A 54872-nucleotide genomic window follows, 5' to 3' on the forward strand; every position below is an offset into this window, starting at 1 on the left:
CTTGCGCCGCCGTCTCGGGCATGGGCTGCGCGCGCACCGCCACAAAGACCCCGCGCTTGGGCTGGGCCTCCAGATAGCCGCGCGCGACCAGCTCGTCATAGGCCAGCGTCACCGTATTGCGCGCCACCCCCAGCGATTGCGCCAGACTGCGCGAGCCGGGCATCTTCTGCGCCGGACGCAGCCGCCCCTGTTCGATGGCGGTGATGATCCCCTGCCGCAACTGGCGCTGCAACGGGTCGGTGCTGGATCTGTCCAGCGTCAGACCAAGGGTTGATTTCGCCTGCTCTGCCATAGGTCTCCGCCTAAAATTCCCGCAACCGCCCTGCCAAATGCAGAATGCCTTGACCCTGCCATAACATACCCGCCAATCTGGCACCATCGCTTACACCCATCTGGCCCTATCAGCGCCAGCCCGAAAGCGATTGGGTGAAGCGGAGTTTCAAGAAAAGGATGGCCCCGATGGACGGTCACGCACTTAATGACATTCAGGCCACTGTCGATGCTGATAAGGCCCATGTCTTCCACCACCTGTTCCAACACGCGAAGCTGCGCACCCATGACCCGCGCATCATCGTCGAGGGCAAAGGCATGTCAGTCTGGGACCAGAACGGGCGCGAATATCTGGATTCGGTCTCGGGCGGCGTCTGGACGGTGAATGTGGGCTATGGCCGCGAGAGCATCGCCAATGCGGTGCGCGACCAGCTTATCAAGATCAACTATTTCGCGGGTTCTGTCGGGTCGATCCCCGGTGCGCAATTCGCGGAACGTCTGACCGAGAAAACCCCGGGCCTGACCCGTCTTTACTATGTCAACTCGGGCACCGAGGCCAATGAGAAAGCATGGAAGATGGTCCGCCAGATCGCGCATAAGCATCACAGCGGCAAGAAGTGGAAGATCCTCTACCGCGAGCGCGACTATCACGGGTCCTCGCTGGCGGCACTGGCCGCCTGTGGCCAGCACCAGCGCGCCGATCAATATGGCCCCTTCCCCGAGGGATTCATCCCCGTGCCGCATTGCCTTGAATACCGCGCGCAATGGGATGTGGAAAATTATGGCGAACGCGCGGCGGATGCCATCGAAGAGGTCATCCTGCGCGAAGGCCCCGATACCGTGGGCGCGCTCTGCCTCGAGCCCGTCACCGCGGGCGGTGGTGTCATCGTGCCGCCCAAAGGCTATTGGGAGCGCGTGCAGGAGATCTGCAAGAAATACGACATCCTGCTGCATATCGACGAGGTCGTCTGTGGCATGGGCCGCACCGGCGAGTGGTTCGGCTATCAGAACTACGGCATCAAACCCGATTTCGTGACCTGCGCCAAAGGCGTGGCTTCGGGCTATGCGGCGATTGCCTGCATGCTGACCACCGATGAGGTCTTCGAGAAATTCCGCACAGACCCCGATGATGAGATGAGCTATTTCCGCGATATCTCGACCTTCGGCGGCTGCACGGCGGGCCCTGCTGCGGCGCTGGAGAACATGCGCATCATCGAGGATGAGGGCCTTCTGGCCAATACCAAGGCGATGGGCGACTATATGATGAGCCGCCTGCACGAGCTGAAGGAAAAGCACAAAGTCATCGGCGATGTGCGCGGCAAGGGCCTGTTCTGCGGCGCCGAACTGGTGGCCGACCGCGCCACCAAGGAGCCGCTGGCCGAGAAGCTGGTGCAATCGGTTGTGGCCTCGGCGGATGCGGATGGCGTGCTGATCGGCGCCACGGCGCGGTCGTTCAAGGGCTTCAACAACACGCTCTGCTTCAGCCCCGCGCTGATCGTGGACCAGCCCAAGATCGACCGGATCATCGAGGCCGTTGATCGCGGCCTTGCCAAACTGGCCTGAACCAGGCTTAAGCTATCCGGAACAAGGCAGGGGCACGCTCCTGCCTTTTTCATGACCCGCGCAGGTCTGCCCCTACAGGAGAGCCCATATGACCCTTGCCACGCTGCTGACCTTCGCCCTTGTCACCACGCTGCTGGTGATCTCGCCCGGACCGAACGGCCTGCTGATCGCGCGCATCGTGCCGCTTTCGGGGCGACGGGCGGGGTTTGCGGCGGTCTGCGGCTTTGTGGCGGCCTTCTACCTGCATGGGACGCTGTCGGTACTGGGAATCTCGGCCATACTGACGCAATCGGCATGGGCCTATAATGTCTTCAAGATGCTGGGCGCGGGCTATCTGGTCTGGCTCGGGGTCAAATCGCTGATCGCTGCGGCCCGTGGCGTGACGCCCTCGCCCCATGCCCCCGAACTGCGCCAGACCCGCAAGCGCCGTGCCTTCATCGAAGGCTTCCTGACCAATGCGCTCAACCCGAAGGTCTCGCTTTTCTATCTTGCGGCCTTTCCGCAATTCCTGCCTGCGGATCATGGCATCGCCCAGCCCTTCGCGCTGGTCACCCTGCATGCCACGATCAATGCGCTATGGTTCTCGGCTATGGTGATGGCGCTTGGTGGCCTCAGGGCCGTCACCCGCCGCCCCGCCTTCCAGCGCGCCCTGAAGGCCGTGACGGGCGTGGTCTTTATCGGCTTCGGGGTGAAACTGGCGCAAAGCCGGATTGCCCCATAAGCCATGATCCGCCCTGCCACGCCGCAAGACGAGGCCGCCATCCGCGCCTGCGCGATCGAGGCCTACAGCCCCTATATCGCCCGCATGGGCCGCGACCCTGCCCCCATGAGCGCCGATTACGCCGCCCAGATCGCGCAAGGATTGGTCCATGTGGCCTATGAGGGGGCGTTTCTGGGCTTCATCACCTTCTATGACGAAGGCCCCCATATTCTGTTGGAAAATGTCGCCGTCACAGAGGCCGCGCGGGGCCATGGCACGGGCCGCAAGCTGATCGCCTTTTGCGAGGAGGCCGCCCGTCAGGCAGGCAAGCCGGTACAGCTTTATACCAATGCCAAAATGACCGAGAACCTCGCGCTCTATCCGCGTCTGGGCTATGCCAAGATCGGGGAACGGGTAGAAAACGGCTTCCACCGCGTCTATTTCCAGAAAAATCCGGCGTGAAGCGCGGGGCTTGCACCGCGATCCCTCTGGCCATACGCCCCGCCCCGCGTTAAACCCTGCGCAAACTCATCTGAAAGGCGGATATATGGCACGTCACCTCGTCACCTCGGCGATTCCCTATATCAACGGCATCAAGCACCTCGGGAATCTCGTCGGCTCGCAGCTTCCGGCGGATCTTTTCGCCCGCTACCAGCGTGCGCGCGGCAATGAGGTCATGTTCATCTGCGCCACCGACGAACATGGCACCCCCGCCGAGCTGGCCGCCCAGAAGGCCGGCAAGCCCGTGGCCGAGTATTGCGCGGAAATGCACGCGGTGCAGGCCCGTATCGCGGAAGGTTTCCGCCTGAGCTTTGACCACTTCGGGCGGTCTTCCAGCACTCAGAACCGTGCGCTGACCCAAGCCTTCGCCAAGCGCCTGTTCGATATGGGGCTGATCCGCGAAGTCTCTGAAAAGCAGATGTATTCCAACGCCGATGGCCGCTTCCTGCCGGACCGCTATATCGAGGGCACCTGCCCCAATTGCGGCTATGACAGCGCGCGCGGCGACCAATGCGACAATTGCACCAAGCAACTCGATCCGGTCGATCTGATCAACCCGCGCTCGGTGATCTCGGGCTCGACCGATCTGGAAATGCGCGAAACGAAGCACCTCTTCCTGCGCCAGTCGGCCATGAAGGACAAGCTCGACGCCTGGATCGACAGCAAGACCGACTGGCCGGTGCTGACCACCTCGATTGCCAAGAAGTGGCTGCATGACGGCGACGGGTTGCAGGACCGCGGCATCACGCGCGATCTCAGCTGGGGTGTGCCTGCGCAATTCGAGGACGCGCCTTGGGAAGGCATGGAAGGCAAGGTCTTCTACGTCTGGTTCGACGCGCCGATCGAATATATCGCGGGCACGCAGGAATGGGCCGAGGCCTCGGGCGGCGATTGGGAGCGCTGGTGGCGCACCGATAAAGGCGCCGAGGATGTGACCTATACCCAGTTCATGGGCAAGGATAACGTCCCCTTCCACACGCTCTCCTTCCCCGCGACAATCCTTGGTTCGGACGAGCCGTGGAAGCTGGTGGATTACATCAAATCCTTCAACTACCTCAATTATGATGGTGGCCAGTTCTCGACCTCGCGCGGGCGTGGCGTCTTCATGGATCAGGCGCTTGAAATCCTGCCGTCGGATTACTGGCGCTGGTGGCTTCTCTCGCACGCCCCCGAGTCGGCGGATGCCGAATTCACTTGGGAGAATTTCCAGGTATCGGTGAATAAGGATCTGGCCGATGTGCTGGGGAATTTCGTCTCGCGGATCACCAAATTCACCCGTTCCAAATTCGGGGAAGCGATCCCCGAGGGCGGCGATTGGGGCGAGGCAGGCGAGGCGCTGATTGCCGAGCTGACCACCCGCATCCGCGACTACGAGCGCTTCATGGAGGCCAAAGAGGTCCGCAAGGCCGCAGCCGAGCTGCGCGCGATCTGGGTGGCGGGCAATGAATATCTGCAATCCTCGGCGCCTTGGTCGGTGTTCAAGACCGATCCGGTGCAGGCGGGCGCGATTGCACGTCTGGCGCTGAACCTCGTGCCGCTTTACGCGGTGCTCTCGGCACCCTTCATCCCCGATGCGGCAGCGTCCATGCTGGAAGGCATGCATGCAACCGACCAAACCTGGCCCGAGGATGTGGCCGCCGCCGTACGCGCCCTGCCCGAAGGCCATGCCTTCACCACGCCGGACGTGCTGTTTGGCAAGATCTCGGACGAAGAGCGCGAGGATTGGCAAAGCCGCTTTGCGGGCATCCGCACCTGAGCCAATGCTCCGGACATGAAAAAACGGCGGGCCGATGCGCCCGCCGTTTTGCATTTCGGCCCGAGGTCAGGCCGAGACCCGATCAGCCATTGGCCTGATGGATCGAGGCCAGACATTGCGCCATAAATTTCACCGGCGTGCTGGCGCGGTCCACATCGCGATAGACCAGATCAAGCGAGACCTTGCGGCGGCTGACCCCGCCTGCATTCAGCATCACCAGATCACCGCGTTCCAGCTGACCGGAGATCAGCTCGGTCGGCAACCAGCCGAAACACATGCCCCGCTCGACCGCCGCCACGGCGCTTTCCAGCGAGGAGACCGTCCAGATACGGCCATGCGGGCGGTCCACCTCGGTGCCGTCCAGCCGGTTCTCGCGGATGAAAACGCGCAGATGCCGCGCCATCTCGGCCTGTGTCAGGCTGTGATGGGCATTGGCCAGAGGGTGATCCTTGCGCGCCACCAGCGCGAAATCCATCTCGCAGATCCGCTGGCCGACAACAGGGCAAAGCTCGGGCAGAACCACGGCCAGATCAAAGGGCAGGCTCATGAATTCCGACATTTCCAGACGCACCGTCTCGTGGATATCCACCAGAACATCGGGAAATTTCACCTGAAGCTGCTGCAGCGCCTCGCCCAGCCATTCGCGCGGGAAAAGGGCATCGACCAGCAGGCGGACCTGAAGCGGTCCGGTGCCGGATTCCGCCCGTGCGGCCGTCTCGACCGAAACCAGCTCGTCGATCAGCGGCGAGACCTCGGCCAGCAACAGCTTGCCATGCTCGGTCAGAACCGCGCGGCGGCCCTGCATCTCCATAATCGGGAAGCCCAGAGATTCCTGTAGCTTGGACACCGAATAGCTGATCGCGGACTGGCTCCGCTCCAGGCTGATCGCCGCCTCGGCAAAGCTGCCGCATTCCACAACGCGCCGCAAGATGGCCCAATGTTCGAGGTTGGTCTTCGGAATGCTCGACGGCATATGGTCCTCATCGCTTTGTTATGCGCGCATTGAACGGCCTTCGGCGGTGATGCGCAAGATCTGGCTGTCGATCTGGCTTCGGATCATTGCGTCCTTTCGTGGGACAGCGTGGCCGAAGCAGGATCGGGCTGGGTATCGCTGGGATTGGCAATAGGAGGCTTTGGCGGGGTGTGCAATCCACCTGCGGGCCCGTCCTGCCAGCGACCGAAGCGATAATACAACACCGCCATCAGCATCGTGGCGCAGAAGGCGGTCGGGAAGCTCCACCAGATCGCATCGGTGCCAAGCACCGGATGCATCAGCTCGACAAAGCCCAGCCGCACCGGATAAAGCGACACCGCCAGAATGACCAGCGGCCAGACCACACGCCCGTTGGCCCGCACCGTGCCGAACAGCACCTGACTGACCCCGAAGGCGACAAAGCCCCATGTCGCCACCAGAAGCGCATGCTGACCGATCTCCATCGCCGCCCCCTGCCCGTCGAGAAAGATCGCCAGCGCATAGCGGTCCACCAGCAACAGCAGAGCCACCAGCCCGCCGGTCAGTACCATATTGAAGACGATCCCGATACGGGTGATCCGCGAGACACGATCAAACCGGCCCGCCCCGATATTCTGCGCCGCCATTGCCGACACCGCCGCCCCCAGCGCCATCGCGGGCATCTGCACATAGGTCCAGATCTGCTGCACCGCACCGTAAGCCGCCGTGGTCTCCACGCCCTCGCGATTGATCAGGCGCAGCACCGTCAGCGCGGCGGTGGTCACCACCACCATCTGCAGGCCGATGGGTAGGCCCTTGGCAAGGATCTGGCGCAGGATCTGCGGATCGGGCCGCAGAAAGCGCAGCTCGCCCCCGCGCAGGCGCAGCGGCAAGTCCCGCAGATAGATATAGACCAGCATCGCCACCAGCGAGGTGTAATTGGCCAGCCCCAGACTAATCGCCGATCCGCCGATGCCCAGCTTCGGCAGCGGCCCGACCCCAAGGATCAGCAGCGGGTTGATCACCGCCGCCAGCAGCACCGCCAGAATCATGAAATAGAGCGGCGTCACCGAATCCCCCGACCCGCGCAGGGTCATCATCAGCATGGTCTGCATCAGGATGCCTGGCATGGCGACAAAGGTCAGTTGCAGATAGCTACGGGCCAGATCCCCGATCTGCGGATCGGTCCCCAGCAACGCCAGCAGATGCGGCGCGGCGAAATACCCCGCCACGGCCACCACGACCGCCAGCGGAAAAAAGCAGCCCACCGCCGTGCCGACGATCCGGCGGGCCTCGCACAGGCTGCCACGCCCGATGGCCTGACCGATCAGAATGGTGGCCGCCATGCCGAACCCGAAGACAAAGCTGACCAGCAGGAACATGATCAGGTTGCCATTGGTGGTGGCCGCCAGCGCTGTCTCGCCCAGCAGGTTGCCCACCCAAGCCGAGTCGATCGACCCGCCTGCCGATTGCAGCACCGAAGAGCCCAGCGTCGGCAGGGCAAACATAGCCAGCGCCCAGGGAATAGAGCCGGAAACAAGAGCGTTTGAAGAGGTCTTGCCTGAGGGTCCACGCGACATAAAGGGCTCCGTCTGTTCTTTGCAGCTCATCCAGATAGCGTCATCCGGCACGAAGTCATCCGCTTTGCAACTCAGGCCCGTTCAACAGGGTGCGCGCCCATCGCCACCAGCACGATCTCGCCCTGCCATTCGCCACGGATCGCGTCTGCCGCAGCCCAGGACCGCTGCCCCGACCGGCAGGCCAGAACCAACCGCTTGCGCGGCCCGAACAGCGCCATCGTCCGAAGGTCTTCCACGCCCAGCCGATGCGCCTGCGGATGCGCCAGCGGACCTTCCTCCTCGGCGCGCAGATCGATGATCAGATCCTCCGCCGACATCGCTTCGGGAGCAATGAAGCGCGGCGCGTATTCGGGTTCGGGCGCGGTGTGGAACACAAAACCGCCAAAGCGCCACGAAACCGCATCAAAGCTGCTGACCCGCCCCAGAGGGCTTTCACCGAAACCGGTCAGCACCGCCAGCGCCATCTGGGCCTGTAACGCGCCGATCACCCCCACAATCGGCCCCAGTACCCCATCCGCAGCACAGCTGCCCAACCGCTGTGGCAGATCGGGAAAGACCGCACGCAGCGAGGGCGCATTGGCACAGAACCCGCCGACATAGCCCTCGGTCCCCACGACAGACGCCGAGATCAGCGGCACACGGTTTTCAAGACACTGGTCCGACAGGATATAGCTGGCCGCGAAACTATCGGCACAATCCAGCACCAGATCGCAGCCTGCCATATGATGCGCGACATTGGCAGGGCTCAACGCCTGCGGCACAGGGTCCAGCACCACGTCGGGGTTGAGATCCGCCATATGGGCCGCCGCGGCCAGCACCTTGGACCGGCCGATATCGCTTTCGCGAAACAGAGTCTGCCGGTGCAGGTTGGAGCGGCTGACATGATCGGCATCCAGCAGGCGGATATAGCCCACCCCCGCGCCCACCAGATAGTGCAGCACCGGCGCCCCCAGCCCGCCAGCCCCCACCACCAGCACCCGCGCCTCCTGCAGCCGCGCCTGTGCCGCCTCTCCGAAGCCCGGCACGGCGATCTGGCGGGCATAGCGGGTCATCGGGTGACCTCCAGCCACTGCCGCAGCCGTGCCTCCGGGTCGGCATTGAGGGTGATATCGGTCACCACCGACACGCAATCCGCCCCTGCTGCAAAGGCCAGAGGCGCGCGTTCCACCGACAGCCCGCCAATGGCCACCAAGGGCACCCCTTGGCACAGCTGCTTCCATCGGGTCAGTGTCTCGACCCCCTGCTGATGCCATTTCATCTTTTTCAGGATCGTCGGCCAGACCGGCCCCAACGCGACATAATCGGGACGCGCCGCCAGAGCGCGCGCCAGCTCGTCCTCGTCATGGGTGGAAAGGCCCAGCTTCAGCCCCGCCGCGCGGATCGCCGCCAGATCGGCGGTCTCAAGGTCTTCCTGCCCCAGATGCAGCCAGTTGCAGCCCAGCTCGATGGCCAGCTCCCAATGGTCATTCACCACCATCTGCGCCCCATGCGCGCGGCACAGGTCACGCCCCTCGGCCAGCAGAGCGCGCAAACGGTCCTGCGGCTGGTCCTTGATCCGCAACTGGACGAATTCCACCCCCAAGGGCAGCGCGCGACGCAGCCAGTCGGGGTGATCGAAGATGGGATAGAAACGCGGGATCATGCCAGCACCGCCATGCCGATCACCGGCGTCGAGGGCTGGGCCATATCGCGTGGCTCCATCGGGTCCGCCTCATAGGCCAGCCGCCCTGCCTCCAGGGCGCGCGCAAACCCTTCGGCCATTTTCACGGGGTCTCCGGCTTTAGCCACCGCCGTGTTCAGAAGCACCGCGTCAAAGCCCATCTCCATCGCGGCGGCGGCATGGCTGGGCAGGCCCAGACCCGCATCGATCACCATCGGCACCTCGGGGAATTGCGCCCGCAGGCTTCGCAGCCCGTAGGGATTGTTCAACCCCAGCCCCGTGCCGATCGGCGCGCCCCACGGCATCAGCACCTCGGCCCCTGCCTCCAAGAGCCTGCCGCCCAAGACGCCATCCTCGGTGGTATAGGGAAACACCTTGAACCCGTCTTGGGCCAGAATGCGGGTGGCCTCCAACAGGCCGAACGGATCGGGTTGCAGCGTGTCGGGATGGCCGATCACCTCCAGCTTGATCCAGTCCGTATCGAACACCTCGCGCGCCATATGGGCGGTGGTCACCGCCTCTTTGACCGAATGGCATCCGGCGGTATTGGGCAGCACGGGCACATCCAGCCCGCGGATCAGCTCCCAGAAGCCCGCGCCCGTGCCCGATCCGGCAGTCTCGCGGCGCAGAGACACGGTGGCAATCCCCGCGCCCGAGGCCGCAAAAGCCTGCGCCAGATCGCGGGGGCTGGGATAGTGCGAGGTGCCCAGCATCAACCGCGATGCCACCTCGGTTCCATAGAAAACCGGCATGTTACCCTCCCTGACGGGGTGCAAGAATTTCCAGACGGTCGCCGTCGCGCAGGGCATGGCCCGTGCGGGCGGCCGAGGCCACGAAGACCTCGTTGACGGCGGTGGCCACACGGGCCTCGCCATAGCCCAGAACAACCAGCGCCTCGGCCAGTGTCGTGGCCTCGGCCTCGGCGGGGATTCCGTTGACGATCAGGCGCATGGGGCCTCCTGTAGCAGGGGTTCAGACAGCAAAAGTTCCGAGTTTTGCCCGTCCAGCAGATAATCGGCGGCGGTCATCGCCAGCGCGGGTGACATCAGATAGCCATGACGGAACAGCCCGTTGACAAAAACGCGGTCCGCGCCGACCACCACGCGCGGAATGTTATCGGCAAATCCGGGGCGGGCATTGGCCCCAAGCTCCAGCACCTCGGCCTCGGCAAAGGCCGGATGCAGCGCGAAGGCGGCATTGAGCAGCTCGACCGTCGAGCGCAGGGTCGATGGTCCGCGGCTGTCGCCTTCCAGCTGTGACGCCCCCAGCATGAAGATCCCGTTGCCCCGTGGCACGATATACAGCGGATAGCGCGGATGCAGCAGCCGCACGGGGCGCGACAGCCCGATCTGCGGGCAGCGCAGCACCACCATTTCCCCGCGCACCCCGCGCAGGGCGGGCAAGTGGTCGCGCGCCTCCAGCCCGCGACAATCGACAAGCCGTCCCTGATGCGGCGCGTCGGGCATGATCTCGACGCCCTTGTCCGCAAGCCCCTCGCGCAGGACGGCCAGCGCCACGCGCGGTTCGATATGGGCCTCGGTCCCGAAGAACAGGCCCCGTTCGTGGCGGTCGGCCAGATCGGGTTCCAGCGCGGCAATGCCCGCCGCATCCAGCCAGCAATGGCCATCGGTGCGGCGCGCAAAACGGTCCAGCTCGCGCCGGTCGCGCGCCAGCGTCACCACCAGAGTGCCCCGATGGGTCACCGGCACCCCTGCCTTGGCCCACCAGTCGGCCGCGCGCAGGCCGTGGCGCACCACGATCTCGTCGCTGATCTCGCTTTCGCAATGGGGTGCCAGCATCCCCCCTGCCCACCAGCTACAGCCATGCGGTCCGGGGGCGCCATGCGGGTCGATGATCTGCACCCGTGCCCCGCGCGCGGTCAGCTCCTGCGCGGTGGTCAGCCCGGCCACGCCCGCGCCCAGAATGGTGAAATCGATGCTCATGCCAGAGCCTCCATCGGCCAGATTTCGTGGAAATGATGCACCGGCCCGTGGCCCTGCCCGATCTGCAACCCCTGAGCGGCACGGATCGCGCCCTGCAGCCAGCCATGCGCGCGCGCCACCGCCTGCGGCAGCGGCTGCCCCAGTGCCAGCCCCGCCGCCACGGCCGAGGCCAGCGAACAGCCTGTGCCATGCGTGTGGCGCGTGGCGCAGCGGGGCGCGGTGAAATAAGAGACCTGCTCGGCCAGAAGAAGATCGGTGCAGACAGGCCCCGTCGCATGCCCGCCCTTCAGAAGCACCGCCTTCGGGCCAAGCGCCCGCAGCGCGCGGGCCTGCGCCTCATCGGCCTCCTGCGCCTCGGGCAGACCCAGAAGACAGGCGGCCTCGGGCAGGTTCGGGGTCAGCAGGCTTGCCAGCGGCAGCAGGTCGGATATCAGCGCCGCCACGGCCTCTTTGGCCAGCAGCGCATCACCGGATTTGGCAATCATCACGGGGTCCAGCACCACAGGCCCTGCAAATCCCGCGATCTCTTCGGCCACCACCCGCACCAGCTCGGCCGAGCCCAGCATGCCGATCTTGATCGCATCGGCCCCGATATCGTCCAGGCAGGCGCGGATCTGGGCGCGCAGCATAGAGGGCGACATCAGCACCACATCCGTCACCCCGCGCGTGTTCTGCGCGGTCACGGCGGTGACGGCGCTCATGGCATAGACCCCCAGCGCCGAAGCCGCCTTGAGATCGGCCTGAAGCCCCGCGCCACCGCCCGAATCCGATCCTGCGATACTGAGAAGTTTCGCGACCATATCCCTTCCTCCAATTTCCCGGCATCTCGGCACGGGCGGAAAAAGGGGATGCAGAAAGGCTGCACCCATCGCTTTGGTTCCGTTCCCTACGCCGATACAAGCCGGATCAGGTTCGATGGGTTGGCGTGACGCCTCTCAGCCCCTCATAGGGGCACCCCAACGGATTTGCGCCAAGCTAGACCTCGCGGCGCAGCGATACAAGAGGTCTTTCAATCGGCCTGCCGCAAGATCCGCGCGGGCCGCACCCGCAGGGGCCGGATCACAAACATCAGATCCGCCAGCAGCGCCGCCGCCATGCCGGTAAACAGGATGACAAGCGCCGGTGTCCACGCCATGTGATAGCCCAGCTCCATCACCTGCGTAAGCACCGCCCAGCCCGCCAGCGCCCCCGCCCCGACAGCCACCAGCCCCGCCACACCGCCAAGGATCAGCGCGCGCAGCAGGAACGCCAGCAGAATACGGCCACGGCTGGCGCCTAGCGTTTTCAACAGCGCCGCCTCCCATGCGCGGCGGGCCTCGCCTGCCGCAGAGGCCCCGATCAGCACGATCACCCCCGTCACCAGCGTCACGCTGGCCGCAAGCGAGGTGGCGCGGGCAATCGCCTGCAACGCCTCGGTCAGGCGGCCAATGGCTTCGCGCACGGGCACGGCGGTGACATTGGGGAAGGCCCGCGCCAGATGCCGCAGGATCTCAGGTTCGGCGGTTTCGGGGGCGTAGAGTGTGGCCAGATGGGTATGCGGCGCGCCCGCCAGAGCCGCAGGGTTGAAGGTGATCACAAAGCCGATCCCCGCCGTCGAGAAATCGACATCGCGCAGCGAGGTTATCGGCGCGGTGATGTCGCGGCCAAGGATATTGACGGTCAGCCTGTCGCCCAGCTTCAGCCCAAGCTCCTGCGCCTCCTTTGCGGCAAAGCTGATCTGCGGCGGGCCTTGATCATCGGGGGCCCAGAACTGGCCGGCCACGATTTTCTCGCGCGGGGTGGCGGCATAGGTCACGCCACGGTCACCGCGCAAGACCCAGTGGTCGGGGCGGCCCTCGCGGGCAGGTTTGCCGTTGATCCGGGTGATCACACCGCGCAGCATGGGCGTGGTCTCGACGCGCTCGACCTGCGGATCGGCCTGCATCTGCGCGGTGAAAGGCGCAAGCTGGTCGGGTTGGATGTCCAGCAGGAAAAAGGCCGGTGCCTGTTTTGGCAGGTCGGTCGCAATCGCATTGCGCAGCCCCGCATCCACCTGCCCGATGGCCGACAGGACCGAAAGCCCCAGACCCAGCGACAGCACCACCGGCAGCGCCTCGGAGTTAGGGCCGGAAATTCCCGCCAGCGCCACCCGCAGCGCAGGCGCACCCCGCACGATCCGCTGCACGCGGGCCGCCAGACGTTTCGTCAGCCAGCCCGTCAGCGCCAGCAAAGCCAGCGCCCCTGCCACCCCGCCCAAGGCCCCGAGCGTCAGCCACGGCAGGCCCGACAGCGCCATCGACGCCCCCACCAGCACCGCCGCCAGAAGCGCGATCAGCGCCAGCATCCCTAAGGGCGGCAGCCCCCGCGCCCGTGCGCGGTAAAGCCGCGCCACCCGCGTCTGTGACAGGCGCGCAAGCGGCCAGAGCGAGAAGATCGCCGTGACCAGCGCGCCATACATCGCGGCCTCGGCCATCGGGCCTGCGCTCAGGCGCAGATCCACGGGGATCGGCATGACCCGCCCGATCAGCCCGCCAGAGCCCAGCACCAGAAGGCAAGCCAGCCCCAGCCCCGCCGCAATTCCTGCCACGCCGAGCACGATCAGTTGCCAGTAAAACACCCAGCGGATGGTGCGCCCCGAGGCCCCGATGGCCCGCAGGGTCGCCACGGTCGCGGCCTTTCGGTCCAGCCAGCTTGCCACCGAGGACGAAATCCCCACGCCGCCCACCGTCAGCCCCGCAAGCCCCACCAGAACGAGGAAACTCCCCAGCCGCGTCACAAAACGGTCCGCCGCCGGAGAGGCCCGCCTGCGGTCGCTCCAGCGCAGACCGGCCTCTTTGAAACGGGTCTGCGCCTCGGTTTTGAGGGTCTCGAGGTCGGTGCCCGCAGGCAGGGCCAGACGGTATTCGCTTTCATATAACGCGCCGGGGTCCAGCAGGCGCGAGCCCTCCAGCGCCTTGGTGGCCACGATCACCGGCGGGCCAAGCGTGATGCCCGCCCCTGTTTCGTCGGGCGCACGGGCAAGCCGCGCCAGCATGCGGAACGTGACGCCGCCAATCTCGACGGGATCGCCCGCTTTCAGCCCCATGCGATCCGCCAGAACGGGGTCGACCAGCGCACCATAGACGCCATCGACAGGGGTCATCAGATCTGCCAGCGGCATCTGTGGGGCGGTCTCTACCGCACCATAAAGCGGATAGGCAGTATCGACGCCCTTCACCTGAACAAGCGCGGTCTGCAGGGTCTCGCCTTCGCCGTGACGCAGCATGGAGCGGAAATCGATGACCTCGGAGACCCGCGCCGCCCGCGCGTCAATCCATGCGCGTTCGTCCGCTGTGGCGCGGCGATAGGTGAATTCCAGCTGGGCATCGCCGCCCAGAAGCACCGCGCCCTGTTCCTGTAAAGCCTGCTGGATGGCATGGCGCACCAGCCCCACCGAGGCAATCGCCGCCACCCCCAGCATCAGGCACAGGAAGAACACCCGAAAGCCGCGCAACCCGCTGCGCAATTCGCGCCGCGCGATGGACCATGACACGCTCATGCGAGGCTGTCCGAAAGAATGGCCCCATCGCGCAGCCCCACCACACGGTCGCAGCGGGCGGCAAGATCGGCGGCATGGGTCACCAGAACAAGCGTCGCGCCATAATGGTCGCGCAGCCCGAACAGCAGATCCATGATCTGCACGCCGGTCCTGGCATCAAGGTTGCCGGTGGGTTCGTCGGCCAGCAGGATCTCGGGGCGCGGGGCCAGCGCACGGGCCAGTGCCACACGCTGCTGCTCGCCGCCAGACAGCTCTGTCGGGTGATGGTGCATCCGGTGGGCAAGCCCCACCGCCTCCAGCTCGGCCTTGGCGCGGGCAAAAGCATCGCGCGCGCCCGCAATCTCCAGCGGCAGGGCCACGTTTTCCAGCGCGGTCATCGTGGGCAGCAGGTGGAAATTCTGGAACACCACCCCCATGTGATGGCGACGAAACCGCGCCAGCGCGTCTTCCTGCATCGCGCCCAGATCCTGCCCCAGCGCCTGCACCTGCCCCGATGTGGCGCGCTCGAGCCCGCCCATCACCATCAAAAGCGAGGATTTGCCAGACCCCGAAGGCCCCGTCAGACCAAGGCTCTGCCCGCGCTGGACGTCCAGCGTAATTCCGTTCAGGATCGGGACAAGGCCTGCATTTCCCTCCAGCTTCAGCTCCACTTCTTTCATGGAAAGCACTGTATCCGCCATGTCCATCCTGTCGAAATTCCTTTGCCTACCGCCCCATAAGACACGGGGTCTACAGAGCTTTGCACTTCACAAACGCGGCATCCGGGCGGGTTTTGCCCTGCTGCTGGCACTGGCCCCGCTACAGGGCCATGCCGCCGAAAAGACGCTGCTGGCCTTCGGGGACAGCCTGACCCAAGGCTACGGGCTGCCCGATGGCCAGGGCCTTGTGCCGCAGTTGCAGGCATGGCTGAACGCGCATGGTGCGGATGTCACGATCATCAATGGCGGGGTATCGGGCGATACCACGGCAGGCGGGCGGGCACGTATCGACTGGTCGCTGACGCCCGATGTGGATGCGGTGATGGTGGCGCTTGGCGGCAATGACATCCTGCGCGGGCTGGCGCCTGCTCAGGCAAAGGCCAATCTGGATGCCATCCTCAAGGCCGTGACCGACAAGGATCTGCCAGTGCTTCTGGCCGGTGTCCCCGTGCCGGGCAATTACGGGACCAGCTACCAGACCGAGTTCCGCGCGATCTATCCCGATCTGGCGGCAGAATACGATGCGGTGCTGGTGCCCGACCTGCTGGCACCTCTGGCGGCAGCCCAGCAGGATGACACCAAGCGCGCCGACTATCTCCAGCCCGACGGCCTCCACCCCTCCGCCAAGGGTGTGGCACTGGTGGTCGAGGCGCTGGGGCCGCAGGTTCTGGATCTTCTCGATCAGGTCGAGTAGCGCGATCAGGCCGAGTAGCGTGGGCCGCCCTGTTTGCGGCGGTCCATGAGATACAACGCCGCCGCCGCCAGAATGGCCAGAGCCGCCCCCAGCAGCGCCACCACCCCATAGCCTACCAGCGCCGCACCAAGGGCAAAGACCGTGGCGCTGGTGACGTCGCCTATGAGCTTTTGCAGCGCCAGAAGCGAGGCCCCCGCACCGGGCCGCGCAGACAGAAGTTCCTGTAGATATGCCATCGGCTGGGTCAGGATGAACGCGCCCCCCAGCGCCCCGAACACCGGCAGGACCCACAAGGCCGGACTGGATGCCAGCACCGGAATGCAGGCCAGATGCACGGAATAGAGCAACGTTCCGATCAGGATGAGCGTGACCCGCGACATCCGCATGGAGACTGCCGGCACCATCAGCATCAGGGGCACTTCCAGCCCTGCGGTGATCGCCGCATAAATCGCCACATCCCCCGCCCCCCGTCCGGGCACCTGCGCAAAGACCAGACCGATCAGCACAAGATAGAGCACAACGCCGCCATTGATCGCGCCCAAAGCCAGCACCCGCACCAGAATACGCCAATCCGCCATTTCCGTCAGCGACTGGCGGAAGCTCAGCCCCGATTTCGGGTCGGGCCAGCGCGTCGCGCCGTCGCGGGGCCAGAACAGAAGCGTCAGCACCAGAACCGAGGTCGCAAGGCAGAAACAGACCGGATAGATCGCCATCAGGTCGACCCCCGCGCCGAAGGCCAGCGACCAGACCGGCAGCACCGCAAGCCACGGCACGGCAAAAAGCGCCCGCAGGCTGGACTGGATCGCCTCGCGTTCACGCTTGGGATGGACCGAGGCCGCCAACCGGCCCAACGCAAAAAGCTGCCCGAACAGCGTCGAGGCCAGCGGCACGAAAACCGCATGGGCCAGCACAAAGGTGACAGGGCTGGGATGGAGCGTCACCAGCCCCGAACCGATTGTCAGAAACACCGAAGAGAGCAAGGCGATGGTGCGCCGGTTGGCCCGCTGGTCTGCAATAATGCCAAAGCCCACCGAGGTGGTGACCGCAATCACCGAGGCCGCGATAAGGATGCGGGAATAGGCCCCGTCGCTGAGCCCGAAAATGGTCACCGCGATGGTGGAAGCCTGCGGCAGAAGCGAGGCCACATGCGCGCCAAACAGCACCATCAGCGCCGAGGTCAGCAGCAATGCGGGATCTTTCACCAGCGGCTTATACGCGGCCAAGGCAGACATCGGGACCTTCCTTTCGCAAGATCCCCACATGCCCTTTCGCGCAGGGCGCTGCAATCCCTATCACGGCTTCGGGGCCGCACAGGCCGCTCTGCGCGGCTTCGGCACAGGCAGCACCGCCCCCTGATGCCGGACCGAGACCCGAAGGGGCCGTCAGGCCTCGGGGACCGTCTTGCCCGGATTGAGGATATTCTTGGGGTCCAGCGCCGCCTTGATCGCGCGCATCGTGCGCAGCGCAACGGGGTCTTTGTATTTCGCCATCGACCCCAGCTTGGACAGCCCGACGCCATGTTCCGCCGAGAAGCTGCCCCCCATCACCACCGCCTCGCGAGAGATCGCATCACGGATCGGGGCCACAAAGCCCTTATCCGACGGGTAGACGGTATAATGCAGGTTGCCATCGCCCAGATGCCCGATCGCCATCATCCGCGCCTTTGGGTCCAGTCGCGCCACTTCGGCATTCATCCGGTTGAGCCACGGCTCGATCAGATCCAGCGGCAGCGACACATCGGTATCGACCAGCGGATCCTCGTTCAGGGACACTTCGGCTGCGGATTCGCGCATATGCCACAGATAGTTACGCTGTGCATCAGAGGAGGCCACGACCGCATCCAGAATATCCCCCGCCTCCAGCGGGGCCTCAAGAAGATCCTCCAGCCGCGATTGCGGGGTGTCTCCGGGCACCGTCGTGGCGATTTCCAGCAGGATATTCACCGGCGCAGGGGTGATCGGGCAGGTCCAGTCGGGTTTGTATTTCGCCATCCGGTCGAAAAAGAGATCGGGCAGATATTCATAGGCCTCGACCGCCCCGCCCGTACCCGCCTGCACACGGTTGAGAAGCGAGAGCGCCTGCGCAAAGCCCGGCAATGCCAGCAGCGCCGTGGCCCGCGCGGTGGGGGCCGGCACCAGATGCAGCATGGCGGCGGTAATCACCCCCAGCGTGCCTTCCGCCCCGATCATCAGATCGCGCAGGTCATAGCCGGTATTGTCCTTATGCAGCGCGGTCATCAGGTTCATCACCGCGCCATCGGCCATCACCACCTCAAGCCCCAGACACAGCGCCCGCGCATTGCCATAGCGCACCACATTCGAGCCGCCCGCATTGGTCGACAGGAAGCCCCCGACCATCGCCGACCCCTTGGCCCCGAAGCTGAGCGGAAACATCAGACCGGCCTCGGCCACATGGTCATGGATCGTCTGCAAGATGACCCCCGCCTCCACCGCAATGGTACGGGCCGCAGGGTTGAAATCGCGGATGCGGTTCATCCGCGCCAACGAGATCATCAGCCGCCCCTCGGCCTCGTGCCCGCCATTCAGCCCCGTCCCGCCAGAGACCGGCACGACCGGCGTGCCGCTTTCCGAGGCCAGCCGCAGAATGCCCGAGACCTCTTCGGTTGTGGCAGGACGTAGCACGGCCAGCGGCTGCCAGTGGTAATGGCCCGTAAATTCCTCACCGAAACCTGCCATATCCGCGCCGGTCAGCACATGGTCATGCCCCAGCAAATCCCGCAGGCGATCAAGCAGCATGTCAGTCCCCATCCAACAAGCGGGGGCCCGAACGGCACCCGACACAGGTCATATCCCTATTGTATACAGAACGGCGCCGTTACCGTCGCCTTGCGGCAAAACCTACCCGCGCTTCCAGTCAAAAAACCCTTTTGGCGCCTGATCCAGCAGAGCACGGGCCACGTCAATCCCCAACTCGCCCGCATCGGACAGGCTGGCACGCCCCTCGGCGCGCAGACATTCGGACCCGTCGGGACGCAGGATCTCGCCGCGCATCCAGATTTCGTCGCCCTCGATCAGCGCAAGCCCTGCAATCGGGGTCTCGCAAGAACCGTCCAGCGTGGCCAGAAACGCGCGTTCGACAGTCAGCCGCTGCTCGGTCGGAATGTCATGGATGGGCGACAACAACTGCGCCGCGCGCGCGTCATCCACACGACGTTCGATCCCGATGGCACCTTGCGCCACAGCTGGCAGCATATCTTCGGGGGCAATCGCCCCTGCGGCCAGTTCCGTCATGCCAAGGCGGTTGAGCCCCGCCATCGCAAGAAAAGTGGCCTCGGCCACACCATCGGCCAGCTTCTGGCGCCGCGTCTGCACATTGCCACGGAATTCCACCAGTTTCAGGTCGGGACGGCGAGACAGAAGCTGCGCACGGCGGCGCAGGCTGGAGGTGCCCACCACGGCCCCTTCGGGCAGATCATGGATCGTCGTCGCCTTCAGCGATACAAAGGCGTCGCGCACATCCTCGCGCGGCAGATAGGTATCAAGGACCAGACCCTCGGGCTGGACCGTCGGCATATCCTTCATCGAGTGGATCGCGATATCAATCCGCCCGTCCAGCATCGCCTCTTCGATCTCTTTGGTGAACAGTCCCTTATTGCCGATTTCCTTGAGCGGCTTGTCCGAGGCGATCATCGCACGGTCATCGCCGGTGGTCTTGATAACGACCACCTCGAAGGCGGCTTCGGGCAGATCATGCGCCGCCATCAGGCGGGCACGGGTTTCATGGGCCTGCGCAAGCGCCAGAGGGCTGCCGCGGGTGCCAAGCTTCAGGGGCTGATCGGGTGTGGGCATCTGTGTCATAGCCATAGCCTTAGCCTTGCGCGCGGCCCCATGCAAGAAGCCCTGTCGGCCATTGTGGTGCGGGAAAGCTTGACAGCACGGGCCCCGCCTTGTTCTAGAGAGACCAACCCAAGGAGAGTACCCAGATGGCCGACAAAACGATCCTGCGCGCCCTACGCGGCGAACGCCTGCCCACGCCCCCGATCTGGATGATGCGGCAAGCCGGACGTTACCTGCCGGAATATCGCGCCACGCGGGCCAAGGCGGGCGACTTCCTGTCGCTGTGCTACAACCCCGAACTGGCCGCCGAGGTCACGCTGCAGCCGATCCGCCGCTACGGCTTTGATGCAGCGATCCTGTTCGCCGATATTCTTCTTCTGCCGCAAGCCCTTGGGGCGGATCTGTGGTTTGTCACGGGCGAAGGCCCGCGGCTGTCCACCATCACCTCGGCAGAGGGGCTGCGCGGGCTGAAGACCCGTGACGACATCCACGAGGTGCTTTCTCCGGTCTACGAGACGGTGCGGATTCTGTCCGAAAGCCTGCCGGAAGAGACCACGCTGATCGGCTTTGCCGGTGCGCCCTGGACGGTGGCGACCTATATGGTGGCCGGTCGTGGCACGCCCGACCAAGGCCCCGCGCATAAGCTGAAAGACGAAGATCGCGCGACATTCAGCGCCTTGATCGACCTGCTGAGCGATGCGACCATCGAATATCTTTCGAAACAGGTGGAAGCCGGTGCCGAGGTCGTGAAACTCTTCGATAGCTGGGCCGGCTCGCTGAAAGGGCAGGATTTCGAGGATTTCGCCGTCAAGCCGGCCGCCCGTATCACCAAGGAAATGAAGGCCCGCTTCCCCGGTCTGCCGGTGATCGCCTTCCCGCGCGAGGCGGGCGATGGCTATATCGGCTTCCACCAGAAAACCGGCGCGGATTGTGTGGCCATCGACAATTCGGTGACCCCCGAATGGGCCGCCGAGCATGTGCAGGTGTCGGGCTGTGTGCAGGGCAATCTGGCCTCGCGACATATGGTCACAGGCGGGCAGGCACTGGTCGAGGAGACCCGCCGCGTGGTCGAGGCCTTCCGCAAGGGGCCGCATATCTTCAACCTCGGTCACGGGATCACCCCCGATGCCGATCCCGAGAATGTGGCACTGATGATCGAGACGGTGCGCAATATGTAACAGAGGCGGGGGAACCTTTCGGGGCTTCGGGCGTCATACTCCTGAATTAGGAAACAGGAGATTTCGATGAAACTCGTGAAACTGACCCCCGCTCTTGCTGTTCTCGCCCTGCTGGCGGCCTGCGGCCATAACGCGACCGAGCGGGCCGCAACCGGCGGCCTTGGCGGCGCGCTTGTGGCAGGGCCTGCAGGGGCTGTGGTTGGCGGCACGGTCGGTGCGGCAACCGCCCACTGATCACCCATCCGCCGATCCGGCCCGAAGGCCGAGCGTCCCAACGGGGGCCAAAGCCGGACGCCCGCGACAAATGCCCGAAACCGAAAAACCCGCAACCATCCGGCTGCGGGTTTTTGGCTATTCCAACGGTGTGCCGGAGAACGGCGCGGGCGTTACCGGCGACGGTCGCGGCGCGAGCTCATCGGCTGGAAGGCAACGCCGACATGCGCCTCGCAATAGGGTTTGCCCGATTGGGTCGGCAGGCCGCAGAACCAGAAATCATCCGTAGCAGGATCCCCGATCGGCCATTTGCAGGTGCGCTCGGTCAGCTCCATCAGGGTGAGCTTCTTGGCGTGTTTCTCGATCTCGCCCACACGGGCCAGTGCCTCGGGGCTGATCTCGTTGGCCGAAGGCTGCGGCGGCAGCGGCTGGCCTGCGGGAATGATCTGACGGCGCATGGGCGCCGGTGCGGCCTCGGCCACTTCTGTCGTCTCGACAGGCTCGGGCTTGGCAGCGGCGGGTTTCGGCGCAGGAGCCGGACGCACGGCCGCACTGGCGGGCGCGGCTTTCGGCTCTGCACGCGGCGCAGCGGGCGCGGGTTTGGGCTCGACCACGGGCTTGGCCTCGGCCGCAGGCTTGGGCGCTGCGGCGGGCGCTGCGGCCTCGGCGGTGGTTGCGGCCTCGGCGGTGGTTGCGGTCCGGTTGGACAGACCCAGACGGTGCACTTTGCCGATGACGGCATTACGGGTCACCCCACCCAGTTCCTTTGCGATCTGGCTGGCAGACTGGCCCTCGGACCACATCTTTTTCAGAATTTCGACGCGTTCATCGGTCCAGGACATGGGTTTCCTTTCACTGTTCCGGTCCGGACGGGCCCATAGCTTCCCACGGGATTTCCGGCTCCGGAATATCAAGAGCTATGGATTTACCCCGCCATGCCCTGCTTTTCAAGATGTCTGAGCACGAGAAGCTGTGTTCTTGTGCAGAGTTCGGACGCACTGTGCCTTAGTTGCCCGATTGCGTTGCGCCCACTAGGTAGAGAGGCACAGACCACGCGCTCTGGCGGCCCCGAGCTCCGCCGGAACCGGACCAAGCGGGAAACGGGACGACTGATGGACAGACACGCAAATCGCGAGATGGGAATACGGCGCTTTGGCCGGGTGAACTGGCTGGGCCTCTATAGCCTTGGCTGGCGCGAGAACCGCCGTTTTCTGGCCGTATGGCAACAGACCGTGCTGGCGCCACTGATTACCGCAGGGCTGTTTCTGGTGGTCTTCGCGCTGGCCTTCGGCAAAGGGCGTGCCGATATGATGGGCGTGCCGTTTCTGGAATTCCTCGCCCCCGGCATTCTGATGATGACCGTGATCCAGAACGCCTTTGCCAATACCTCGTCTTCCATCGTGGTCGCCAAGGTGCAGGGCAATATCATCGATACGCTGATGCCCCCACTGGCCCCGTGGGAGCTGTTGATGGGTTATCTGGCCGGAGCCATCGGGCGATCGCTTCTGGTGGCGGTCGTGATTGCGGCGGGGCTGTTTGTGACCATCGGACAGGGCATCGCCCATCCGCTCTGGGCGCTGGCCTTCGTGATCCTGGGCGCGATGCTGATGGGCGGTCTGGGGATGCTGGCTGCCATCATGGCCAATAAATTCGACCAGATGGCGGCCTTCACCAATTTCGTGATCACACCGCTGTCCTTCCTGTCGGGCACTTTCTATTCGGTCGAGGCCCTGCCCCCGTTCTTTCAGGCGCTCTCGCATTGGAATCCGGTCTTTTTCCTGATCGACGGGGCCCGCTACGGCTTTATCGGCACGTCGGATGCCTCGCCGGTGCAGGGGCTGGGAGTGATCGCGCTGTGGCTCGTGATCGTTCTGGGCTTGGCTTGGTACTGGTTCCGCATCGGTTTCCGTCTGAAAGCCTGAGGGGCGCGCGCCTTCGGGCCAGCGCGGCAGAAAGCGTGCGAATCCGATTTACAACATACGGGCCGGCGGCTAAGGAATGCAGCATGATTACGGGCTTTGACCATATTTCGCCTATCCGACGTCGCTAATGCGCGCCGATCCGCCCTGCGGCGGGTGATCAGACGTGGCCAATTGCCACATCCCTTCCTAAAACAGCATCAGTCCGGCCCGAGACATTGACACCCTGCGGGGTTCGTCGCACCAAATGGGCCTTCCCTTATGGAGTTCATGCCATGATACCGTCCGTCCTGCCCACCTATAACCGCGCACCGCTGGCCTTCACCCGCGGGTCGGGAAGCTGGCTCGAGACGGAGGATGGCAGCCGATATCTTGATATGGGGGCCGGTATCGCGGTGAATGTGCTGGGCCATGCCGCCCCCGAACTGGTCGAGGCGCTGACCGATCAGGCGCAGAAGCTGTGGCATGTGTCGAACCTCTACCAGATCCCGCTGCAGCAGAAGCTGGCGGATATGCTGGTCGAGAACACCTTTGCCGATACGGTTTTCTTCACCAATTCGGGCACCGAGGCCGCCGAGCTTGCCATCAAGATGGCGCGGAAATACTGGTATTCGAAAGGCGTGGACCGGACCGAGATCATCACCTTCGATGGCGCCTTCCACGGCCGCTCGACCGGTGCGATTTCGGCTGTGCCCCATGCCGAGAAGATGGTGAAGGGCTTTGGCCCGCTGCTGCCCGGTTTCCACCAGATCGCCTGGGGCGATATGGATCTTCTGAAATCCACCATCACCGACAAGACCGCCGCCATCTGGATCGAGCCCGTGCAGGGTGAAGGCGGTATCCGCCCGCTGCCCGAGGCCGATATGAAGGCGCTGCGCGCTTTGTGTGACGAGACCGGCATCCTCTTGATCTTTGACGAGGTGCAATGCGGTGTCGCCCGTACCGGCAAGCTCTTCGCGCATGAATGGTCGGGGGTGACGCCGGACATCATGATGATGGCCAAGGGCATTGGCGGCGGCTTCCCGCTGGGCGGCGTGCTGGCCACCGAAGAGGCGGCATCGGGCATGGTTGCGGGCACGCATGGCTCCACCTATGGCGGCAACCCGCTGGGCTGTGCGATCGGCGCGAAAGTCATCGAGATCGTCAATGATCCGGCCTTCCTTGAGGCCGTGAACGCCAAGGCGGGCTTTATGCGGCAGAAGCTGGAAGGCCTTGTGGCCACCCATCCCGACGTCTTCGAGGAGGTGCGCGGAATGGGGCTGATGCTGGGCCTGAAATGCAAGGTGCCCTGCGGTGATGTGGTGCAGGCGGCCTATGCGCAGCACCTGCTGACCGTGCCCGCAGGCGATAACGTCCTGCGCCTGCTGCCCGCGCTGAACATTTCCGAAGAGGATCTGGCCGAGGCGGTGAACCGCCTTGATAAAGCCGCCCAGAGCCTTGAAGTCCAGAGCCTTGAGGCCAAGGCAAACTGACCCGAAAGCCCGAACCTTTCGGGAGACAGAAAGCAAGACCGATGAACCATTTCCTTGATATCCATACCACCTCGCAGGCCGACCTACGGGCCATGATCGATCAGGCGCGCGCCATGAAGGATGCGCGCAAGGGCCAGCCCAAAGGCACCCCCGATGCGGAAAAACCGCTGGACGGTCATATGGTTGCGCTGATCTTCGAGAAGCCCTCGACCCGTACCCGCGTCAGCTTTGATGTGGGCGTGCGCCAGATGGGCGGGCAGACGATGGTGCTGTCGGGGTCCGATATGCAGCTTGGTCACGGCGAGACGATTGCCGATACCGCCCGTGTGCTGTCGCGCTATGTCGACCTGATCATGATCCGCACCTTCGAGGAAGAGACCCTTCTGGAGATGGCGGAATATGCCAGCGTTCCGGTGATCAACGGTCTGACCAACCGCACCCACCCCTGCCAGATCATGGCCGATATCATGACCTTCGAGGAACATCGCGGCCCGATCAAGGGCAAGAAAGTGGTCTGGTCGGGCGATGGCAACAATGTCTGCGCCTCTTTCATGCATGCGGCAGGGCAGTTCGGCTTCGATTTCACCTTTACCGGCCCGCAGCCCCTCGACCCCGAGCGCGAATGGATCGATTTCGCGCGCAATATGGGCGTGAAATGCGAGATCGAGCGCGATCCGGTGAAGGCCGTTGAGGGGGCCGATCTGATTGTCACCGATACTTGGGTGTCGATGCATGACCCCGAATCGGCCAAGGAGCGTCGCCATAACCAGCTGCGCCCCTATCAGGTCAACGCCGAGCTGATGAAACACGCCAATCCCGATGCGCTCTTCATGCATTGCCTGCCCGCGCATCGCAATGACGAAGCCACCAGCGAGATCATGGATGGCCCGAACTCGGTGATCTTTGACGAGGCCGAGAACCGCCTGCATGCGCAAAAGGCCGTGATGCGTTACTGCTTGGGCAAATAAACCGGCATTCGGGCAAATGACTTGCAGCATGCCCCCTTGAGGGAGTATCTGCACCTGAAAAGGGCGGGCCTTGGCTCGCCCTTCGCCTTAGCCACCTTATGCATGGGAAGCGACATGAGCCAGAACCCTCCGAACCTGCGCCCCGACCTTGCGCCCCGCATCCGTGTGGACGAACCCGTCCGCGAGGGTCAGCCGAAGATCGGCATGGTCAGCCTTGGCTGCCCCAAGGCTCTGGTGGATAGCGAACGCATCCTGACCCGCCTGCGCGCCGAAGGCTATGCGATCAGCCCCGACTATACGGGCGCCGAAGCGGTGATCGTGAATACCTGCGGCTTTTTGGACAGCGCCAAGGCCGAAAGCCTTGAGGCGATTGGCGAGGCACTGAAGGAAAACGGCAAGGTGATTGTCACCGGCTGTCTGGGGGCCGAGCCCGACTATATCACCGGCGTGCATCCCAAGGTGCTGGCGGTGACCGGCCCGCAGCAATTCGAGCAGGTTCTGGATGCCGTGCATGGTGCTGTGCCGCCCGCGCCCGACCCCTTTGTGGACCTGCTGCCGGCACAGGGCGTGAAACTGACGCCGCGCCATTACAGCTATCTGAAAATCTCGGAAGGCTGTAACCACAAGTGTAAGTTCTGCATCATCCCCGATATGCGGGGCAAGCTGGCCTCGCGTCCGGCGCATGCGATCCTGCGCGAGACCGAGAAGCTCTTGGAAGCCGGTGTGCGCGAGATCCTGATGATCTCTCAGGACACCTCGGCCTATGGTCTGGACCGCAAGCATGACCTGAGCCCTTGGAAGGGCGGCGAGGTGCGCGCCCATATCACCGATCTGACCCGCGAGATGGGCAAGATGGTGAAAGAGGCCGAAGCGTGGCTGCGGCTGCATTATGTCTACCCCTATCCGCATGTGCGCGACCTGATCCCGCTGATGGCGGAAGGTCTGGCCCTGCCCTATCTGGATATCCCCTTCCAGCATGCGCATCCCGATGTGCTCAAACGCATGGCGCGGCCCGCGGCTTCGGCCAAGACGCTGGATGAGATCGCCGCTTGGCGGGCGGATTGCCCCGAGATCGTCCTGCGTTCGACCTTCATCGTGGGCTATCCCGGTGAGACGGAAGAAGAGTTCCAATATCTGCTGGACTGGATGGATGAGGCGCAACTCGACCGTGTCGGCTGCTTCCAGTATGAAAACGTGGATGGGGCGCGCTCGAACGACCTGCCCGACCATGTGGACCCCGAGGTCAAACAGGACCGCTGGAACCGCTTCATGGAGAAGGCGCAGGAGATCTCCGAGGCCAAGCTTCAGGCCAAGGTCGGCACGCTGCAACATGTGATCGTGGATGAGATCGACGAGGAAGGCGCCACCTGCCGCACCCGCGCCGATGCACCGGAAATCGACGGCAACCTGTTCATCGACGAGGGTTTCGAAACCCTCAGCGTGGGCGATATGGTCACTGTCGAGGTGGATGAAGCCTCGGATTACGACCTCTGGGGGCGGCTGGTTTAAAGCTGCCCTTCGGTGTCGATATGCACCGTTGCTCCGCAATGTTTGCAATGCACGGCATCGGCATCATGCAGGCTTAGCCCGCAGGTCTTGCATTCGTAACGCACCTTGGTGGGCCGGAACAGCACCTGTGCCAGCCGCAAGAACAGCGTCACGCCAAAGATCATGATCGCCACGGAAATCATCCGCCCCCATTCGCCCTTGGGGGTGATATCGCCAAATCCGGTCGTGGTCAGCGTGGTGACGGTAAAATAGAGCGCGTCGGCGTAATTGTTGATCTGGTCGTTCACGCCTTCCTGCGTGACATAGATCAGCCCCGTCATTACGAACAGGAACACCGCCAGATTGATCGCCGCCAGAAGCACATCCTGATGCTTGCGGAAAAACGGCCAGTCCTGACGCAGGCGGGATAGCGTCTGATAGGCATGCAGCAAGCGCAGCGTCCGCAAGACCCGCAGAAAGCCCAGCCCCTCGCCTGCCAGCGGCAGGAGAAACGAAACCATCGCGATAAGGTCGGCCAAGGTGGCAGGCTGGAACCAGAACCGGAACCGGCGCGACACGATCAGCAGACGCGCCAGAAAATCGGCCACGATCGCCAGACCGATCACCGCATCAATCACCGTAATCACCACATCATGCGGAACAAACGACGTGACCACGACAAACACGACCGTCACGATATCAAATGCCAGAAGCCCGTAGCGAAAACGATGCGCGCGGTCGGTCTCGCCCTCGTAAAGGGCGCGCAGGAACTCGATCATGGTCATTGGCCTATCGGTTGGGACATATCCTTTGATATGCCACAGGCCACGGGAATTTAAAGCATTTTTGCCTTTGGCCCCAAGCCTTCTGTCAAGGCGGGCCGGAAGGTCACGAATTTCCGTCGGAGTCTTGCGCCGCAGCGGGCGCTGGCTGGTCTTGCTGTGCCACAGGGATGTCCTCGGCAAACTTCAGCGTCTTCAGATCGGTTGTCACGAATTCCATCCCATTCGCGCGCAAAATCTCGGCGATTTTAGCATTGCGCGCCGCATCCTGTGCCACAGACATGGACGCGCCAAAAGTCACGCCCGAAAGGGCCAAACAGAGGGAGAGGACTATTCGTTTCATAGCGTAATCTTTTTAAACATGGATCCAAGGTGAACCAATCGGTTCGATCCGTCATGAAATTGATATATTCTGCGCAGCAGCGAAAAGAAACAAAAGCTTGCTTAGAAGATATGTGCGGCGCAGCACAGACTTTCTGCGCGCCTCCATATTTGGGCCATTTAACTGGCAAGGGCGTGTGAAAACCGCGTATTTCTTCATCTTAGAAAAAACTGGCCCGCTTGCGGCGGGCCAGCCTGTGATCAACGGAGATCGCAGAGATTATTTGTTGATATATTTAGCGGTGATCATCCCGTCATTGCCGCTACCAATGTGATCCAGCAGCATTTTATCAAGCTGGGCATCGGTATAGTCGGCGGGGTTCACGCCAAGCTGGGCCGCAATCTGGGCTTTGCCAGGCGTGACGACACCTTTGGCACCGGGCACCGCACGATCTTCATGTTTCACGACGAAAGCCACAGCTTCTATGTTGTCATTGCGCAGCGAGGTGCTGACTTTCTCGAGCTCGGCCGTGGTATAGTTGCCCGGATTCAGGCCAAGCTGTGCGGCCAGTTGTGCCGTACCCGGATTGACGTCGGCCGTATGTTCCACCGCCCGATCCTCATGGTTGATATAGTACCGCGCCGTCGAGACATCCCCGTCGCGCAGGGCGGTGTTGATCTGGCGGGCTTCCGCATCGCTATATTGCGTCACGTCGACACCATTGCGTGCCAGCATCGGGTAGTTCAGCGGCGCAGCGGCGGCAACAGTTGCAGAAGCGGTCAGACCAAGGATTGCGGCGGCGGCAAATTTCGTAAGTTTCATTTCATTTCTCCAGTTTTCCTAGAGATCTCGGTCGGTAGCTGAGCCAGCCGGGGTCTCGTTCGTTGTATGAAACAAATATGTAGGTTTATGATCCGAATAAAAGGCGGTTAGTTAGCATGCTAATGTGTGTAAATGCACATTGACAGATATAAGCAAGCTTACTAACTCAATGCGCTTGCCCTCTTTTATAAAGAGCCGATTCCGACTAGAAGGGGCGCCAATCCTGCCTCGAAACAAAGGGAATTCGCATGGCGTCCTACCAATTCGTCTACCATATGGATGGTGTCTCGAAGACCTATCCCGGTGGCAAGAAATGCTTTGAAAACATCCGTCTCAACTTCCTGCCCGGCGTGAAAATCGGGGTTGTCGGCGTGAACGGCGCCGGTAAATCCACGCTTTTGAAGATCATGGCGGGCATGGATAAGGACTTCCAGGGCGAGGCCTGGGCCGCCAAAGGTGCCAAGGTCGGCTATCTCGCGCAGGAGCCCGAACTCGACGACACCAAGACCGTGCGCGAGAACGTGATGGAAGGCGTCGCCGCCAAAACCGCCAAGCTCGAGCGCTATAACGAGCTGGCGATGAACTATTCCGACGAGACCGCCGATGAAATGGCGCGCCTGCAAGACGAGATCGACGCCGAGAACCTGTGGGATATCGACAGTCAGGTGGATATCGCGCTGGAAGCCCTGCGCTGCCCGCCCGATGATGCCAATGTGGCCACCCTCTCGGGCGGCGAGCGCCGCCGTGTCGCGCTGTGCAAGCTGCTGCTTGAAGCGCCCGACATGCTGCTTCTGGACGAACCGACCAACCACCTTGATGCCGAAACCATCGCTTGGCTGCAAAAGCACCTGATCGAATACAAAGGCACCATCCTTTGTGTGACCCACGACCGTTACTTCCTTGACGATATCACCTCGTGGATCCTCGAACTGGAGCGCGGTCGCGGTATTCCGTGGGAAGGCAACTATTCCAGCTGGCTGGAACAGAAAGCCAAGCGCATGGAGCAGGAAGCCCGCGAGGACAAGGCCAAGCAGAAGGTCCTTGAGAAAGAACTCGAATGGATCCGCGCCGGTGCCAAGGCCCGTCAGGCCAAATCCAAGGCGCGTATCGCCGCCTATGAGAAGATGGCCGATGAGGGCGTCAAGGACCGTGTGGGCAAGGCGCAGATCGTCATCCCGAACGGCCCGCGTCTGGGCGGCAAGGTCTTCGAGGTCGAGGGCCTGAACAAAGCCATGGGCGACAAGCTTCTGATCGAGAACCTGTCCTTCTCGCTGCCGCCGGGCGGCATCATGGGCGTCATCGGTCCGAACGGCGCGGGGAAATCCACGCTGATCAAGATGCTGACCGGCAACGAGACCCCCGATGCGGGCACGATCAAGGTCGGTGAGACGGTGAAACTGTCCTATGTCGACCAGTCGCGAGACGCGCTCGACCCCAACAAGAACGTCTGGGAAGAGATCTCGGAAGGCGCAGAGATGATCGTGCTGGGCGACGCGCAGATCGCATCCCGCGCCTATTGCGGGGCCTTCAACTTCAAGGGCGCCGACCAGCAGAAGAAAGTGGGCCTCCTCTCGGGTGGGGAACGCAACCGCGTCCACATGGCCAAGCTCTTGAAATCGGGCGGCAACGTGCTGCTCCTCGACGAACCGACCAACGACCTTGACGTGGAAACGCTGCAGGCGCTGGAAGCGGCCATTGAGGATTTCGCGGGTTCGGCTGTCATCATCTCGCACGACCGCTTCTTCCTTGACCGCCTGTGCACGCATATCCTTGCCTTCGAGGGCGAGGGCCATGTCGAATTCTTCGAGGGCAATTTCGAGGATTACGAACAGGACAAGATCCGCCGCCTCGGCCCCGATGCCGTCGAGCCCAAGCGCGTGAAATACAAGAAGTTCACCCGCTAAGCTTTACGGGTTTTACGAACCATGCCACAAACCTCCGCATTGATTTGCGGAGGTTTTTTTAAAATGCGCTTCAGTAACTGAACTTAATGCAAAAAATCATGGATTTCGGCACCAAAAAGTGTGAGAGATAAGGCCAAACACATACCAGTTACTTCAAAATAAAAGTACACCTTGGCAGTTTTTAAATCTTGCTTCTGAGCTTTACGCGCATTTTGGACATTAGTCCTTCGCGTCTTTGCGCTCTGAAAACTCGGGGCGACGAAAGGTGGCGAAGACGAAATGTACTTTGGCCAATTTTCGACACTCAACGCTCGAAGTGCTTTAGCTGAAACAAGAGGATTCGGCGTTTCGCGAAGCAGCTCCCTATGTCGAACGACCTCCCTCTTAACCGAAGTAATTTCATCGGTGATTTCGTGCCTTTGGCGCTCAATCATCGTTTTAAGGGCCAAATCTGATGCGATTGTCGCCTCTAAATCTGCCAGCACGGCTCTACTTACTCTATCCGCCGCATTACCTTCACTTTTCGTGCGCTTGAGCGAAAAGAAGAGCCAAGTATAAAAAGTTAGTAATGCGCCCTCAAATTGCGCCCGATCAGGATCGTCTGATACTGCCACTGACCAGAAGAACGAACCAAACCAGACAAACCAGACCGCAAGTAGCAACGTATTGATACTGTTACTTTTCCAACTACGCGTTTTTCCCAAAACTAGCAAAACCAGACGGTCCTTCATTAAATAATTTCATGTGAGCATTTTACATCGAAGTAACGAAGCGTTCGATGCTAAACAGATTATTATATGTGACGGGTTCGACGCTAGAAAACTTCATCACCACAGTTGGATTTCACGCGAAAAGCGCAAACGCCGAATAACCCATCCGCTCTGGACGCAGCCCTTCTGATTTGCGATAAGCCCGCCAACATCGCGGGATAAGGAGTGGCTGCAATGGCGTTTCGGCAAAGGCACCTTCTGGGGATAGAGCATCTCTCTCAGGAAGATATTCTCGCCGTTCTCGATCTGGCCGAGCAATATGTCGACCTGAACCGCCGCACGGTCAAGAAAACCGATGCGCTGGCGGGCATGACCCAGATCAACATGTTCTTCGAAAATTCCACCCGCACGCAGTCGAGCTTCGAGCTGGCCGGAAAGCGCTTGGGCGCGGATGTGATGAACATGTCGATGCAGACCTCCTCGGTGAAAAAGGGCGAGACGCTGATCGACACGGCGCTGACGCTCAATGCGATGCATCCCGACCTGCTGGTGGTGCGCCACCAGAATTCGGGCGCGGTGGATCTGCTGGCGCAGAAAGTGGAATGCGCGGTGCTCAATGCCGGTGACGGCAAGCACGAGCACCCGACTCAGGCGCTTCTGGATGCGCTGACCATCCGCCGCGAGAAGGGCCGGATCTCGCGCCTGACGGTGGCGATCTGTGGCGATGTCACCCATAGCCGCGTGGCGCGCTCCAACATGATCCTGCTGGGCAAGATGGAAAACCGTGTGCGTCTGGTCGGGCCGCCGACGCTGATGCCCTCGGGCGTGGCCGATCTGGGCGTGGAGGTCTGCGAGGACATGCGCCAAGGCCTGCAGGATGCCGATGTGGTGATGATGCTGCGGTTGCAGAAAGAGCGGATGGATGGCGGGTTTATTCCGTCGGAACGCGAATATTTCCACCGTTACGGGCTGGATGCCGAAAAACTGTCTTACGCCAAGCCCGATGCCATCGTCATGCATCCGGGGCCGATGAACCGCGGCGTGGAGATTGACGGCACCATCGCCGACGATATCAACCGTTCGGTCATTCAGGAGCAGGTCGAGATGGGCGTGGCCGTGCGTCAGGCCTGCATGGACCTTCTGGCCCGCAACCTGCGCGCCGAGCGTGGCCGTGCGCTCAGCGAAGGTCATGAAGGCACCTATGCCTGAGACCGCCCCCCTGCCTGACCCTGCCATCGATCTTGCCCCACAGGAGCAACGGCTGGCCGTGTTCCGTGCGGACCGGCGGCGGTTCTTCTCGGTTCAGGCATTCTGGATCACCGCCAGCTTCGCCGTGGCGCTGTTTGTCGGCAATCTGATCACCTCGGGGCAGAACCTGATGGCCCTCTTGGGCATGATCGTGATGGCGCAGCTTTTCGGGATGATGATGGCCTATCGTCGGGTCTTCTCGACCATCTGGTGTCTCACCGACCGGCGGCTGATCGGGCCGCGCGGACGTTCGATCCTGCTGCTCGACATCCAGAAAATGGTGCCGTTTCTGGGCGATGTGCAGATCATCAATACCGAGGGGCGGCGCTTCCGCATCGAGCATATGGCCGATGCGCAGGAAACCATCGCCCGTATCGAGGCCGCCCGCGCAAGCCGGGCCAGCACGCAGCCATGACCACGATGGCGCGCCTGACCCCTTCCTTGCCGCATCGCCACCTTGGCGCCCCGTGGAGCGGTCGCATCCCCGCCGAGGAAACCGTGCTCTGGCAGGGTATGCGGATGGGGTCGGTGCTGCATAACAAGGCACGGGGGCCTGCCCTTTTGCTGGCCATCGCCGTGCTCTGGACCGCCTTTTTCGCCACCGCCCGGCGGGATCTGGAAGTGCCCGTGGTGTTCGGCCTACTCGCGCTGGTCTGGCTGGTGGGGCAGATCATCGCGATCCGCCGCAACCCGCATGCCGAGCGTTATCTGCTGACCGACCGTGCCGCCTATATCGCCACCGGCCCCGCCACCAATGCCAAGCTCTCGCGCTTCTCGCTTTTTGTCGATGACGCCGCCGGACGTCTGGACGAGGCCGATCCCAGTTCGGTGCAGATCGGCACGCGCCAGCGCCGCCCGCAAACCCTGCGTCTGGATGACACGCCCGTCCATGATGCCGTTCCCGCCTATTTCCACGATATTACAGACGCTGAAAAAGTCTCCGACCTGATCCGCCAGATCCGGGCAGGCCACAGCCAGTGAGGTGACCCCATGACCCTGTTTCTTGAAAATGCCCGCCTGATCGATCCCGAGGCGCTGACCGAAACCACCGGCAATGTCATCATTGACGATGGCAAGATCGCGGCGATCGGCCAGATGTCGGCACCCAAAGATGCCGAAGTGATCGATTGCGGCGGTAAATATCTGGCGCCGGGCATCGTGGATCTGGGCGTGAAGATCGGCGAGCCGGGCGAGCGCCACCGCGAGAGTTTCCGCACCGCAGGGCTTGCGGCGGCGGCAGGCGGCGTGACCACGATCATCGCCCGCCCCGACACGACCCCCGCCATCGACACCCCCGAGACGCTGGAATTCGTGACCCGCCGCGCCGCGCAGGCCCCTGTGCGCATCCACCATATGGCGGCGCTGACCAAGGGCCGCGAAGGCCGCGAGATGACCGAGCTGGGCTTTCTCATGGATGCGGGCGCGCTGGCCTTTGGCGATGTGACCCATGTCACCACCGACACCAAGGTTCTGTCGCGCGCCTTCACCTATGCCCGCTCGCTGGGCGCATTGGTGGTGTGCCATCCGCAAGATCCGGGCCTGTCCAGAGGCGCGTCGGTGACCTCGGGCAAATTCGCCTCGCTGCGCGGGCTGCCCGGCGTCTCCCCGATGGCCGAGCGGATGGGGCTGGAACGCGATCTGGCCCTGGTCGAGATGACCGGCGTGCGCTACCACGCCGACCAGATCACCACCGCCCGTTCCCTGCCCTCCCTTGCCCGCGCCAAGGCGGCGGGCCTTGATGTTACGGCGGGCATCTCGATCCACCACCTCACGCTGAACGAGCTGGATGTGGGCGATTACCGCACCTTCTTCAAACTCACCCCGCCGCTGCGCTCGGAGGAAGACCGTCTGGCAATGGCGCAGGCTGTTGCAGACGGGGTGATCGACATCATCTGCTCGATGCACACGCCGGCGGATGAGGAATCCAAACGCCTGCCCTATGAAGAGGCTGCCTCTGGTGCTGTCGCGCTCGAGACCTTCATTCCCGCCGCAATGCGGCTTTATCACGCGGGGGCGGTGTCGCTGCCCCAACTGTTCCGCGCGATGTCGCTCAACCCCGCCAAACGGTTGGGGTTGGCACAGGGGCGGATGCAGGAAGGCGCGCCTGCCGACCTCGTTCTTTTCGATCCCAACGCACCTTTCGTGCTGGACCGGTGGACATTGCAGTCGAAATCGAAGAATACCCCCTTTGACGGTCAGCGCATGGAGGGCAAAGTGCTTGCAACCTTCGTGGCGGGCCGCAAAGTTTTCGACCGCACAGCCCAAAGCGCCTGACCCCCTGTCAGGCCTCCCCCCCTGTCAGGCCGCCCCTGACGCCACATCTTTTCCGAAGAAGGAGCCCTCCGGTGACCGAACATCTTCCGGCCGTTCTGGCCCTCGTGTCCTTGCTGGGCTACCTTCTGGGGTCGATCCCCTTCGGTATCGTGATCACACGCGCCTTCGGTCTGGGAGATCTGCGCCAGATCGGGTCGGGCAATATCGGCGCAACCAATGTGCTGCGCACCGGCAACAAGCCCGCCGCGCTGGCGACCCTGCTGCTGGATTCGGGCAAGGGGGCGATTGCCGTGCTACTGGCGCGCTATTTCCTGAACGACCCGCTGGCCGAGCAGCTTGCGGGGGGCTTTGCCTTCCTTGGCCACCTTTACCCTGTCTGGCTGAAATTCCGTGGCGGTAAAGGGGTTGCGACCTTCCTTGGCACGGTTCTGGCACTGTGCTGGCCGCTGGGCCTTGCCGCCTGCGGCATATGGCTGCTGACAGCCATCGTCACCCGTATCTCGTCGCTTTCGGCGCTGGTCTCGGCGGCGCTCAGTGTGCCTTTGGCCCTTGTGATGGGCGAACGTCAACTGATGCTGCTGCTGGCTCTGCTGGCGGTGCTGATCTTCTGGCGTCACCGCGCGAATATCTCGCGCCTTGCCCAAGGCGCAGAACCCAAGATCGGCAAGAAGGGCTAGGGAACAGGGAACCCGCCCCCCGTCCCGCCGTTATGCGGAAAACACCGAAGGCTCCCCATGCGCTTCCAGACCATCATCCGAACCTGCCTGACACGGGACTATGCCAATTTTTCGGGGCGTGCCACGCGCAGCGAATTCTGGCTGTTCATCCTGTTCTTCCTCTTGGCCAACATTGTCCTGAGCCTTCTTGACGGCCTGATCTTCGGCGGGCTGTCGATGGGCGCGGGCAATGGGCGCGCATGGTTCATCTCGAACGGTGGCCCGCTGGAGTTCCTCTTCTCGCTCTGCGTGGTGATCCCGCTTCTGGCGGTCTCGGTGCGCCGTCTGCATGATATCGACCGCAGCGGGTGGTGGCTTCTGCTGCATGCCCTGCCGCCGGTCGGACAGATCATCCTGTTCGTGTTCATGCTGGGCCGCACCCGTCCGGGGCCAAACCGTTTCGGCCCCGACCCGCAACAGTAACGCCTGGGGCCGTAACGCCTAGGGCCGTGACACTCAGGAGGGCGTGCGGGCCTCCAGAGCCTCTAACAGCTTGGCACAGCGACCCAGGTTGGCATATATCCCCAGCCCCAGATAGAGCGCGCCGCAGACCATCACCCACAGCACAAGATACAGCACCGTCGTAATGATGGTGGCGGTCATCGTCGAAACGATCAACCTGCTTTCGACAAAGACCAGCGGCAGGTATCCGCGCATCAACAGATCCACCGCAGAGAAGACGATCATCGCAAAGCCGAGCACCGCCAGCAGAAGGAGCGCCACCGCATAGGCGCGCATGACAAGGTTCTGCATGGGTTTTCCTTCCGGACCTCGACAGTTCAAATGGAAACGCAGGCCTGAAAGCCTGCGCCCTGTTCCCGAGCCTGTCTCTCAGGCCGAGGTTTTCTCGAGCTGCTTTTCCAGAAGCTCGGCCATTTTCTTGGTGTTGTCATAGATCCCGAGACCCACATAAAGCGCACCGCCAATCAGGATGACATAGAGCGTGCCACCAATCAGGATGCCGATAAAGGCCAGAATCGCCATGCCAGCGCCACCGCCACCGCCATAGGGGTTTGCCGACAGCAGATAGGCCTGCGCGACCGCCGAGATGACAACGCCGATCATTCCCAGAACGATAATAAGCGCAACCAGTTTCCGGTAAGAGGAAATCATGAAATTCTGCATGTCAAACTCCGACAAAAAAACGCGGGGAAAATACCCCGCGCCCTTTGATCGGATTATCACAGAGAGTTCAACCGAGAATCAGTAGCTATACTCGCTGTAGATCTTGGACAGATCGCCCTGCCATTCGCCGTGGTATTTCTCCAGCAGCTCATCGGCAGGTACGCGGCCCGAATCCACGCTTTCTTCCAGCGCGTTCAGGAAGTGGGTCTCGTCGGGCACCAACCCGCCCGAGCCGGGCTTGGCACGGGATTTCAGCCCCGAACGCGAGATCGCAACCGCCTCACGCGCCAGATCATGCAGCTTGATACCGTTATATTCGCCCTGAAGCGCGTCTTTCGCCGCCGCACGGCGCAGGCCCTCTCGGGTCTCGTGGTCCCAGCCCTTTACCAGATCCCATGCCGCATCCAGCGCCGACTGATCATAGGTCAGCCCCACCCAGAAGGCAGGCAAAGCGCAAAGACGGCGCCACGGGCCACCATCGGCACCGCGCATCTCGATGAATTTCTTCACCCGCGCCTCGGGGAAGACGGTAGTCATATGGTCCGCCCAATCCGAAAGCGTCGGCTTCTCGCCCGGCAGCGCGGGCAGCTCGCCCTTCAGGAAGTCGCGGAAAGACTGGCCAAGCGCGTTGATATATTTGCCGTCGCGATAGACGAAATACATCGGCACATCGAGGACATAATCCACCCAAGCCTGATAGCCGAAGCCCTCTTCAAACACGAAGGGCAGCATGCCGGTGCGGGCCTCATCAAGGTTCTGCCAGACATTGGCGCGCCAAGATTTGAACCCGTTGGGCTTGCCATCAAGGAAGGGCGAATTGGCAAACAGCGCGGTGGCCACCGGCTGTAGCGACAGCGCCACGCGCATCTTCTGCACCATATCGGCCTCGGAGGCGAAATCGAGGTTCACCTGAACCGTGCAGGTCCGGTACATCATGGTTTTGCCCATGGTGCCGACGCTGTCCATATAGTCGGTCATCAGCCGGTAGCGGCCCTTGGGCATCATCGGCATCTCGGCCTCGGACCATTGCGGGGCCGCACCCAGCCCGATGAAACGCGCGCCGATCTTATCGGCAATGCTCTGCACTTCGCGCAGGTGCTGGTTCACCTCGTCGCAGGTCTGGTGGATGGTCTCCAAAGGCGCGCCCGACAGTTCCAGCTGGCCACCCGGCTCAAGGCTGACATTGGCACCATTATGGGTCAGGCCGATGATATTGCCCTGCTCTTCGACAGGCGTCCAGCCATAGGTATCGCGCAGCCCTTCCAGCATCGCCCTGATCGAACAGGGGCCCTCATAGGGCAGCGGCTTCTGGGCCTTTTCGCAATAGCCGAATTTCTCGTGCTCGGTGCCGATACGCCATGCATCCTTGGGCTTTTCACCCTCGGCCATATAGGCGGCAAGCTGCGCGAAATCTTCGATCGGGCCACCGCCCTGCTGCGGAATGGACATGGACGCTCCTAATTCATTGTGGCCCTTGGAAGGGCAAGAGGTGTGACGATTACGCGATCAAGTCAAGCGCAATGACAGTCTATCCTGATGCACGTTTCCATAAAACCTGTGCGGTCACGCGCTGATCCAAGGCCGCGGAAATCGCCCGCATGTCGGTTCCGGGCAAGCTGGCATAGGCGTCGTATAATTGCGCCGCGCCCGCGGCATCGACGGGAATCAGAAGCGCCTGCCCGTCCGCGGTCTTCAGCCGCCACAGATGGCGACCGTTCAGATGCAACAGCCGGATCTCGGCCAGATCGCGCAGCGCCACCTGCCCGCCCAGCAGACGCCCCGCGCCGAAATAGCCGATCTGGCCCTCGTCGATCTCCACCACGCCCGGCGCGCCCACATCGCGGGCAAAGCGCAGCCTGCGCCAGTCCACCACCGCCCAGGCCAGGGCCGCCGCCACCAGCGCCAGCCCCGCAGGCAGCAGCACCCAGCCGCCCAGCCGGCACAGCCATAGCCCCAAGCCCAGAGGCACAAGCGCCAGCAGCACTTCGGAATGGCGCGCCAGCGCGTGACGGAGTTCGGGACGGATCATGGCAGGGGCCTGCTGAGAGATAGTCACGGAACTCTTGCTTGGGTCCTGCCGGAATGCAACCATTTGCGCAGGCTCCTGCCCGCCCGATGGCGCGCAGCCCCCTGTTCGCGGAGGCATGAATGGACAAGATCACCGTCACCACCACAATCAACGCCCCTGTCGGGACCGTCTGGGCCGCCTATACCGACGCCGCCCGGATTCCACACTGGAACTTCGCCACACCCGACTGGCACTGCCCCGAGGCCGAGGTCGATCTGCGCGTCGGCGGGCGCGTCGTGTCGCAGATGGCCGCAAAGGACGGCAGCCTGTCCTTCGCGTTCGGCGCAACCTATACCGAGGTCACCCCGCCCCATCGGCTGGCCATCCGCATGGATGACGGGCGCGAGGCGGTCACCCGCTTCGAAGCGATGCAAGGCCGCACCACCGTGACCACCTGCTTTGACCCCGAGACGCAAAACCCCGTCGCCATGCAGCAGATGGGCTGGCAGGCGATCTTGGAGAATTTCCGCCGCTACCTTGAGGGGTGATCAGCCGTTGATCGTGGCAAAAGCCGCCTCATAGCGGCCTTCGGCCTCTGCAAATCGCTGGAAATGCACCCGCTCGACCAAGATCTCGTCTGGCACCTCTGCTGCGGTCATCTGGGCAACCACCTCCTGAATGAACTGTGCAAGCGGCAGCGCTGCGGCAACCTGCGACTGGCCCGGCGTCAGTTCGGTGGCCACCAGAGGCGGCGCGATCTCGTGCACGCGCACCGGGCTATCGCGCAGTTGGTGACGCAGCGATTGCGACCACGAATGGATCGCGGCTTTGCTGGCCGAATAGACCGGCGTCGCCGCCTTTGGCACAAAGGCCAGCCCCGATGACACGGTGACCAGCGCGGAATGCGACTGCGCGCGCAGATGCGGCAGCAGCAGGGCCGCAAGCTGGATCGGCGCGGTCAGATTGGTGGCGATGGTGCGATGGGCCACATCAAGGCGGACCGGATCGGCGGTATAGTCCTCGGGTTCCATGATGCCCGCATTCACGATCACCGTGTCCAGATCGGGATGCTCGGCCAGCAGTCGGGGCGCGAATGCCGCGACCGCCTGCACGTCGGTGACATCGAGGTAATAGCCCGCCATATCGGGATTGCGCGCCAGAGTGGCCTGCAGGCTGTCCGCTTTGCGCCCCGTGATGATGATCCGGTTGCCAGCCGCCTGCAATGCCTCGGCCAGCGCCTGACCGATGCCGGAATTGCCACCGGTGATAAGGATGGTGCGATTGATGAAGCTCATGGTCTGTCCTTTCCCTTGCTGGCAACAAGATGCGGCCTCTGCTATCTTCGGGAAAGAAGGCACCGGAAAGATTTATACTTACCCGAAAGAGAGTATGGCCCATGTCCGCCGATGATCTGCGCAAAGACCTCAACGCCCTGCCCTGCGATCCGGCGGTGGACCGGCTGGTGGAAGAGATCATCGGGCGAGTGGCGGACAAATGGACGATGCTCCTGATCGAGATCCTGACCGAGCGTGACTGCGCCCGTTTTGGCGAGCTGTCGCGCGCCTGCACCGGCATCAGCCAGAAGATGCTGACCCAGACCCTGCGCGCGATGGAACGCGACGGGCTGGTCAATCGCACGGTCTATCCGGTGGTGCCGCCCAAGGTAGAATACCGGCTGACCGAGCTAGGGCTGGGGCTGTCGAAGGCCTTCTGCGGCGTCTGGCTTTGGGCAGAGGCGAATTACGACATGATCGAGCGGGCACGGAAAGACTTCGCGGCCCGCTCGAACGGTGGGTAATCAGCCCCAATCCCCCAGCGCGGATTGCCATAGCGTGATCGCCGCGCAAACGGCGGTATCGGCACGCAGGATGCGCGGCCCGAGGCTGACCGGCGTGACATAATCGAGGCTGCGCAGCATATCTCGCTCGACCGGAGAAAAGCCGCCCTCCGGCCCGATCAGGATCGCCCAGGGGCCGGGGGTCAGCTGGGCCAATGTCTGGGCGGGGCCGACAAGGCTTTCATCGCAAAACAGGATACGCCGCGTATCGTCCCAGCCCCGCAGAAGCTGCATCAGGCTCTGCATCTCGGTGACTTCGGGCACATAGGTACCAAGGCATTGCTCGGCGGCTTCCATCGCATGGGCCTGCGCGCGGTCCTGTTTGATCCGGCCCGCATTGGTGAATTCGGTCTGCACGGGAAGGATGCGGGCACAGCCCAGTTCCGTCGCCTTTTCCACGATGAAATCAGTGCGCTCTTTCTTGATTGGCGCAAAAAGCAGCCACAGGTCGGGCGGGTCCAGCTGGGGCGCGGCCTGTTCAACGCAGGTCAGCTCTCCGGCCTTTTTATGGGCGCGGGTGACGGTGGACGTCCATTCGCCATCGCGGCCGTTGAACAGCGCCACAGCACTGCCCTCCCCTTCGCGCATGACCCCGAAGAGATAGTGTGATTGTTTATCGGTCAGGGCGATGACTTGCCCCTGACCCAGCGGATGATCTACATGAAGACGTATCTTGGCGCGTTGCATGAGGCAAATCTATGATCGGTGGGCGGAAAACTCCAGAGGCAGACGGTATCGTCTATGACGCCTATGATGGCAACTGGGTCGATCACCGCGCCCCTGCCCGCCTGCGCCCTCTGTTGCGTCTCAGCCGCGCCGACCGCCCGATCGGCACATGGCTTTTGCTGATGCCCTGCTTCTGGGGCATCGCTCTGGCCGCCAATGCGACGGGAGGCTTTGGCTGGTGGGACCTCTGGCTGGTCATCGGCTGCACCATCGGGTCGTTCCTGATGCGCGGCGCGGGCTGCACGTGGAACGACATCACCGACCGCAAATTCGATGCAGCCGTGGCGCGCACCCGCTCGCGCCCGATCCCCTCGGGGCAGATCTCGGCCAAGGGCGCGCTGGTCTGGGCCGTGGTGCAATGCCTGATCTCGCTCCTGATCCTGCTGACCTTCAACGCCGCCGCCATCTGGCTGGGCGTGCTGTCGCTGGTGCCCGTGGCGGTCTACCCTTTTGCCAAACGCTTCACATGGTGGCCGCAGGTCTTTCTGGGGCTGGCCTTCAACTGGGGCGCACTTCTGGCATGGACCGCGCATACCGGCAGCCTCGGACTGCCTGCCGTGCTTCTTTATGTCGGCGGGATCAGCTGGACACTGTTCTACGATACGATCTACGCCCATCAGGACAAGGAAGACGACGTTCTGATCGGGGTAAAATCCACCGCCCGCCTCTTTGCCGAGAAGACTCCGCAATATCTGCTGGGCTTTCTTGTGATTGCCACCACGCTGATGGTGCTGGCGGTTCTGGCAGCCCTTCTGCCCAATGGGGCCTCGGGCCGACAGCTTCTGCTTTGCCTGTGCGGGCCGCTGGTCTTTGCCGCGCATATGGGATGGCAGCTGTGGCAGCTTGATATCGACAACCCCGACCTGTGCCTGAAACTTTTCCGCCGTGCCCAGAAGGCGGGGCTGTTTGCTGCGCTGTTTTTCGCCGTTGGCGCGATTGTGTAAGCTTGCGCGCGTCCCTACGGATTGCGAGAACCCCGCCCACACCGTAAGGAACCGGCATCCCTTTTCTGACCTCGGAGAGCTGACCGCATGCGAAGCAAGATCCTGACCGCCACCGCCTTTGGCGCCGCACTCCTCTGTTCGGCCCTTGTTGCGGGCGGCTCGGCCACAGTGATCGAGAAACGCACCAAGTCCGATATCCGTATCGCCCTCGAGACCTCGGGGCATGGCTGGGCGAAAATCGACACCGACGGGTTGCAGGTTCTGGTCAGCGGCACCGCCCCTTCGGAAGCCGAGCGCCTGCGCACCATGACCGTGATCAGCTCCGTCGTGGAAGCCTCGCGCATCCGCGACAATACCGATGTGGTGCAGACCGAAGACCTGACCGCGCCGGATTTCTCGCTTGAAATCCTGCGCAATGATGATGGCGTCTCGCTGATCGGGCTGGTGCCCAGCACCACCGACCGCAAGGCCCTGATGTCCACCGTGGCCTCGTTCACGCAGGGCGGCGAGGTGGTCGATATGCTGGATGTGGCCGATTACCCCGTGCCGAAGGGCTGGAACACCGCCTATAACTTCGCCGTCGAGACGCTGCGCACCCTGCCGCATTCGAAGATCTCGGTCGAGGCCGGCAAGGTCTCGGTGACCGCCATCACCGCCTCCAAGCGCGAGAAATCCGACATCGAAACCGCGCTGAACCGTCGCAAACCCGACGGGCTGGATCTAAGCTATAACATCTCGGCCCCGCGTCCGGTGATCACCCCGTTCACACTGCGCTTCATCAAGGATGACGAGGGTGCCCGTTTCGATGCCTGCTCGGCCGATACCGACCGCGCCAAAACCACAATCCTTGCCGCCGCGCGCAAAGCGGGGGCCGAAGGCGATCTGGGCTGCACCGTGGGCATGGGCGTGCCCTCGACCGAATGGGCCGATGCCGCCGCGATGGGGATTGCCGCCATCGGTCAGATGGGCGCGGGCACCATTACCTATTCCGATACCGATATCGCGCTGGATGTCCCTGCAAGCGTCGGCAACGATGCCTTCGATCAGGCGGTGGCCGATCTGGAAACCAACCTGCCCGACGTGTTCTCGCTGCATTCGATCCATGAACAGCCCAAACAGGTGCAGGCCCAGATTGCCCAGTTTTCGGCCGCACGCGATGCCTCGGGCAAGGTGGTGCTGCGCGGACGGGTGACCAATGCGATGCAGCGCGACATGGTCGAGAACTATGCCCGTGCGCAATTCGGCTCGAAGGATGTGTCGGGGGCGACCCGCGTCGATGACAGCCTGCCCGCAGATTGGGGCGTGCGGATGATGGCGGGGCTTGCCGCGCTGGACCAGCTCAATAGCGGGCAGATCACCGTGCGGCCCGATATCCTGCGGGTGTCGGGGATTTCGGGCAATGCTCAGGCCAGCGACGAGATTTCGCGGCTGCTGTCCAAGCGGCTGGGGGAAGCGGCACGGATCGATCTGTCGGTGCGCTATGACCGGCGTCTTGATCCGGTGCTGGGCCTGCCCTCGGGGCAGGAATGCGTGACGCGGCTCAACAATGTGCTGTCGGCGCAGAAGATCACCTTCGAGCCGGGTTCGGCCAAAATCGATGCGGCAGGCGAAACCCCTGTGGAAGCTCTCGCCAAGGCCTATCATAACTGCGAGGATTACAAGCTGGAAATCGACGGCCATACCGACAGTCAGGGCCGCGACGAAATGAACATGGCCCTGTCGCGCGACCGTGCGAATGCCGTGCTGGAAGCCTTGGCCGCGCGCGGGGTCCCGGTGCGCAATCTCACGGCGAAAGGCTATGGCGAGACCCAGCCGATTGCCGATAACGGCACCGAAGCCGGACGCGAAGCCAACCGCCGCATCGAGTTCGTCCTGCTGGATGAGCAGCCTCTGGAAACCGGCGAGCCGCTGCCCGAAGCCACGGCCAGCGCCACCACGCCGATTGTCGAGGAGGCCAGCAAGGGTGAGGCACAGGCCGATCAGGTGGGCGGCACCGCCGACACCTCCAGCGATGCGGCTCAGGATCCGCAGATCACGATCCCTGTCGCTCCGGCGGCGAAATCCCCGGGCAAACCCAAATTGCGTCCGGCCGACCTCAAGACTTCAAAGAACTGACTGGGCAAGAGCCTGCGGGAACATATCACATGAACAGAACCGAATTCGTCTTTGCGACCGCCATCATCCTGTTTCTGGCTTTCTGCCTGGGGTGGTTTGCCTGCTGGCTTCTGCACCGCCTGACCCGTGTAAGCAAAGCGGATATGGGCGAGCTGGAACAGATGGCCCATGCGCTGCATGAGGCCGAGGACACGCGCGACCGTGCGCTGGCCTATATCGAACATCGCGAGGCCGAACTGACAAACCAGCTACATCAGTCCGAAGCCGAGCTGCGCGCGGCAATGGAGGGGCTGCGCGACGCCCGCCGCGAGGCCGAGGAACTGCGCGCCAAGCTGGACAGCTAGAACCGACCGGCGGGCACTCTGCTGCCCGCCTTGCGCCCCCTATGCTCCCTTGCGAAGCCTCGCGCTACGGCAGACGGGACGCAGAAGGCGGGCACCATCGCGACCCCGAGACCAGGCACGGCCAGATCCGGCGGGCGTGTGTTTCCAAGCGATCAGAGGGCGGTATAATCGGCGCGACCTTCCGGCGCATGGCGCGCCCGCGCGATAAGCTGCACCCCCGCCCGACGCGCCTCCTCGACCGCCAGCCCCGTAGGCGCCGAGGGCGAGACCAGCGCCGCCGCCCCGAACATCGCCGCTTTCTGCACCAGATCGACCGAAATCCGCGAGGTCATGACAATGGCGCAGCCCTCGGGCGCATGGCCCGCAGCCAGTGCCGCCCCGACCAGCTTATCAACGGCGTTATGCCGCCCGACATCCTCGCGCAGCAGGACAAGCGCGCCCGCCTTCCACAGCCCCGCCGCATGACAGGCGCGGGTTTCATCCTGCAAAACCTGCCCCTCGCGCAGCACATCCAGCGCCTTGGCCGCAGCCTGCAGCGTCATCACGGGCCGGAGCGGACGGCTTGGCACCTCGCGCAGCGCCTGCGACAGGCTGTCGATGCCGCAAAGCCCGCAGCCCACAGGCCCGGCCATCGCGCGCCGGCGGTCACGAAACGCGCCGCTGGCGGCGGCAGGCAGCCATGCCCGCACCTCGAGACCGCGCGGGCGCGACAGGATTTCGATATCGGACAGCGTCTCCGTGGCCGGCACGATGCCCTCGGTCAGGGCAAAGCCGCGCAGGAAATCCTCCAGATCCACGGGGGTGGCCATCATGACCGCCTGCGTGACCCCGTCATAGACAAGCGCCACCGGCACCTCTTCGATCAGGGGCTCGCTTACGCCCTGCATCAGACCGACCCGCCGGACCGCTTGCATCATCATTGGCCTCCCGCACCGCACCCGCCCCTTATGCCAAAACCCTCAGGCCTTGGATAGGCGCATCATTTCCGTGAAAACTTCACGAAAAGCACCCCGCCTTGCTTGTAGGGGCATGACCAAGGACTTACATGCCGGACATGGATTTCAAAGCCCTTCTCCCCCTGCGGCGCAAAGAGCCGCGCGTCGCGCTGATCCGCCTGCAAGGAGCGATCGGCATCTCCCGCCCCGGTTCTGCCGGTCTTTCGGATGCCGCGTTAGGGCCTCTGATCGAACGCGCGTTCCGCAAGGCCAAACCCACCGCCGTGGCGCTGGTCATCAATTCCCCCGGCGGTTCTCCGGTGCAAAGCGCCCTGATCGCCGCGCGGATCCGGCGGCTGGCCGACGAGACCAGCACCCCCGTCCATGCTTTTGTCGAGGATGTCGCCGCCTCGGGCGGATACTGGCTGGCCTGCGCCGCCGATGACATCTGGACCGACCCGACCTCTGTGGTGGGGTCTATCGGGGTCATTTCCTCGGGCTTCGGCTTCGATCAGTTCATCCACAAACACGGGGTAGAACGCCGCGTACACACGGCAGGGGGAGCGAAAAGCTTCATGGACCCGTTCCGCGCCGAGAAACCCGAGGATATCGCGCGGCTCAAACGCCTGCTGGACGATATGCATGACAGCTTCAAAGACTACGTCCGCCACCGCCGCGGCACGCGCCTGACCACCACGCGCGACTTGTTCACGGGCGATATCTGGACCGGACGTCAGGCCCTGAGCGAAGAAACCGGCCTGATTGACGGGATTGCCCATGTCGTGCCCAAACTCAAAGAGCTGTATGGCGAGAAAGTGCGCCTGATGCCCTTCGCGCAGAAAAAGCCGCTGTTCCGGCGTTTCGGTGCGGCCTTTGGCGGCGAGATCGCGCAGGAAGCCATGCAGGTGGCGCTGGCCGAGGCCGAAGAGCGCAGCCTGCGTGCGCGATACGGGCTGTGACATGCTGCTGAAGCTGATGGCCCTGTTTCTGGCAGGTATGGCGGTGCTGGCCATGTTCGGCAAGCTCCGCCTGCCCAAGGGGCTTTCCGGAACAAAGCGGCCGGGACAAAAGCGGTTGGGGGCCAAACGCTGCCCGCGCTGCGGTCGCCCGCAAATCGGATCGGGGTCCTGCCCCTGTGGTCATGGAAAACGGAAAGGCTGAGGTGCCCTTGTGCTGATTGATATCGCGATGGTTGTTGCGGGGCTGGTCCTGCTGGTGGTCGCTGGCGACTGGCTGGTCAAGGGGGCGGTCAACCTGTCGCTCCGGCTGGGCATTCCGGCCCTTGTCGTCAGCCTGACCGTTGTGGCCTTCGGCACATCGGCCCCCGAGCTTCTGGTCTCGGTGACAGCGGTTCTGGACCACTCCCCCGCCATCGCGCTTGGCAATGTCATCGGCTCGAACACCGCCAATATCCTGCTGGTGCTGGGCCTTCCCGCGCTGATCTCGGTGATCCGCACCAACACCCACGACACCCGCGAGAGCTATCTGATGATGCTCGCAGGCACCGTGCTGTTCATCGTGCTGGCCCTGAGCGGACCGATCACATGGGCAAAGGCCATCGTGCTGCTGCTGGCGATGGCCGCGATCCTGACGCGGCAGATCCGTCAGGCCTTGCAGCACCGCCATGCCCGCCATGACAGCCGCGAGGACGTGGAAGGGGCCGAAGACGGTCTCCATGCCCGCGCGATTGCCCTTTATCTGCTGCTGGGGCTCGTCGGTCTGCCCGTCGGGGCCAATCTTCTAGTCACCGGCGCGTCGGATATCGCCAGCGCCATCGGTATTTCGGATGCGGTGATCGGCCTGACACTGGTGGCGGTGGGCACCTCCCTGCCCGAGCTGGCCACCTCGGTCTCGGCGGCGCTGCGCGGACGGGCCGATGTGGCCCTGGGCAATGTGATCGGCTCGAATATTTTCAACCTGCTCTTCATTCTGGGCATCGCGGGGCTCTTCGGCCAAATGCCCGTGCCACCGGAAATGTTGCGGATCGACCTCTGGGTTATGCTTGCAGCGGCGCTGGTTCTGGGGCCATTTATTCTGCTCAGGCAACCGATGGGACGCGTCACGGGCCTTGCCTTCACGCTGGCCTATATCGCCTATATCTGGGCGATTGTGGCGGCCTGAGCCGACGCATCCCGAACGGCCCGCGAGGAGGAGACTATGATGCAGAATGCCCTGATCACCGGCGGCGCGAAACGGCTGGGGCGCGCCATGGCGCTGACCCTGGCCCAGCGCGGCTGCAATATCGCCATCCATTACCACGGGTCACAGGCCGAAGCCGAAGACACGGCGGCGGCCTGCCGTGCCTATGGTGTGCGCGCTGTGATCTTGCAGGCCGATCTGCTGGAGGAAGCGCAGGTGACCCCGCTTCTGCCCGCCGCAGCCGAGGCCTTGGGCGCGCCGATCGATCTGCTAATCAACAATGCCTCCGTGTTCGAATATGACAATATCCATACTGCCACCCGCCGCAGTTGGGACCGCCATATGGAATCGAACCTGCGCGCGCCCTATGTGCTGACGCAGGCCTTTGCCGAACAGGCCCCTAAAGCCGATCGCAGCGCAGGCGAGCCGCACGCACAGGCGATGGTGGTCAATATGATCGACCAGCGCGTGCGCAAGCTGACGCCGGAATTCTCCACCTATACGCTGGCCAAGATGGGGCTTTGGGCGCTGACGCGGACGGCGGCAATGGGGCTTGCGCCCGATATCCGCGTGAATGCCATCGGACCGGGGCCAACGCTGCAGGGCGGGCGGCAGACGCTCGAGCATTTCACTACTCAGCGCCAGTCCACCATTCTCGAACGCGGCTCGGACCCGGAGGATATCTGCGCCGCATTGACCTATCTGATGGAGGCGAAATCGGTGACAGGGCAGTTGATCTGCACCGATGGTGGCCAGCATCTGGGCTGGCAGACGCCGGACATATTGGGAACAGAATAAGCGCCGGAGATGTGCCGTTAAGACATGCCTCAACCCTGTGGAACAGAGGTTACCAAAGAGCTAACGTTTTCAAAATGTTACAAAGGAAAAATAAATTAGTCTTTGGAATCAAAGCTCTGGTTTTTTGCACAAAAAATGGGCAAAGTGATGACATGCCAGTGTTACAAGGCTAAAATGCCCTTTCCCCGCGCTTACTCACATAGTTATCCCCAAGAGTCGTGGAAACTCTTCCATCTTGCTTTTCCCGAAAGGGAGAGAAAGAGATCAACAGAATCGGATGGTTAACAAAACTGGGGGGAATGATTAACTCCACCTCTGGCAACCGGAACGAGGTCATCTTGGACGACAATGCACAGCCTACCCCGTTGCGCGGTCATGATCTGATCGCTGACTATGTGAAACGTCTGGATTCCTCCCCCGGCGTGTATCGGATGCTGAACGCCCAGAACGAGGTGCTTTATGTCGGCAAGGCGCGCAACCTGAAGGCGCGGGTGTCGAATTACGCGCGTCCTTCCGGCCATTCGGCGCGGATCGCGCGGATGATCTCGGAAACGCGCTATATGATGTTCCTGAGCACGCGCACCGAGACCGAGGCGCTTTTGCTGGAACAGAACCTCATCAAGCAGCTCAAACCGCGCTACAACGTGCTTTTGCGCGACGATAAAAGCTTTCCCAACATCCTGATCCCCACGGACCACCCGTTTCCGATGATCACCAAACATCGCGGCGCGCGCAAACAGAAGGGCTATTACTTCGGCCCCTTCGCCTCTGCGGGGGCGGTGAACCGCACGCTGAACCATCTGGAACGGGTGTTTTTGCTGCGCAACTGTTCCGACAGCCAGTTCTCGGGGCGCACGCGGCCCTGCCTGCAATATCAGATCAAGCGCTGCTCGGCGCCCTGTGTCGGCAAGATTTCCGAGGCCGATTACGCCCAGCTTGTCGAGGATGCGAAGCGCTTCCTTGAGGGCAAGACGACCTCGATCCAGCGCGAGCTGGCCGAGCAGATGCAGGCCGCCTCCGAGGCCATGGAATTCGAACGCGCCGCAGCCCTGCGCGACCGGATCAAGGCGCTGACCAATGTGCAGCAGTCTCAGGGTATCAACCCGCGCGGCGTAGCCGAGGCGGATGTGGTCGCGCTGCATATGGAGGGCGGTCAGGCCTGCGTGCAGGTCTTCTTCATCCGCGCCAATCAAAGCTGGGGCAACCACGATTTCTACCCCAAGACAGGCTCGGGCGCCGATGAGGCCGAGGTGCTGGAAGCCTTTCTGGCGCAATTCTATGACAACCGCCTACCGCCCAAGCAGATCCTGCTCTCGCATCCGATCGAGGATGAGGACCTGATGGTCGAGGCGCTTTCACAAAAGGCCGAGCGTAAGGTCGAGATCCTTATCCCCAAGCGCGGCGAGAAAGCCGAGCTGGTGGAAAACGCCCATCGCAATGCCCGCGAGAGCTTGGGGCGGAAGATGTCGGAAAGTCAGGCTCAGGCGAAGCTCCTGAAAGGCGTGGCCGAGGCCTTCGGTCTGCCGAAAGTGCCAGAACGGATCGAGGTCTATGACAACTCACATATTCAAGGCGCCCATGCGGTGGGCGGGATGATTGTTGCGGGGCCCGAGGGCTTTCTGAAAAGCCAGTACCGCAAATATAACATCAAGGATAATGAGGTCACGCCGGGCGATGACTTCGGCATGATGAAAGAGGTGCTGACCCGCCGCTTCCAGCGCCTGCTGAAAGAAGACCCCGAGCGCAAAACCGATGCATGGCCGGACCTTCTGTTGATCGACGGCGGCGCGGGGCAGGTCTCGGCGGTACAGGAGATCATGGATGATCTGGGCGTGGCCGATGTGCCGATGGTGGGGGTTGCCAAGGGCATCGACCGCGATCAGGGCAAGGAAGAATTCTACCGCACGGGCCGCCCCGTGATGGCGCTGCCGCGGCAGGATCCGGTGCTTTATTATATCCAGCGTCTGCGCGACGAGGCCCACCGCTGGGCCATCGGCACTCATCGCGCCAAACGCGCCAAGGCCAATCTCGCCAACCCGCTGGATGAGATCCCCGGCATCGGGGCAACCCGCAAGCGCGCTCTGCTGACGCATTTCGGCTCGGCCAAGGCGGTGAGCCGCGCGGGGCTGACCGATCTGATGGAGGTTCCGGGCATTTCCGAGGCCACCGCCGAAACCGTCTATAACTTCTTCAACGAGAAGGGTTGACCGATTGGCCGCCGCGGCGTAGCGCGCAGCCCATGACCCATGCGCTGACCACCCCCGATGATCTGGTAACCGCCGGACTAAGCACCGAAGACCCCGCCCTGCTGACGCGGGTGGCGCAGGAGTTCCGCATCCGCATCACCCCCGAGATGCAGATTGGCGCGGGGCCCATCACCGCGCAATTCGTGCCCAGCGCGGCCGAGCTCACCACCCTGCCCGAGGAGCTGGCCGATCCGATTGGCGATGAGGCGCATTCGCCAGTGAAGGGGCTGACCCATCGCTATCCCGACCGCGTGATCCTGCACATTACCAAGACCTGCGATGTCTATTGCCGCTTCTGTTTCCGCCGCGAGACCGTGGGCGAAACCGGCCCTCTGCCCGCGCCCGATCTAGACGCGGCGCTGGAGTATATCACCGCCACCCAAGCCATCCGCGAAGTGGTGCTAACAGGGGGCGACCCGCTGACACTTTCGCCCCGCCGGCTGCGCGATGTGCTGACCCGCCTCGATGTCCTCCCGCATCTCGCCATGGTGCGCTTTCATACCCGCGTGCCCGTGGTGGCGCCCGAGCGTATCACTCCCGAGCTGACCCAGCTGATCGCAGATCTGCGCTTGGCGCCCTGGATGGTGCTCCATACCAACCACGCAGCCGAGCTGACCCCAAACGCCCGCGCAGCCCTTGCACGGCTGGTGGATGCGGGCATCCCCGTGATCTCGCAATCGGTTCTCCTGCGTGGGGTGAATGACAGCGCAGAGGCGCTGGCAGAGCTTTTCACCACGCTTTCGGCCCTGCGGGTGAAGCCTTATTACCTGCACCACTGCGATCTGGCCCGCGGCACCTCGCATTTCCGCACGACAATCGACGAAGGCCGCGCCCTGATGCGCGCGCTGCGCGGGCGGATTTCGGGGCATTGCCTGCCGACCTATGTGCTGGATATCCCCGGTGGCCACGGCAAGGTGCCGATCAATGCCGAGTATTTTGCGCAACAATCGACAGGCCATTGGAAAGTCACCGATTGGCAAGGCAGAATTCACGACTATCTTGACCCCAAAAGGTGAAGCCCCTTCCCCTTTCAGATTGACGCGGTTAACTTGCCCCCATGACGTGGACCCTACCCAATATCCTCACTGTATTGAGGCTCGTTGCTGCCCCCGGCGTGGCGGTAATGTTTCTGTATTTCAGCCGCCCGATGGCTGATTTCTTCGCACTCGCGCTGTTTATCATCGCCGCTGTCACCGATTGGTTCGACGGCTACCTTGCCCGCGCATGGAAACAGGAAAGCAAATTCGGCGCGATGCTGGACCCGATTGCCGATAAGGCGATGGTGGTAATCGCATTGGTGATCCTGACCGGCTATTCGGGGATGAACCCTTGGCTGATCCTGCCGGTGACGGTGATCCTGTTCCGCGAAACCTTTGTGGCGGGCCTGCGCGAATTTCTCGGCACGGATTCGGGCAAGCTGAAGGTGACGAAACTGGCCAAATGGAAGACCACGGCACAGATGGTGGCGATTGCCATCCTCTTCCTTGGCACGGGTCTGACCTATGTCGAAACCGGACGCCCGCCGCGCGTGGGCGAAGGCGACCTGCCCACCGGCCTGACGCCTGCCGATCTGGCCACCCATGCGGGGATCGCACTGATCTGGATCGCGGCGGTTCTCACCGCGATCACCGGCTGGGATTACTTCCGCAAGGCGCTGCCCTACCTGCGAGGCCCGAAATGAAACGCGAGCTGGTCTATTTCGCTTGGGTGCGCGAGCGGATAGGCCATCCTCGCGATATCATCGAGAGCGACGCACAGACGCCTGCCGAACTGGTGGCGGAACTGCGCAACCTCAGTGATCATTACGCGGCGGCCTTTGCTGATCTTGCCGCCCTAAGGGTCGCCATCGATCAGGAACTGGCGGATTTCGACACGCCTCTGGGCCATAGCCGCGAAGTGGCGTTTTTTCCACCGATGACAGGCGGCTGATATGCGGCTGATTGTGCAGGACACCCCTTTCGATCTGGCCGCCGAACTTGAAACCTTCGGACAGGATAGCCTGACGGGGGCCGTGGTCAGCTTTACAGGCCGCGTGCGCGATGACACCGGCACGCTCGAGGCGCTTGAACTGGAACATTATCCGGGCATGACCGAACGCGCCTTGGCCCAGATCGCCGAAACGGCACAGCGCCGTTGGCACCTGACCGATCTCACAATCATCCACCGCGTAGGGCGTCTTGCGCCCGGCGAGCCCATCATGATGGTCGCAACCGCCAGCCCCCACCGCAAGGCGGCTTTCGAGGCCGCGGAGTATTTGATGGATTTTCTCAAATCCCGCGCTCCCTTCTGGAAAAAAGAGCATTTCTCCGACCATAGCAAATGGGTTTCCGCCAAGCAAAATGACGAAGACGCATTATCCCGCTGGTAAGGCACTGTGACCTCACCCGCAAAGCCTCTTCCATAGCGATTACCTTTTTCCACAATCGCAGGGGGGCTCCGCCCCCGTCGGGCCAAGGCCCGCCTCCCCCGGGATATTTTTTGCAGCTGGAAAGCGCCACTCATTCCAGCTGCCCTAAATATCCTGGGGTGAATTCGACGCAGTCGAAGAGGGGCAAAGCCCCTTTGCCTTGCATGACCTGCCCCCGCGAAATACCTCACCGAAATGTAGAGTCTGCGCCAACTCTGAAGGAACGGACACATGAGAAAAAGCCGTTTCGCCGAGACGCAGATAATCGGCATGATTAAGGAAAAGGAAGCAGGGATGCCATTGGCAGCGTGTGTCAACGCGCGCTGGTCGTTGGACTTCGTGCCCGACAGCTTCGGCGCCTCGCGGAAGGTCCGGATCTTGGCGGTAATCGACGAATGCATCCGGGAATGCCTGTGTCTTGTCGCGGACACGAGCCGCTCCGGCGCACGGGTTACCCGGAAGCTCAGCGCCTTGATCCGAGGCTATGGCAAGCCCGGCTGCATTGTTAGAGAGTGGCCATTGTCGCGCTATTGGTCTGAGCGACAAGGGCGACGGAACCGGGTTTGCAAGTCGGGCGATCCGGAAATGGGCCGACGGGGCCACTGTGAGTTGGCACTACATCGATCCGGGCAAGCCGCAGTGAGACACGCGTTCATCGAAAGTTTCAACGGCAATCTCCGGGACGAACTGCTAAACGAGGAGATATTCGACAGCTTGAACGACGCTCGCCGTAAGCAGGCCTTCTGGCGCTACGACTACAATACGATCAGGCCACACTCGTCACTGGCCAACCAGACGCCGCAGCAAGTGTGGCCCAAGCGCTTGAGCAATTTGAGGGCTCCGCGCCCGGCGCGCTTGCGCCAAACAGGGAACCAGATTACCCAAATCCAACCTGCAGGCTCTTGTTATGAACGAGGGACCAGCAGAGGGCAGGTCAGGCGCTAGAAACTGTCTTCCACGTGAAAGCCCTGCGGAATATCCGCCCGACCTTCCAAAATCATATCCGCCATGACCTGCGCGACCTTGGGGGCCATACCGAAACCAATCTTGAAACCGCCATTTGCAATGAAATGCCCAGCCCTATCCGGCCATGGGCCAAGCATCGGCGCACGGCTTTTGGCGCGAGGACGCAATCCGGCCCAGCGGTCGATGACCGGAGCAGCGGCAAGTTCCGGACAGATGCGGCGTGTTTTCTCGATCAGCGTCTCAAGTTGCGCATCCGTGCTTTCGGGGTCGGAATAGTCTCGTTCGGAGGTCGAGCCGATGGCCACAGTGCCATTGGACTGCGGAATGATATGCAGGCTCTCGGCATAGATCTGCGGCATATCTCCGGCGTCGAAGGCAAAGACCGCCGCCTGTCCCTTTATCCCCGCGCCAAGGCTTTTGCCCAAGACTGCTCCCAGTTCCGACAGGCCCGCCGTGCCGGTGGCATGCAGCACCGGACCCGTTTCGTCTGCCGCGCCGATAAGGATCTCGCTGCCCAAGGCACGGATCGCGCGGGCCAGGGCATCGCCTGCAGCTCGCGGGCAGGCGCGGGCGCTGAGCGTGTCTTGCACGACATAGCCGCTGGGACTGTGGAACCCGAGCGGCCCGAACCTGCG

Annotated in this window: 58 protein-coding genes, 2 pseudogenes and 1 riboswitch (2 of these 61 running past the window's edge); of the genes and pseudogenes, 33 read left to right on the plus strand and 27 right to left on the minus strand. The window is 62.9% G+C overall.

Translation table 11 applies throughout. The features are described 5' to 3' along the window. A protein-coding gene (locus tag WDB88_RS00570) for a PLP-dependent aminotransferase family protein (protein ID WP_339108283.1) crosses the window boundary here: on the minus strand, positions 1 to 292 show its 5' end (the start). The gene continues 1151 nt to the left of window position 1, outside the view; only the first 292 of its 1443 coding nucleotides appear in the window; it begins with the start codon at positions 290 to 292; its stop codon lies beyond the left edge, outside the window. A 167-nt stretch (positions 293 to 459) separates the two neighbouring features. Between WDB88_RS00570 and WDB88_RS00575 the strand changes: the two genes are divergently transcribed. The 4 genes from WDB88_RS00575 to metG all read left to right on the plus strand — a co-directional run bounded on the left by WDB88_RS00575 (position 460) and on the right by metG (position 4790). Then, the gene (locus WDB88_RS00575; protein ID WP_339108284.1) at positions 460 to 1833 is read left to right on the plus strand and encodes an aminotransferase class III-fold pyridoxal phosphate-dependent enzyme; all 1374 of its coding nucleotides are present in this window, start codon (positions 460 to 462) and stop codon (positions 1831 to 1833) included. Positions 1834 to 1921: 88 nt separating this feature from the next. Next, positions 1922 to 2554, plus strand: coding sequence for a LysE family translocator (locus tag WDB88_RS00580; RefSeq protein WP_339108285.1), 633 nt, complete (start codon positions 1922 to 1924; stop codon positions 2552 to 2554). Between the two features lie 3 nt (positions 2555 to 2557). Beyond that, positions 2558 to 2995, plus strand: coding sequence for a GNAT family N-acetyltransferase (locus WDB88_RS00585; protein WP_339108286.1), 438 nt, complete (start codon positions 2558 to 2560; stop codon positions 2993 to 2995). Positions 2996 to 3080: 85 nt separating this feature from the next. After that, the gene (gene metG, locus WDB88_RS00590; protein ID WP_339108287.1) at positions 3081 to 4790 is read left to right on the plus strand and encodes a methionine--tRNA ligase; all 1710 of its coding nucleotides are present in this window, start codon (positions 3081 to 3083) and stop codon (positions 4788 to 4790) included. Between the two features lie 82 nt (positions 4791 to 4872). On the opposite strand, the gene WDB88_RS00595 is transcribed toward metG, so the two are convergent. The 10 genes from WDB88_RS00595 to WDB88_RS00640 form a co-directional block, all read right to left on the minus strand. Further along, on the minus strand, positions 4873 to 5763 hold the full coding sequence (locus tag WDB88_RS00595) for a LysR family transcriptional regulator (protein ID WP_339108288.1): 891 nt from the start codon (positions 5761 to 5763) through the stop codon (positions 4873 to 4875). Positions 5764 to 5846: 83 nt separating this feature from the next. Further along, on the minus strand, positions 5847 to 7250 hold the full coding sequence (locus tag WDB88_RS00600) for an MATE family efflux transporter (RefSeq protein WP_339108289.1): 1404 nt from the start codon (positions 7248 to 7250) through the stop codon (positions 5847 to 5849). Positions 7251 to 7393: 143 nt separating this feature from the next. Beyond that, positions 7394 to 8374, minus strand: coding sequence for a HesA/MoeB/ThiF family protein (locus WDB88_RS00605; protein ID WP_339108290.1), 981 nt, complete (start codon positions 8372 to 8374; stop codon positions 7394 to 7396). Beyond that, the gene (locus WDB88_RS00610; RefSeq protein WP_339108291.1) at positions 8371 to 8964 is read right to left on the minus strand and encodes a thiamine phosphate synthase; all 594 of its coding nucleotides are present in this window, start codon (positions 8962 to 8964) and stop codon (positions 8371 to 8373) included. The genes WDB88_RS00605 and WDB88_RS00610 overlap by 4 nt, the downstream gene beginning before the upstream one ends. After that, the gene (locus WDB88_RS00615) at positions 8961 to 9734 is read right to left on the minus strand and encodes a thiazole synthase (protein WP_339108292.1); all 774 of its coding nucleotides are present in this window, start codon (positions 9732 to 9734) and stop codon (positions 8961 to 8963) included. The genes WDB88_RS00610 and WDB88_RS00615 overlap by 4 nt, the downstream gene beginning before the upstream one ends. A gap of 1 nt (position 9735) precedes the next feature. Next, the gene (gene thiS / locus WDB88_RS00620) at positions 9736 to 9933 is read right to left on the minus strand and encodes a sulfur carrier protein ThiS (RefSeq protein ID WP_339108293.1); all 198 of its coding nucleotides are present in this window, start codon (positions 9931 to 9933) and stop codon (positions 9736 to 9738) included. Next, positions 9924 to 10925, minus strand: coding sequence for an FAD-dependent oxidoreductase (locus tag WDB88_RS00625; RefSeq protein WP_339108294.1), 1002 nt, complete (start codon positions 10923 to 10925; stop codon positions 9924 to 9926). The genes thiS and WDB88_RS00625 overlap by 10 nt, the downstream gene beginning before the upstream one ends. After that, on the minus strand, positions 10922 to 11725 hold the full coding sequence (gene thiD / locus WDB88_RS00630) for a bifunctional hydroxymethylpyrimidine kinase/phosphomethylpyrimidine kinase (RefSeq protein WP_339108295.1): 804 nt from the start codon (positions 11723 to 11725) through the stop codon (positions 10922 to 10924). Before thiD ends, WDB88_RS00625 begins: the two co-directional genes overlap by 4 nt. 66 nt (positions 11726 to 11791) lie before the next feature. Beyond that, positions 11792 to 11894, minus strand: a riboswitch (TPP riboswitch). Between the two features lie 40 nt (positions 11895 to 11934). Then, positions 11935 to 14442, minus strand: a complete 2508-nt coding sequence (locus WDB88_RS00635) for an FtsX-like permease family protein (RefSeq protein WP_339108296.1) — start codon at positions 14440 to 14442, stop codon at positions 11935 to 11937. Beyond that, positions 14439 to 15122, minus strand: coding sequence for an ABC transporter ATP-binding protein (locus WDB88_RS00640; RefSeq protein ID WP_339108297.1), 684 nt, complete (start codon positions 15120 to 15122; stop codon positions 14439 to 14441). The genes WDB88_RS00635 and WDB88_RS00640 overlap by 4 nt, the downstream gene beginning before the upstream one ends. Here WDB88_RS00640 and WDB88_RS00645 point away from each other — a divergent pair. Beyond that, positions 15121 to 15834 (plus strand): arylesterase, encoded by a 714-nt coding sequence (locus tag WDB88_RS00645; protein ID WP_339108298.1) that lies wholly within the window; start codon positions 15121 to 15123, stop codon positions 15832 to 15834. The two genes, WDB88_RS00640 and WDB88_RS00645, sit on opposite strands and share 2 nt — an antisense overlap. Positions 15835 to 15839: 5 nt before the next feature. Here the strand turns inward: WDB88_RS00645 and WDB88_RS00650 are convergent, their stop codons facing one another. The 3 genes from WDB88_RS00650 to hemC form a co-directional block, all read right to left on the minus strand. Continuing rightward, positions 15840 to 17066, minus strand: coding sequence for a hypothetical protein (locus WDB88_RS00650; protein WP_339108299.1), 1227 nt, complete (start codon positions 17064 to 17066; stop codon positions 15840 to 15842). Between the two features lie 150 nt (positions 17067 to 17216). Next, positions 17217 to 18590 carry an FAD-binding oxidoreductase gene (locus WDB88_RS00655; RefSeq protein ID WP_339108300.1) on the minus strand — a complete coding sequence of 458 codons (1374 nt, stop codon included), beginning with the start codon at positions 18588 to 18590 and terminating at the stop codon, positions 17217 to 17219. A 102-nt stretch (positions 18591 to 18692) separates the two neighbouring features. Further along, complete coding sequence (gene hemC, locus WDB88_RS00660; protein WP_339108301.1) at positions 18693 to 19652, minus strand: hydroxymethylbilane synthase; 960 nt, start codon at positions 19650 to 19652, stop codon at positions 18693 to 18695. Between the two features lie 125 nt (positions 19653 to 19777). Between hemC and hemE the strand changes: the two genes are divergently transcribed. Further along, positions 19778 to 20809: a uroporphyrinogen decarboxylase gene (gene hemE / locus WDB88_RS00665; protein ID WP_339108302.1), complete on the plus strand. Its 1032-nt coding sequence runs from the start codon at positions 19778 to 19780 to the stop codon at positions 20807 to 20809. Between the two features lie 66 nt (positions 20810 to 20875). Next, positions 20876 to 21043, plus strand: a complete 168-nt coding sequence (locus tag WDB88_RS00670) for a hypothetical protein (RefSeq protein ID WP_339108303.1) — start codon at positions 20876 to 20878, stop codon at positions 21041 to 21043. A 152-nt stretch (positions 21044 to 21195) separates the two neighbouring features. Here WDB88_RS00670 and WDB88_RS00675 read toward each other — a convergent pair whose 3' ends face one another. Beyond that, the gene (locus WDB88_RS00675; RefSeq protein WP_339108304.1) at positions 21196 to 21864 is read right to left on the minus strand and encodes a GcrA family cell cycle regulator; all 669 of its coding nucleotides are present in this window, start codon (positions 21862 to 21864) and stop codon (positions 21196 to 21198) included. A 270-nt stretch (positions 21865 to 22134) separates the two neighbouring features. Between WDB88_RS00675 and WDB88_RS00680 the strand changes: the two genes are divergently transcribed. The 4 genes from WDB88_RS00680 to rimO all read left to right on the plus strand — a co-directional run bounded on the left by WDB88_RS00680 (position 22135) and on the right by rimO (position 26890). After that, entirely contained in the window at positions 22135 to 22944 is an 810-nt protein-coding gene (locus WDB88_RS00680) for an ABC transporter permease (RefSeq protein ID WP_339108305.1), read from the plus strand. 272 nt (positions 22945 to 23216) lie between these two features. After that, positions 23217 to 24413, plus strand: a complete 1197-nt coding sequence (locus WDB88_RS00685) for an aspartate aminotransferase family protein (RefSeq protein ID WP_339108306.1) — start codon at positions 23217 to 23219, stop codon at positions 24411 to 24413. A 41-nt stretch (positions 24414 to 24454) separates the two neighbouring features. Beyond that, positions 24455 to 25381 carry an ornithine carbamoyltransferase gene (argF, locus tag WDB88_RS00690; protein WP_339108307.1) on the plus strand — a complete coding sequence of 309 codons (927 nt, stop codon included), beginning with the start codon at positions 24455 to 24457 and terminating at the stop codon, positions 25379 to 25381. Positions 25382 to 25495: 114 nt separating this feature from the next. Then, a complete protein-coding gene (rimO, locus tag WDB88_RS00695) occupies positions 25496 to 26890 on the plus strand; it encodes a 30S ribosomal protein S12 methylthiotransferase RimO (protein ID WP_339108308.1) in 1395 nt (464 codons plus the stop codon). On the opposite strand, the gene WDB88_RS00700 is transcribed toward rimO, so the two are convergent. From WDB88_RS00700 to WDB88_RS00710, 3 genes are all read right to left on the minus strand, one after another. Continuing rightward, the gene (locus tag WDB88_RS00700) at positions 26887 to 27648 is read right to left on the minus strand and encodes a potassium channel family protein (RefSeq protein WP_339109444.1); all 762 of its coding nucleotides are present in this window, start codon (positions 27646 to 27648) and stop codon (positions 26887 to 26889) included. The two genes, rimO and WDB88_RS00700, sit on opposite strands and share 4 nt — an antisense overlap. A 109-nt stretch (positions 27649 to 27757) precedes the next feature. Beyond that, entirely contained in the window at positions 27758 to 27994 is a 237-nt protein-coding gene (locus WDB88_RS00705; protein ID WP_339108309.1) for a hypothetical protein, read from the minus strand. A gap of 258 nt (positions 27995 to 28252) precedes the next feature. Continuing rightward, a complete protein-coding gene (locus WDB88_RS00710) occupies positions 28253 to 28795 on the minus strand; it encodes a hypothetical protein (RefSeq protein WP_339108310.1) in 543 nt (180 codons plus the stop codon). 248 nt (positions 28796 to 29043) lie between these two features. On the opposite strand from WDB88_RS00710, the gene ettA reads away from it, so the two are divergent. Then, positions 29044 to 30699, plus strand: coding sequence for an energy-dependent translational throttle protein EttA (gene ettA, locus WDB88_RS00715; RefSeq protein WP_339108311.1), 1656 nt, complete (start codon positions 29044 to 29046; stop codon positions 30697 to 30699). 83 nt (positions 30700 to 30782) lie between these two features. Here the strand turns inward: ettA and WDB88_RS00720 are convergent, their stop codons facing one another. Further along, on the minus strand, positions 30783 to 31430 hold the full coding sequence (locus WDB88_RS00720; RefSeq protein ID WP_339108312.1) for a hypothetical protein: 648 nt from the start codon (positions 31428 to 31430) through the stop codon (positions 30783 to 30785). A gap of 213 nt (positions 31431 to 31643) precedes the next feature. On the opposite strand from WDB88_RS00720, the gene WDB88_RS00725 reads away from it, so the two are divergent. From WDB88_RS00725 to WDB88_RS00750, 6 genes are all read left to right on the plus strand, one after another. Next, positions 31644 to 32618 carry an aspartate carbamoyltransferase catalytic subunit gene (locus tag WDB88_RS00725; protein ID WP_339108313.1) on the plus strand — a complete coding sequence of 325 codons (975 nt, stop codon included), beginning with the start codon at positions 31644 to 31646 and terminating at the stop codon, positions 32616 to 32618. Next, on the plus strand, positions 32611 to 33072 hold the full coding sequence (locus WDB88_RS00730; RefSeq protein ID WP_339108314.1) for a hypothetical protein: 462 nt from the start codon (positions 32611 to 32613) through the stop codon (positions 33070 to 33072). The genes WDB88_RS00725 and WDB88_RS00730 overlap by 8 nt, the downstream gene beginning before the upstream one ends. Beyond that, positions 33069 to 33638, plus strand: a complete 570-nt coding sequence (locus WDB88_RS00735; protein ID WP_339108315.1) for a hypothetical protein — start codon at positions 33069 to 33071, stop codon at positions 33636 to 33638. Before WDB88_RS00730 ends, WDB88_RS00735 begins: the two co-directional genes overlap by 4 nt. A gap of 9 nt (positions 33639 to 33647) precedes the next feature. After that, a complete protein-coding gene (gene pyrC, locus WDB88_RS00740; protein ID WP_339108316.1) occupies positions 33648 to 34931 on the plus strand; it encodes a dihydroorotase in 1284 nt (427 codons plus the stop codon). A 71-nt stretch (positions 34932 to 35002) separates the two neighbouring features. Beyond that, complete coding sequence (gene plsY, locus WDB88_RS00745; RefSeq protein WP_339108317.1) at positions 35003 to 35608, plus strand: glycerol-3-phosphate 1-O-acyltransferase PlsY; 606 nt, start codon at positions 35003 to 35005, stop codon at positions 35606 to 35608. Positions 35609 to 35665: 57 nt separating this feature from the next. Further along, positions 35666 to 36070 carry a DUF805 domain-containing protein gene (locus WDB88_RS00750; protein WP_339108318.1) on the plus strand — a complete coding sequence of 135 codons (405 nt, stop codon included), beginning with the start codon at positions 35666 to 35668 and terminating at the stop codon, positions 36068 to 36070. A 33-nt stretch (positions 36071 to 36103) separates the two neighbouring features. Here the strand turns inward: WDB88_RS00750 and WDB88_RS00755 are convergent, their stop codons facing one another. From WDB88_RS00755 to WDB88_RS00770, 4 genes are all read right to left on the minus strand, one after another. Continuing rightward, entirely contained in the window at positions 36104 to 36400 is a 297-nt protein-coding gene (locus WDB88_RS00755; protein ID WP_339108319.1) for a hypothetical protein, read from the minus strand. Between the two features lie 78 nt (positions 36401 to 36478). Beyond that, the gene (locus WDB88_RS00760) at positions 36479 to 36772 is read right to left on the minus strand and encodes a hypothetical protein (protein WP_339108320.1); all 294 of its coding nucleotides are present in this window, start codon (positions 36770 to 36772) and stop codon (positions 36479 to 36481) included. 78 nt (positions 36773 to 36850) lie between these two features. Further along, positions 36851 to 38221, minus strand: coding sequence for a glutamate--cysteine ligase (locus WDB88_RS00765; RefSeq protein WP_339108321.1), 1371 nt, complete (start codon positions 38219 to 38221; stop codon positions 36851 to 36853). Between the two features lie 79 nt (positions 38222 to 38300). Then, positions 38301 to 38828: a hypothetical protein gene (locus WDB88_RS00770; protein WP_339108322.1), complete on the minus strand. Its 528-nt coding sequence runs from the start codon at positions 38826 to 38828 to the stop codon at positions 38301 to 38303. 92 nt (positions 38829 to 38920) lie between these two features. Here WDB88_RS00770 and WDB88_RS00775 point away from each other — a divergent pair, with 92 nt between their 5' ends. Next, positions 38921 to 39328 (plus strand): SRPBCC domain-containing protein, encoded by a 408-nt coding sequence (locus WDB88_RS00775; protein WP_339108323.1) that lies wholly within the window; start codon positions 38921 to 38923, stop codon positions 39326 to 39328. Here WDB88_RS00775 and WDB88_RS00780 read toward each other — a convergent pair whose 3' ends face one another. Further along, on the minus strand, positions 39329 to 40075 hold the full coding sequence (locus WDB88_RS00780; RefSeq protein WP_339108324.1) for an SDR family NAD(P)-dependent oxidoreductase: 747 nt from the start codon (positions 40073 to 40075) through the stop codon (positions 39329 to 39331). It abuts the gene before it with no gap. A gap of 101 nt (positions 40076 to 40176) precedes the next feature. On the opposite strand from WDB88_RS00780, the gene WDB88_RS00785 reads away from it, so the two are divergent. Next, complete coding sequence (locus WDB88_RS00785; RefSeq protein ID WP_339108325.1) at positions 40177 to 40578, plus strand: helix-turn-helix domain-containing protein; 402 nt, start codon at positions 40177 to 40179, stop codon at positions 40576 to 40578. Here WDB88_RS00785 and WDB88_RS00790 read toward each other — a convergent pair whose 3' ends face one another. Further along, positions 40579 to 41304: a 16S rRNA (uracil(1498)-N(3))-methyltransferase gene (locus WDB88_RS00790; RefSeq protein WP_339108326.1), complete on the minus strand. Its 726-nt coding sequence runs from the start codon at positions 41302 to 41304 to the stop codon at positions 40579 to 40581. An 11-nt stretch (positions 41305 to 41315) separates the two neighbouring features. Between WDB88_RS00790 and ubiA the strand changes: the two genes are divergently transcribed. The 3 genes from ubiA to WDB88_RS00805 all read left to right on the plus strand — a co-directional run bounded on the left by ubiA (position 41316) and on the right by WDB88_RS00805 (position 44746). Next, positions 41316 to 42287: a 4-hydroxybenzoate octaprenyltransferase gene (ubiA, locus tag WDB88_RS00795; RefSeq protein ID WP_339108327.1), complete on the plus strand. Its 972-nt coding sequence runs from the start codon at positions 41316 to 41318 to the stop codon at positions 42285 to 42287. Positions 42288 to 42374: 87 nt separating this feature from the next. Next, positions 42375 to 44402, plus strand: coding sequence for an OmpA family protein (locus WDB88_RS00800; protein WP_339108328.1), 2028 nt, complete (start codon positions 42375 to 42377; stop codon positions 44400 to 44402). A gap of 29 nt (positions 44403 to 44431) precedes the next feature. Then, positions 44432 to 44746: a hypothetical protein gene (locus WDB88_RS00805; protein ID WP_339108329.1), complete on the plus strand. Its 315-nt coding sequence runs from the start codon at positions 44432 to 44434 to the stop codon at positions 44744 to 44746. Between the two features lie 152 nt (positions 44747 to 44898). Here WDB88_RS00805 and fdhD read toward each other — a convergent pair whose 3' ends face one another. Next, complete coding sequence (gene fdhD, locus WDB88_RS00810; protein WP_339108330.1) at positions 44899 to 45663, minus strand: formate dehydrogenase accessory sulfurtransferase FdhD; 765 nt, start codon at positions 45661 to 45663, stop codon at positions 44899 to 44901. Positions 45664 to 45791: 128 nt separating this feature from the next. Between fdhD and WDB88_RS00815 the strand changes: the two genes are divergently transcribed. The 10 genes and pseudogenes from WDB88_RS00815 to WDB88_RS00860 form a co-directional block, all read left to right on the plus strand. Then, positions 45792 to 46640 (plus strand): S49 family peptidase, encoded by an 849-nt coding sequence (locus tag WDB88_RS00815; RefSeq protein ID WP_339108331.1) that lies wholly within the window; start codon positions 45792 to 45794, stop codon positions 46638 to 46640. Between the two features lies 1 nt (position 46641). After that, entirely contained in the window at positions 46642 to 46842 is a 201-nt protein-coding gene (locus tag WDB88_RS00820) for a hypothetical protein (RefSeq protein ID WP_339108332.1), read from the plus strand. A 9-nt stretch (positions 46843 to 46851) separates the two neighbouring features. Continuing rightward, positions 46852 to 47802 (plus strand): calcium/sodium antiporter, encoded by a 951-nt coding sequence (locus WDB88_RS00825; RefSeq protein ID WP_339108333.1) that lies wholly within the window; start codon positions 46852 to 46854, stop codon positions 47800 to 47802. Between the two features lie 30 nt (positions 47803 to 47832). Next, a pseudogene (locus tag WDB88_RS00830) lies at positions 47833 to 48618 on the plus strand (SDR family oxidoreductase); the annotation flags it as partial. A 338-nt stretch (positions 48619 to 48956) separates the two neighbouring features. After that, on the plus strand, positions 48957 to 50825 hold the full coding sequence (gene uvrC / locus WDB88_RS00835) for an excinuclease ABC subunit UvrC (protein ID WP_339108334.1): 1869 nt from the start codon (positions 48957 to 48959) through the stop codon (positions 50823 to 50825). 32 nt (positions 50826 to 50857) lie between these two features. Next, positions 50858 to 51880, plus strand: coding sequence for a lysine-2,3-aminomutase-like protein (locus WDB88_RS00840; protein ID WP_339109445.1), 1023 nt, complete (start codon positions 50858 to 50860; stop codon positions 51878 to 51880). Between the two features lie 41 nt (positions 51881 to 51921). After that, complete coding sequence (gene pgsA, locus WDB88_RS00845) at positions 51922 to 52545, plus strand: CDP-diacylglycerol--glycerol-3-phosphate 3-phosphatidyltransferase (RefSeq protein ID WP_339108335.1); 624 nt, start codon at positions 51922 to 51924, stop codon at positions 52543 to 52545. Then, positions 52542 to 52793 carry a molybdopterin converting factor subunit 1 gene (gene moaD / locus WDB88_RS00850; protein ID WP_339108336.1) on the plus strand — a complete coding sequence of 84 codons (252 nt, stop codon included), beginning with the start codon at positions 52542 to 52544 and terminating at the stop codon, positions 52791 to 52793. The genes pgsA and moaD overlap by 4 nt, the downstream gene beginning before the upstream one ends. A gap of 1 nt (position 52794) precedes the next feature. Continuing rightward, positions 52795 to 53232 (plus strand): molybdenum cofactor biosynthesis protein MoaE, encoded by a 438-nt coding sequence (locus WDB88_RS00855; RefSeq protein WP_339108337.1) that lies wholly within the window; start codon positions 52795 to 52797, stop codon positions 53230 to 53232. Positions 53233 to 53565: 333 nt separating this feature from the next. Next, positions 53566 to 54182 (plus strand): annotated as a pseudogene (locus tag WDB88_RS00860) (integrase core domain-containing protein); the annotation flags it as partial. A 30-nt stretch (positions 54183 to 54212) separates the two neighbouring features. Here the strand turns inward: WDB88_RS00860 and WDB88_RS00865 are convergent. Beyond that, positions 54213 to 54872: the 3' portion of an FAD-binding oxidoreductase gene (locus WDB88_RS00865; protein WP_339108338.1), read on the minus strand. Its footprint extends 417 nt past the window's final position; only the last 660 of its 1077 coding nucleotides appear in the window; its start codon lies off the right edge, out of view; it ends in the stop codon at positions 54213 to 54215.

It is taken from the genome of Thioclava sp. GXIMD4216, assembly GCF_037949285.1.
GTDB classification, from domain to species: domain Bacteria; phylum Pseudomonadota; class Alphaproteobacteria; order Rhodobacterales; family Rhodobacteraceae; genus Thioclava; species Thioclava litoralis.

What these genes read in the sequence shown, in the direction of transcription:
- WDB88_RS00610 (WP_339108291.1), bottom strand. Translation starts at nt 8,964, where the DNA reads ATGATCCCGCGTTTCTATCCCATCTTCGATCACCCCGACTGGCTGCGT.
- WDB88_RS00785 (WP_339108325.1), top strand. Translation starts at nt 40,177, where the DNA reads ATGTCCGCCGATGATCTGCGCAAAGACCTCAACGCCCTGCCCTGCGAT.
- WDB88_RS00670 (WP_339108303.1), top strand. Translation starts at nt 20,876, where the DNA reads ATGAAACTCGTGAAACTGACCCCCGCTCTTGCTGTTCTCGCCCTGCTG.
- WDB88_RS00615 (WP_339108292.1), bottom strand. Translation starts at nt 9,734, where the DNA reads ATGCCGGTTTTCTATGGAACCGAGGTGGCATCGCGGTTGATGCTGGGC.
- WDB88_RS00675 (WP_339108304.1), bottom strand. Translation starts at nt 21,864, where the DNA reads ATGTCCTGGACCGATGAACGCGTCGAAATTCTGAAAAAGATGTGGTCC.
- WDB88_RS00645 (WP_339108298.1), top strand. Translation starts at nt 15,121, where the DNA reads ATGTCCATCCTGTCGAAATTCCTTTGCCTACCGCCCCATAAGACACGG.
- moaD (WP_339108336.1), top strand. Translation starts at nt 52,542, where the DNA reads ATGAAACGCGAGCTGGTCTATTTCGCTTGGGTGCGCGAGCGGATAGGC.
- WDB88_RS00685 (WP_339108306.1), top strand. Translation starts at nt 23,217, where the DNA reads ATGATACCGTCCGTCCTGCCCACCTATAACCGCGCACCGCTGGCCTTC.
- pgsA (WP_339108335.1), top strand. Translation starts at nt 51,922, where the DNA reads ATGACGTGGACCCTACCCAATATCCTCACTGTATTGAGGCTCGTTGCT.
- WDB88_RS00680 (WP_339108305.1), top strand. Translation starts at nt 22,135, where the DNA reads ATGGACAGACACGCAAATCGCGAGATGGGAATACGGCGCTTTGGCCGG.
- WDB88_RS00625 (WP_339108294.1), bottom strand. Translation starts at nt 10,925, where the DNA reads ATGAGCATCGATTTCACCATTCTGGGCGCGGGCGTGGCCGGGCTGACC.
- WDB88_RS00700 (WP_339109444.1), bottom strand. Translation starts at nt 27,648, where the DNA reads ATGATCGAGTTCCTGCGCGCCCTTTACGAGGGCGAGACCGACCGCGCG.
- WDB88_RS00840 (WP_339109445.1), top strand. Translation starts at nt 50,858, where the DNA reads ATGACCCATGCGCTGACCACCCCCGATGATCTGGTAACCGCCGGACTA.
- thiS (WP_339108293.1), bottom strand. Translation starts at nt 9,933, where the DNA reads ATGCGCCTGATCGTCAACGGAATCCCCGCCGAGGCCGAGGCCACGACA.
- argF (WP_339108307.1), top strand. Translation starts at nt 24,455, where the DNA reads ATGAACCATTTCCTTGATATCCATACCACCTCGCAGGCCGACCTACGG.
- WDB88_RS00780 (WP_339108324.1), bottom strand. Translation starts at nt 40,075, where the DNA reads ATGAGCTTCATCAATCGCACCATCCTTATCACCGGTGGCAATTCCGGC.
- WDB88_RS00730 (WP_339108314.1), top strand. Translation starts at nt 32,611, where the DNA reads ATGCCTGAGACCGCCCCCCTGCCTGACCCTGCCATCGATCTTGCCCCA.
- WDB88_RS00650 (WP_339108299.1), bottom strand. Translation starts at nt 17,066, where the DNA reads ATGTCTGCCTTGGCCGCGTATAAGCCGCTGGTGAAAGATCCCGCATTG.
- WDB88_RS00755 (WP_339108319.1), bottom strand. Translation starts at nt 36,400, where the DNA reads ATGCAGAACCTTGTCATGCGCGCCTATGCGGTGGCGCTCCTTCTGCTG.
- hemC (WP_339108301.1), bottom strand. Translation starts at nt 19,652, where the DNA reads ATGACACAGATGCCCACACCCGATCAGCCCCTGAAGCTTGGCACCCGC.
- WDB88_RS00640 (WP_339108297.1), bottom strand. Translation starts at nt 15,122, where the DNA reads ATGGCGGATACAGTGCTTTCCATGAAAGAAGTGGAGCTGAAGCTGGAG.
- ubiA (WP_339108327.1), top strand. Translation starts at nt 41,316, where the DNA reads ATGATCGGTGGGCGGAAAACTCCAGAGGCAGACGGTATCGTCTATGAC.
- WDB88_RS00600 (WP_339108289.1), bottom strand. Translation starts at nt 7,250, where the DNA reads ATGTTTGCCCTGCCGACGCTGGGCTCTTCGGTGCTGCAATCGGCAGGC.
- thiD (WP_339108295.1), bottom strand. Translation starts at nt 11,725, where the DNA reads ATGGTCGCGAAACTTCTCAGTATCGCAGGATCGGATTCGGGCGGTGGC.
- WDB88_RS00580 (WP_339108285.1), top strand. Translation starts at nt 1,922, where the DNA reads ATGACCCTTGCCACGCTGCTGACCTTCGCCCTTGTCACCACGCTGCTG.
- WDB88_RS00760 (WP_339108320.1), bottom strand. Translation starts at nt 36,772, where the DNA reads ATGCAGAATTTCATGATTTCCTCTTACCGGAAACTGGTTGCGCTTATT.
- WDB88_RS00735 (WP_339108315.1), top strand. Translation starts at nt 33,069, where the DNA reads ATGACCACGATGGCGCGCCTGACCCCTTCCTTGCCGCATCGCCACCTT.
- WDB88_RS00720 (WP_339108312.1), bottom strand. Translation starts at nt 31,430, where the DNA reads ATGAAGGACCGTCTGGTTTTGCTAGTTTTGGGAAAAACGCGTAGTTGG.
- WDB88_RS00800 (WP_339108328.1), top strand. Translation starts at nt 42,375, where the DNA reads ATGCGAAGCAAGATCCTGACCGCCACCGCCTTTGGCGCCGCACTCCTC.
- rimO (WP_339108308.1), top strand. Translation starts at nt 25,496, where the DNA reads ATGAGCCAGAACCCTCCGAACCTGCGCCCCGACCTTGCGCCCCGCATC.
- WDB88_RS00710 (WP_339108310.1), bottom strand. Translation starts at nt 28,795, where the DNA reads ATGAAACTTACGAAATTTGCCGCCGCCGCAATCCTTGGTCTGACCGCT.
- WDB88_RS00635 (WP_339108296.1), bottom strand. Translation starts at nt 14,442, where the DNA reads ATGAGCGTGTCATGGTCCATCGCGCGGCGCGAATTGCGCAGCGGGTTG.
- WDB88_RS00605 (WP_339108290.1), bottom strand. Translation starts at nt 8,374, where the DNA reads ATGACCCGCTATGCCCGCCAGATCGCCGTGCCGGGCTTCGGAGAGGCG.
- WDB88_RS00855 (WP_339108337.1), top strand. Translation starts at nt 52,795, where the DNA reads ATGCGGCTGATTGTGCAGGACACCCCTTTCGATCTGGCCGCCGAACTT.
- WDB88_RS00790 (WP_339108326.1), bottom strand. Translation starts at nt 41,304, where the DNA reads ATGCAACGCGCCAAGATACGTCTTCATGTAGATCATCCGCTGGGTCAG.
- WDB88_RS00815 (WP_339108331.1), top strand. Translation starts at nt 45,792, where the DNA reads ATGCCGGACATGGATTTCAAAGCCCTTCTCCCCCTGCGGCGCAAAGAG.
- WDB88_RS00705 (WP_339108309.1), bottom strand. Translation starts at nt 27,994, where the DNA reads ATGAAACGAATAGTCCTCTCCCTCTGTTTGGCCCTTTCGGGCGTGACT.
- WDB88_RS00765 (WP_339108321.1), bottom strand. Translation starts at nt 38,221, where the DNA reads ATGTCCATTCCGCAGCAGGGCGGTGGCCCGATCGAAGATTTCGCGCAG.
- WDB88_RS00820 (WP_339108332.1), top strand. Translation starts at nt 46,642, where the DNA reads ATGCTGCTGAAGCTGATGGCCCTGTTTCTGGCAGGTATGGCGGTGCTG.
- pyrC (WP_339108316.1), top strand. Translation starts at nt 33,648, where the DNA reads ATGACCCTGTTTCTTGAAAATGCCCGCCTGATCGATCCCGAGGCGCTG.
- hemE (WP_339108302.1), top strand. Translation starts at nt 19,778, where the DNA reads ATGGCCGACAAAACGATCCTGCGCGCCCTACGCGGCGAACGCCTGCCC.
- WDB88_RS00775 (WP_339108323.1), top strand. Translation starts at nt 38,921, where the DNA reads ATGGACAAGATCACCGTCACCACCACAATCAACGCCCCTGTCGGGACC.
- WDB88_RS00725 (WP_339108313.1), top strand. Translation starts at nt 31,644, where the DNA reads ATGGCGTTTCGGCAAAGGCACCTTCTGGGGATAGAGCATCTCTCTCAG.
- metG (WP_339108287.1), top strand. Translation starts at nt 3,081, where the DNA reads ATGGCACGTCACCTCGTCACCTCGGCGATTCCCTATATCAACGGCATC.
- WDB88_RS00655 (WP_339108300.1), bottom strand. Translation starts at nt 18,590, where the DNA reads ATGCTGCTTGATCGCCTGCGGGATTTGCTGGGGCATGACCATGTGCTG.
- WDB88_RS00750 (WP_339108318.1), top strand. Translation starts at nt 35,666, where the DNA reads ATGCGCTTCCAGACCATCATCCGAACCTGCCTGACACGGGACTATGCC.
- WDB88_RS00585 (WP_339108286.1), top strand. Translation starts at nt 2,558, where the DNA reads ATGATCCGCCCTGCCACGCCGCAAGACGAGGCCGCCATCCGCGCCTGC.
- WDB88_RS00805 (WP_339108329.1), top strand. Translation starts at nt 44,432, where the DNA reads ATGAACAGAACCGAATTCGTCTTTGCGACCGCCATCATCCTGTTTCTG.
- fdhD (WP_339108330.1), bottom strand. Translation starts at nt 45,663, where the DNA reads ATGATGCAAGCGGTCCGGCGGGTCGGTCTGATGCAGGGCGTAAGCGAG.
- WDB88_RS00575 (WP_339108284.1), top strand. Translation starts at nt 460, where the DNA reads ATGGACGGTCACGCACTTAATGACATTCAGGCCACTGTCGATGCTGAT.
- WDB88_RS00595 (WP_339108288.1), bottom strand. Translation starts at nt 5,763, where the DNA reads ATGCCGTCGAGCATTCCGAAGACCAACCTCGAACATTGGGCCATCTTG.
- ettA (WP_339108311.1), top strand. Translation starts at nt 29,044, where the DNA reads ATGGCGTCCTACCAATTCGTCTACCATATGGATGGTGTCTCGAAGACC.